The organism is Actinomycetota bacterium (assembly GCA_030776625.1).
GTDB lineage: Bacteria > Actinomycetota > CADDZG01 > CADDZG01 > WHSQ01 > MB1-2.
The window spans coordinates 111247-168917 of sequence record JALYHL010000005.1; the positions used below are offsets into that span (position 1 = coordinate 111247).

The window sequence follows — 57671 nt, forward strand, 5'->3', positions numbered from 1 at the left end:
AAGGGCGAGGACTGGGACGACCCTGTTCTCGACCGGGGCGTCGCCTTCATCGCTCGCGACGGCGCGATCGTCGGCAACGTGCGTCTGATCGAGATCGAGCCGCAGACCTTGGTCGTCGAAGACGTCCTGGTTAGGAGCGACCGCAGGGGCAGTGGCATCGGCGCGAACGTTATGCAGGCCGCGATGAACAGCCGCGGGGGAACGCTGTACCTGTGCTGTCACCCCGAGAGACTGCGCTTCTATAAGGACCTCGGGTTCAGCGAGGTGCCGTTCGAGGAGCTACCGGATGGCGTCCGCGCCTATTTCGACGAGCATGGCGACGCGCCCGGACAGTTGCCCCCAGACCACGTGCACCACTTCATGAAGGCGCGCTGAGGAGCGGTTGATCTTTTGCGCTACGCGCAGTTCGGCCAGTGGCCGGCCATGCCCGCCGCGAGCATCCTCGCAGCGGTTCTCGCTTGTGCGGTCGGGTCGTAGATCGACCCGTACCCGTAGCTCGCCCAGGTCCCTTCGCTGAACTGGAAGAGCCCGTGGTAGCCGGCCGGGTTCACCGCGTTCGGGTTGAGCCCCGATTCGCAGGACGCAACGGAGACGAGGTAAGCGCCGTCGATCCCGAACTCTGCGGCCGCGGCGTACAGGATCTCGGTTATCGACCCCGCGGGCGCGGCCGGAACGGGAGCGGCCACCTCGGCCTCCGCCTCCACCACGGGCTCCGGCTCGGGAGTAGGCGTCGGCGTGGGAGTGGGCGTGGGTGTCGGACGGCTCTTGAAGAGGTTGCCGCGCAGCTTCATGAGTCCTGCTGCCGTCTCCGTTGTGGTCGTGCCCGCGAGGTCGGAGCGAGTTAGTCGGTCTTCGGTCGGGGTGACGCCGCTTCCGAGGAGATCGGCGCCGAACGTCGCGCCCGGCACCCCGAGCAGGGTCGCGATCACCGCGATTGCGCCGAGGCGCGCTTTCACTTTCTGGTTGCGCGCTTTCTTCTGGTTGCGAGAGCCGAAGTTGATCTTCGAGACGTTCGTGGAGGTCGCGGGGCGGGGGACGACCGGAGCACGCTGCGTCCGAGCGGGTGCCGCGGCGACACCACGGCGCTGCGGCTGCGGCAGCAACCGCGCCGGCGCAGGAAGGAAGGGCGTGGTTGGAGCCGGTGGCGGCGCGGCGACGCTGGCTGTGGGCGCGACTGCGGTAGCAGGTGGGGCGGGCTCATGAGCGCTTGGCGCCGGCTCGGGCACGCTCACTGCCGGAGCAGCGACGGGGATGGGTGCCGACGCCGCGGTCGGTTCGCGTGTTGCAGTCGCGGTCAGCAGCGCCGTAGCCGGGCTCTGCGCGCGCGCCGGAACGGGGGGCCTCGGTGCCGAACCCGGCGTCCGCGCGGTCGGCTGGACGGGGACGTGCTGTCGGCGCCGCTTGCGGACGACGGCCAGCGTCAGAATCGCCGCGACCGCGCACAGCGCAGCCTGAAGCTTGTGCTTGTAGATGCTCATAGATCTCCTTATGGCCCGCGAGCGGCGGATTGTAGAGGGAGGTCGCTAATTTGTGAAATGGTTCACAAAGCGGCTTCAACCGCCACGTATCGCGCTGGCAGGGCGAGGCGACGCACCGTAGCGGCGCGAACGCGCCGGCAGGTGGAGGGGCGGGTGAGCTTATCCTTCTGAAGCATGAAGAGGGCGCTGATCACAGGTGTGACCGGCCAGGACGGCTCCTATCTCGCGGAGCTGCTCCTCGCCAAAGGCTACGAGGTCCACGGCCTCATCCGCCGCGCGTCTTCGTTCAACACCGAGCGCCTGGAGGGCATCTACAGGGACCCTCATGAGTCCGGCGTGCACTTCCTGATGCACTACGGGGACCTGTCGGACTCGGGGTCGCTCGTGAACCTAATCCGTGATCTGCAGCCGGAGGAGATCTACCACCTGGGCGCGCAGAGCCACGTGAAGGTTTCGTTCGACATCCCCGAGTACACGGCCGACGCGACGGGCATGGGCACGATCCGGATGCTGGAGGCCATCCGGGCGTCGGGCGTCGAGACTCGCTTCTACCAGGCGTCGTCCTCGGAGATGTTCGGCTCGGCCCCCCCACCGCAAAGCGAGGCGACGCCCTTCCACCCGCGCAGCCCCTACGGAGTAGCGAAGGTCTTCGCCTACTGGGCCGCGGTGAACTACCGCGAGGCCTACGGGATGTTCGCGGCGAACGGCATCTTGATGAACCATGAGAGTCCGCGGCGCGGGGAGACGTTTGTTACCCGGAAGATCACCCGAGCCGTGGCGCGCATCAAGGCTGGGTTGCAAGACAAGCTCTATCTCGGGAACCTCGACGCGAAGAGGGACTGGGGCTACGCGCCGGAGTACGTCGAGGCGATGTGGATGATGCTCCAGCACCCGGAACCCCTAGACCTGGTGATCGCGACCGGAGAGACCCACACTGTTCGAGAGTTCGCGCAGCTCGCCTTCGCCTACGCCGACCTCGAGTGGGAGCGCTACGTCGAGGTGGATCCCAACTACTACCGACCGGCGGAGGTGGACGTCCTGCAGGGGAATCCGGAGAAGGCGAACCGCGTTCTGGGATGGAAGTCGGAAACGAGCTTCGAGGAGCTGGCCCGGATCATGGTGGACGCCGACATGAAGTTGCTCGAGGACGAGATGGCCGGTCGGCTCGTGCGACAAGATCGCGACCGGTACCGCTGAGCGACTCCGGTCCGGTGATAGAACAGGAGCAGTAGGAACCGCGCCTATTCCCCGAGGCGTCGAGGCATAAGGAGGTTCGGTGGAGATCGAGATCGGCATCGGCAAATCGGGGCGGAGAGCCTACGGCTTCGACGACATCGCGATCGTGCCGTCCCGGCGCACCCGCGACCCCGACGACGTCGATATCACCTGGGAGATCGACGCCTTCCGTTTCGACCTCCCCCTCATGGCCTCGGCCATGGACGGCGTGGTCTCACCCCGCTCCGCGATCGAGATCGGACGCCTCGGCGGGCTCGCGGTTCTCAACCTCGAGGGTCTCCAGACGCGGTACGAGGACCCCGACAGCATCCTGGCCGAGATCGCCGAGCTGCCGGACGACAAGGCGACGCTCAGGATGCAGGAGCTCTACCAGCAAGATGTGAAAGAGGAGCTCATCTTCAAGCGCATCCGGGAGATCAAGGACGCGGGGGTCACAGCCTCCGCCTCGCTGACGCCGCAGAAGGTCGAGCGTTTCCACAAGATCGCACTCGAGGCGGAGCTCGACGTCCTCGTCATTCAGGGGACCGTGGTCTCCGCCGAGCACGTCTCCACGCGGACGGAGCCGCTCAACCTGAAGCGCTTCATCTCGACCTACGACATCCCGGTGATCGTGGGTGGCTGCGCCTCCTACTCGACCGCTCTGCACCTCATGCGCACGGGCGCCATGGGTGTGCTCGTCGGGGTGGGGCCGGGCGCAGCGTGCACGACCCGCGGGGTCCTGGGGCTCGGCGTGCCGCAGGCGACTGCGATCGCCGATGCTGCGGGCGCTCGGATCAGGCACTTGGACGAGACCGGTCGCTACTGCCACGTGATCGCCGACGGAGGCATGACAACGGGCGGTGACATCGCGAAGGCGATCGCATGCGGAGCCGACGCGGTGATGATCGGCTCGCCGTTGGCCGCCGCCAAGGAGGCCCCGGGCAGTGGCTACCACTGGGGGATGGCGACCTTCCATCCGACGCTCCCACGTGGGGCGAGGGTGAAGACCTCCACGCTCGGCACCCTCGAAGAGATCCTGGTCGGCCCCGCCCACGAGAACGACGGCCGGATGAACCTGTTCGGGGCACTGAGAACGAGCCTCGCGACATGTGGCTACGCGAACATCAAGGAGTTCCAGAAGGCCGAGGTGATGGTGGCGCCGGCGTTGAAGACCGAGGGCAAGGCGCTACAGACGGCCCAGCGCCTGGGCATGGGGGCTTGACCGCCCGCACACACGGCAACAGACGAGTCGATCAGCGAAAAGAAGGCCCGGGGAGCTCCGGGCCTTCCTCTTTTTCGAAAACCGGGCTACGCCCAGACCCGCGTGGAGCCTCGGACAAACCGACAGCAAGTGCCCGATATGACTGAGGATTCTTAGGCCGTCGGGCTCTGTCCGGGAATAATCCCACGCTGTGCGGCCTTGTAGCCTAAGACGATGTTTGACAGAGCTGCTCCTAGCGCCTAGACTTCGCTGGCAAGCAGCAAGAAGTGCCTACAGATTGGAGGCTGCCATGCAGCTTAGCCTTATTATCCTCGTCGCGGCGATCGTCGCGCTGAACGTCTTCGCCCTCTGGTTCGGCTCGGACAGCAGGGACGGCGACGACTGGACCAACCACCGGCCCGCGTAGGAACGGAGATCCGAATGAGCCCCTGGGTTCTGTACCAGCTAGACAACTCACTGTCTTCGATCCGCCAGCTGACCAGAGCAGTCCCCCCCTCTCTGGCAGAGCGGGACGACTCCCCCCGTCCCGTCGGCAGCGAGCGACAGGGTCGGGAGTCCTAGTGGCTCCCGGCCCCGCCCGTTCGTCGTTGGACGAGATCGACCTGCAGATCCTGCGCCTCCTCCGCCAGGACGGACGGATGTCTCACGCCGCGATCGCGAAGACGGTCGGCCTCTCCGGTCCCGCGGTTCACGAGAGGGTCAGGAAGCTGGAGCAGAGCGGCGTCATCGCCGGCTACTGCGCGGTGCTGGATCCTGAGTTGCTGGAGCGGCCGCACGTCGCGTTCGTTCTGGTCACCCTGTCGGAGGGCAACGAGTTCGCGTCGGACGACCCGATCGTGGCGCGCATCTGCGACGAGCCCGACGTGTTGGAGTTCCACCGCATCGCGGGTGAAGACTGCTACCTGATCAAGATCAGAACCTCGACCAACCGCGCCATGGAAAAGCTTCTGCGGCGCATCCGCTCGATCCGCGGCGTCGCACGCACTCGCACGACGATCGTGCTGTCGACGGAGCTCGAGCGACCGACGATCATGGTTCCCACCGATGAGGAGCCGGAGTCGGAGCCGCAGCAACCTGCTCGCACCGCCTGATCGAGCGATCGCGTTCACCTCTGTAGCATCGGCGGTCCATGGCCGAGCCGCGCACGATCTCTGAGCTGCTGACGGTCGGCGAGAGGGTGCTGCGGGATTCCACCCATCTCTTCGAAGATCACGTCCACATCGATCTCGCGCGCGACCTGCTGGCGAGCGCGCTTCACCTGACCCAGGACGAGCTCGATGACGGGTTCGTCCCGTCGAAGCCCGCCCGCGACCGCTACCTGGCCCTGATCGCCCGACGTGCGGCGGGGGAGCCGCAACCGTTCCTGACGGGACGCATCGAGTTCTATGGCCTCGACCTGAAGGTGTGGCCCGGGGTCTTCGTCCCGCGGCCCTCGTCCGAGCTGACGGTTGAACGCGCGTTGCGCCGGCTGCGCCGCCGGACGCGGCCGGTCGTGGTGGACGTTGCAGCCGGCGCCGGACCCATCGCCCTCGCCATAGCCAGCGAGCTGCCGTCGGCGGAGGTGTGGGCGTTGGATATCGACAGCGAAGCACTCTCCCATGGGCGGAAGAACGCCCGCCGACTCGAGATACGCAACGTGAACTTCCGATCCGGTGACATGTACGCGCCTCTGCCCGAACGGGTGTCCGGTGCCGTCGACCTGATCACCGGGCACGTCCCCTATGTCCCGGAGGCGGAGCTGGACGACCTTCCGACCGAGGTGCGAGAGCACGAGCCCGTTCACACGCTGACCGACGAGGGCGACGGGTTCTATCTGCTTCGCCGCGCGATCGACGAAGGCGTTCAGTGGCTGAAGCCGGGGGGGTGGCTGCTCCTCGAGCTCTCGGAGGACTTCGCGCCGAAGGCGCGCAAGCTCATCCGCAAGGCGGGGCTCCGCGACGAGGGCGTTGCGTCGGACGCGGACGAGCTGAGCGTCGTGGTGGAGGCCCGCAAAAGCGCCTGAGGAGCTAGGGGGCGCGGTAGGCTGGCTTATGCCCGGCGCCTCCGACGAAAAGACGTTCCCCGCAGGAGCCACGGGATCCACTTTCAGCACCACCTCGGCGGCGCCTGTGGTCGTGCTGGATTACGGAGCGCAGTACGCGCAGCTGATCGCTAGGCGCATCCGCGAGTGCCACGTCTACTCGGAGATCGTTCCTCACGACATCCCGCTCGACGAGCTGAAGGCGAAGCGCCCCGCCGGCATCGTGTTGTCGGGGGGGCCGAAGTCGGTGCATTCATCCGGCGCCCCGTCCGCGCAGCCCGAGCTGTTCGATCTCGGTGTCCCCGTCCTAGGGATCTGTTACGGCCAGCAGCTGATGGCGCAGTCACTGGGCGGAGAGGTCGCGGCAACCGGGGTAGCCGAGTTCGGCAAGACCGATCTCGACGTAGAGGCCCCGTCTTCTACGTTGTTCGCGGAGCTGCCCCAGCAACAGACGGTGTGGATGAGCCACAACGACGCGGTCGTGCGGCCGCCGGAAGGCTTCCGCGTGACGGCGTCGACCTCGGCCAGCCCGGTCGCGGCATTCGAAGACCCCGAGCGTCGGCTCTTCGGCGTCCAGTTCCATCCCGAGGTGGCGCATACGCCCAAGGGCACGGACTTGTTGAAGAACTTCCTGTACGACGGGTGCGACCTGCTGCCCACGTGGACCATGACCTCGATCATCGAGAGCGCCCTAGAGTCGATACGAGCGTTCGTGGGTGGCGAAAGGATCGTGTGCGGTCTCTCGGGCGGTGTCGACTCTTCCGTGGCCGCGGCACTTGTTCACCGCGCCGTGGGCGACCAGCTCACCTGCGTATTCGTCGACCACGGTTTGTTGAGACAGGGTGAGGCCCAGCAGGTCGAAGAGACCTTCCGCCGTCACCTCAAGATGGATCTCATCCACGTCAAGGCCGCAGACCGGTTCTTGGAGAGACTTGCGGGGGTCACCGACCCGGAGCGAAAGCGGAAGATCATCGGAGAGACCTTCATCAGGGTCTTCGAGGAGGTCGCTAGAGACGACCTGAACGATGCCAGGTTCCTGGTGCAGGGGACGCTGTACCCGGACGTCATCGAGTCGGGTACTAAGGACGCCGCCAAGATCAAGAGTCACCACAACGTCGGCGGTCTTCCCGAGGACATCGCCTTCACGCTGGTCGAGCCTCTCCGCAACCTCTTCAAGGACGAGGTCCGGCGGGTGGGCGAGGAGCTCGGTCTTCCCGAAGAGATCGTGTGGCGCCAACCGTTCCCGGGCCCCGGGCTGGCCGTGCGGATCATCGGCGACGTCACCGCGGAGCGCCTCGAGATGCTGCGCGCCGCCGACGCGATCGTGCTGGAGGAGATGAAGCGGGCGGATCTCCTGCGGGAGATCTGGCAGTCGTTCGCGGTCCTTCCGGCGGTGCGGTCGGTCGGGGTGATGGGCGACGAGCGCACCTACGGGCACCCGATCGTCCTGCGGGCGGTGACGAGTGACGACGCGATGACCGCGGACTGGGCGCGACTGCCCTACGAGCTCCTGGAGAAGATCTCGAGTCGCGTCGTGAACGAGGTGCCGGGCGTGAATCGTGTCGTCTACGACATCACTGCCAAGCCTCCCGGCACCATCGAGTGGGAGTAGCGGCCGCCGAACCCGCTCGGGGCAAGAACGACTACCTGAACATCCTGTCCGGGACGACGCAGAACGTCGTCGGGATCGTCATAGCCGCGCTCGCCACCTTCGCGGTGAACGTCTTGATGTCGAACACGCTGGGCGCGGCTGCGTTCGGCGTCGTGACGGTCGCGACGCAGGCCGCTTTCGTCGCGTCCTACGCGACCCGCGCCGGTATGGATATGGCGGTTCTGCGCGACGTCGCGGTCGAGGTGGGGCAGCGACGGTTCGGTCACATCCGTGTGCCCGTAGCACGAGCGACGTGGATCGGCGCGGTCGTGAGCGCGGTCGTCGGAGGTCTCGTCCTGGCGGCGCCGGCACCGGTTCAAACGCTGCTGTCGCTGGAGGGACGTGACGGCCGTCTGGCCGTCCAGATGGCGGCGATCGGCTTGCCGTTCCTCGCCTTGGCGAACGTGTGGCTGTCCGCCACGCGTGGCTTGAAGATCATGCGCTACACGCTGTATGTCTTCTGGAGCGGCCAACCGATCGTATGGATCGCTCTGATGCTCGCGGGGTGGTTCGTCGCGCGCACCAGCTGGATGAGCACGCTCGCGTACTCGCTGTCGTGGGTGGTCGCGGCAGCGGCAGCCGGGTACTTCTGGCGGCGCGAGAGCGCTCGCTGGGATGCGGATCCGATGGAGCCCGGCGAGATGACGAAGCTGTTCCGCTACGCGGGACCGCGCGCTCCTGCCGCTCTTTTCTCACAGTTGCTGTTCTGGACCGATCTCTTCGTCTTGACGCGCTATGCGTCCGAGGTCGAGATCGGCGTCTACTCCGCCGCGCTGCGGGCGGGCCAGGTGATCGTTCTGTTCCTCACGTCCGTCAGCTTGATGTTCAGCCCGTTCGTCGCCGACCTCCACAACCGCGGCGAGACCGAGCGTCTGGACCGGCTCTTCAAGACGCTGACGAGGTGGACGATCGCGGCCACGATGCCGATCTTCCTCCTGCTGCTGGTTGCACCGGAGGAGGCGTTGCGGATCTTCGGCGGCAGGTTCACCGAGGGCCAGGCGGCGCTCCTCATCCTGATCGCCGGTCAGTTCGTCAACATCGCTACGGGAAGTGTCGGCTTCGTTCTGATCATGGTCGGGCGTACCGGATGGGACCTCGCCGTCTACGCGGGTTCGCTCGCGCTGAACCTCGCTCTCGCCTTCTGGTTGTGCCCCCGCTATGGGATGGAAGGCGCCGCTGTCGCGAACGCCGTGACGTTCGCGCTGTCGAAATGGGCCCGGTTGTATCTCGTGAAGCGGTTCGTCGGGATCCAGCCATATGACCGTGATTACGCGCGGTTGATCCTGCCCGTCGTCGTCTCCCTCGGCGTGATGTACCTCGTCCATGCCGCAGTCGACGGGTGGTGGTTGGTAGACCTAGTAGCCACGGCAGCTGCCGGGTCGGTCGCGTACGCCGGTGCCTACGTCGTTGCAGGTCTCACACCGCGCGAGCGGACCGCCGCTGCATCGCTGCTCGAATCGTTTCGCTCTCGCGCCGCGGCTCCGAAACCGTGACCTCCCACTCACCACACAGGGACCGTTCGGTCGCGGTCGCGGCCCTGGGCGCGATGTTCATCGCTTCTTCGGGGGTCCTGGTCCGGTTGTCGGCGTCCACTCCGGTCACCGTCGCCTTCTATCGCTGCCTCTACGCGCTTCCGGTGTTGGGAGCGCTGACGCTTCTGGAGGAACGCAGTCTCGGGCGGCTGCCCGTACGCGCGCGCCAGCTCTCGTGGGCGGCGGGTGTCTTCTTCGCGATCGACCTCATCTTCTGGCACCACGCGATCGCCGCGGTCGGAGCGGGTCTCGCCACCGTCCTCGGCAACCTCCAGGTGGTGATCGTGGGATTCGTGGCCTGGCTCCTGTTGAAGGAGCGCCCGCAGACGTCGCTCTTCATCGCGGTCCCGGTGGTTCTGGCGGGGGTCGTTCTGATATCGGGAGTAACCGGTGGCGAGGCGTACGGGGAGGATCCCACGGCCGGTGTCATCTTCGGTATCGCGACCTCGCTGGCATACGCCGCCTTCCTGCTGATCCTTCGCCAGGGTTCCCGCGACCTCACCCGCGTCGCGGGACCGCTGTTCCACGCCACGCTGTCATCCACCGTCACCGCCGCCGTGTACGGCCTCGTCGCGGGCGGGGCGGAGTGGGCTCCGGCCTGGCCGGAACACGGTTGGCTGGTGACGCTGGCGCTCTCGGCGCAGGTCGGCGGGTGGCTCCTGATCTCCCGGTCGCTTCCTCGCCTTCCGGCCGCAGTCACCTCCGTCGTGCTGCTGCTTCAACCGGTGGGGGCGATGCTGCTCGCGGCGGTCACCTTGGGGGAGGAGCCGGGTCCGGCGCAGCTCGCGGGCGCGGCGATGGTGTTGGCCGGCGTCCTGATCGCGACCCGCGGTCGCTCCCGCCCAGCCGAGGTGGCTCCGCAGCCGGCGTAGCCAACGCGGTGAGATCTGCCGATACCGGCAACCTTGCACGCCGTATGGTCGTCTTAGTCGCCATGAAGGTCCTCCTGTCGGCCGCCCTCTCGCTCACGTTGGTTGCCGGATGCCAACCTGACGCTCCACCGGCCCCCGAGGCCGTCGCGTCACCGCCGGCCTCCGGAGCGGCCGGTTCTCCCTCGCTGCCCCAGGCGCCCCAAGCTGTTGTGGCGTCACTTCCAGCAAGCTGCGAACCCTGGCGCGGCGGCCCCCAGGGGCCCCAGATCACTTTTGTGAAGGAGGGGCGGCTGTTCGCGCTCGATCCCAGCGGCGGGAGAGCGACATGCCTCGGTGGCGCGAACTCTTACCGGCTGGAGTGGGGGCCGCGCGGCGACCGCGTTCTCTTGACGGCCGGGTCGGCCCTCGCTCAGGGCGTCGGCTTCCGACAGGAGCTCCCGGGTGACCAAAGGGAGACGACGTGGTCCAGGCCCACAGGCACCTCCGTGGTGTACGTCTCACACGACTATGGCTCGCTGCTCAAAGAAGATGTCACCACGGGCGCAATCGCGGAGATCAGCTTCCTCGAGGCTCATCACGACGTCGCGTACCACCCGGCCGGGACCCACATCGCGGTCGCAGGACAGGCCCACGGAGGTGCGGCAGGTCTTTACCTAGCTACCAACGAGGGCACCCAGGTTCAACAGATCGTGCGCGGAGAGGATGCGGAGTACATCGACGGCCTGGCGTTTTCGCACGACGGCAGGTACCTGTACTTCCGAGCCAAGCACGAAAACAGCCTCGACCTCCATTCGGTTCGGATCTTCACCGGCGAGGAGAGTGCGGACACACAACGGGACCTTTCAGCTGCTGGTGTCGAGACGATCTATTCCGGCGAGCAGGCTCCTCACTTCGCGGTCTCGCCTTTCTCTCGACGGCCGCGGATCTTGCTGTCCGCCTGTTTCGCCGACCGCGGCGACGCGCTAGTTCGTGTCGGGGAGGACGAAACCGTGCTGGAACCAGAGCTTGGCGCGGTCGACCCTGTGGGCTGGCTTCCGGATCATTCGGTCGTCTTCATCGCATACGAGCGCCGCTGCGACGACGTCGGAGCTGGAGATCTCTACTCCTGGAGCCGGGGGGAGTCGACGCTGCTGGTGGAAGACGTCGATGCCGCCGCTATCCGGGCTCGTCTTCCTGCTGCCCCAGATCCACCCGCCAAGGCTCAAGGCGTCGTGGCTTGATAGCCACCCTCGGCGGCCGGTCGGTCGCTTTCGAGAAGCAAAGGATGATCCGAGGTACCCAGGCTCGATAATCGAGTCGTGGAACACGACTACCTATCGGATCTGAATCCGGTTCAGCGCGAGGCGGTCGAGCATCCGGGGGGGCCCGCACTGGTTGTGGCCGGTGCCGGCTCCGGGAAGACACGGGTCCTGACCTACCGGATCGCGCATCTGATCCGCAACGGGACCTCCCCGTTCGCGATCATCGCGATCACCTTCACCAACAAGGCGGCGGACGAGATGAAGCGCCGGGTGGAGGAACTGGTTGGCTCCGTCGCCAACAAGATGTGGGTCTCGACCTTCCACTCCGCCTGCGTCCGGATCCTGCGGCGCGAGGCAGAGCATCTCGGAATCCGCTCGTCTTTCTCCATCTACGACTCCGCCGACTCGGAGCGCCTCATCAAGCTGTGTCTCAAGGAGCTGGATCACGACCCCAAGAAGGTCCCGCCGCGAGCGGTGGCCGCGGCCATCTCCGACGCGAAGAACAAGTTGATGTCGCCGGGCCTTTACAGCGACTTCGCCGCGAACCCATGGGAGAGGACCGTCGCCGAGATCTACGTCGAGTACCAACGCCGCTTGCGCCAGGCGAGTGCGATGGACTTCGACGACCTGCTGTCGGGAGTGGTCGAGATCTTCGATCGCGAGCCCGAGGTGCTGGCGCGCTACCAGACACGCTTCGAGCACGTGCTGGTCGACGAGTTCCAAGACACCAACCATGTCCAGGCGCGCCTTTCGACGCTGCTCGCGGGGAAGCACCGAAACATCTTCGTGGTCGGCGACGCCGACCAAGGCATCTACGCGTTCCGCGGAGCCACGATCAAGAACCTGCTCGACTTCGAGCGCGATTGGCCGGACGCGCGCGTCATCACCCTCGAACAGAACTACCGCTCGACGCAGACGATCCTGAGCGCGGCCAACGCGGTGATCGAGAACAACATCATGCGCAAGCCGAAGTCGCTGTGGACCGAGTCTCTATCTGGTGACCTGATCACCCGCTATCACGCGCAGAACGAGCACGACGAGGCCGCCTGGGTTGCCGCGGAGGTGCAGCGTCTCGTGGAGCTGGGCCACCCGTTGCACGATGTCGCCGTCTTCTATCGCACGAACGCGCAGTCGCGCGTTCTGGAAGAGATCTTCGCGAAGGAGACGATCCCGTACAGAGTCGTCGGCGGAGTCCGCTTTTACGAGCGCAAGGAGGTCAAGGACCTCCTCGCATGGCTGCGGGCGGCGGTGAATCCTTCGGACACAGTGAACGTGTCGCGCGCGGCCCAGGCACCTCGTCGAGGGATCGGAGACACCTCGCTTGCCAGGATCGTCGACTTCGCGCGACGCCAGGACATCGGGCTCGGCGACGCCTTCCTGCAGGCCGAGGATGCCGAGGGGCTGTCGAAGAAGGCGCTGGGCGGGATCCTCGAGGCCGGTCGTCTGTTCCAGCGCATCCGAGAAGCGGCCGAGTCCGGCATCGCGATAGCGGACATCATCGAGATGACGTGGGAGATGACCGGCTACATGGATGAGCTGAAGGCGGAGCGGACGTTCGAATCGCTATCGCGTCAGGAGAACCTCCGGGAGCTGGCGGGAGTGGGGGCCGAGTACGACGAGCGGTCTCCCGAGCCCACCCTCACCGGCTTCCTCGAGGAGATCTCCCTCATCACGGACACCGACCGCGTCGAGGGTGAGGAGACCGGGGTGACCTTCATGACGCTTCACAACGCGAAGGGGCTCGAGTACCCGGTCGTGTTCATCGTCGGGATGGAGGAGGGCGTCTTCCCGCACATCCGCTCACTAGGCGACGCCGACCAACTCGAAGAGGAACGGCGGTTGTGCTACGTGGGGATCACCCGCGCGCGGGAGCGTCTGTACCTGCTGAACGCGTGGTCGAGGAGCTTGTGGGGCGGCCTCAATTACAACCCCGCCTCACGCTTCCTCGCAGAGGTACCGGGCGAGCTCGTATCGCGCGCCGACAAGGCCGATGCGAACCGCGGAGGAGCCCAGGCGACGAGCGGCGGTACCTCCGATCCCTCGGTGTTCAAGGTCGGCCAAGAGGTCGAGCACAAGAAGTGGGGCCGTGGCACGATCATCGAGATCGCACGTTCCGGCATCGGCGGCCTCGAGGCGACGATCCACTTCCCGGTGCTGGGCGGCGAGAAGCGCCTCGACCTCTCGCTCGCCCCGCTGAAGCCCGCGTCCTGACTAGGGCGCCGGTCCGCCCCGCCGTCGCTCAGGCTTCGGTGATCTCGACCGACTCGATGTAGACCGGAACGATCGGTTTGACGGCCTCGGCCGCGTCGGGAGCGCCCGTGTTCGTCGGCTGACAACCGATCGCCTCGAGCGTCGGGATCAAGCCGGGGCCGTCTGGATTGCAGCCGATCTCCTCCTGTGTTGCCTCGGTCTCGCCTGCTAAGACCTTGCCGAAGATGGAATAGAAGGGCTGGTAGCCGGCGGGCCTGTTGCGCTGGATCACGATGAAGAACTGGCTCCCGGCGGTGTCGGGGTCACCCGTGTTCGCCATCCCCACGACTCCATAGACGTACTGGTTCGACTTCTCGGGTGGCTCGCCCGGGATCGTGTAACCGGGACCGTCGGGAGGTACGCCGTTCTGGCCGTTTGGATCGCCCGTCTGGATGACCGAGTTCTGCTCGACGCGGTGCCAGACCAACCCGTCGTAGAAGCCCTCCTGTGCCAGGAAGATGAAGTTGTTCACGTTCTTCGGAGCCGTCTCCTCGAGGAGATCTATGACGAGATCGCCGCAGGAGGTGTGGATCGTCGCCCCGTAATCGACGCCGTCTTCCAGGACGTCATCCGGGCCCTTGTAGTTGGTCTTCGGCTCTGCCTCCGCCGGCGGCTCCGCGCCACATGCCGCGGACTCCGCCGCAGCGTCGGTGGCGCCCGCCGCGGGAGTCTCCGGTTCTGCCGCGGGATCCTCCTTCGAGAAGATCATGGCCGCAACGACGATGGCGGCGAGAAGGCCGAGGGCTCCGAGCAGCCGCATGTTGCGACGACGCTGCAGGGCGGCTTGTTGCGCGGCGCGCAGCTCGTCGCGGTGCTGCTTCTTCCGAGCTCTCTTGTCCGGGACGGTCACCAGGTGTTCCTCCATCTCGCGCGACGCCTGCGCGACGGATCGGGATCGTCTGCGTAAACGCCGCTCAGCCGGTCGAGATGATAGGGGACTACCTCTCGGAGGGATGCCGTCGTCGGATCCCCTGCGACCACGGCGTCGGCGATGCCGAGCTCGCGGAGGTCATGGCTCGTCAGCCTGAGGGAACGTGCGGCCTCGGGTGCGCGCGCTGGGTCCTTCCACAGGATCTCAGCCGCGGCCTCCGGACCGATCACCGAGAAGATCGAGGCTTCATAGGCGACCAATACGTCACCGGTGGCGAAGGCGAGCGCTCCGCCGCTGCCGCCCTCGCCGGTCACGATCGACAGCACGGGGACCGACGCGGTCAGCATCTTGTGAGTGAGGCGTGCGATCAGCCACGCGACGCCCTCTCCTTCGGAAGATGCCGATGGGTCTGCCCCCGGCGTGTCGACGAGCGTCACCACTGGCAGGTGAAGGCGCTCCGCAACCTCGATGCACCTGAGCGCCTTCCTAAAGCCGGACGGGCGCAGCGGTTCGCCGGAGGTGTCCATGAGCAGGAAGCGCCGCCCCGAACCGCGGGCGATCCAGCAGCGAAGCTCGTCAGCAGGAGCGCCGGCGCGGTCACCGCGGAGCTCGAAGGAAGCCTCGACGGCTTCGGTCGGGTCGACGTCTTTGTGCCGGCGAGCTGTCTCCACTGCCGTCCAGGGGTCGGCCACTCCCCCGTCGGCTTCGACCGGTCGTTGTAGATCCGGCTGCGGATCGTCGGGCGCGAGACATACGAGCGCGACGGCGACGCGAGACCTCAACGTTTCCGCAGAGACCACGTCGTCGAACATCCCGTGGTCGAGCCCCGACGTCGCGGTGTGCGAGCCGGGAGGCAGTGGCTGACCCGTGACGTGCTCCGCCACCCGAGGGCCCGCGAATCCGATCGTGGCTTGTTGCTCCGCGAGCGTGATGTCCGCGAGGGACGCGAGGCTCGCGAGCACGCCTCCTGTCGTCGGATGGCCGAGCACCGCGATCATCGGTTGGTGCGCCTCCGCGAGCATCACGCGCGCCGCGACGACCTTAGGCATCTGGATGAGCGACCGCATCCCCTCCTGCATGCGCGCGCCTCCGGTCTCGGTCCGAAGGATGAAAGGCACCCGCCTCGACCCCGCCCGCTCCATCGAACGCGCGAGCCGCTCTCCGCCCACCTCCCCCATGCTGCCGCCCATGAAGCTGAAGTTGAAGAGCGCCAGCTCCACCTCGTGACCTTCGATCGTGGCGGCTCCCGTCACGACCGACTCGTCGGTCGCGGCTCGTTCCGAGGCGCGTTGCAAGGAGTCGCGGTAGCCCGGCCACCGGAGTGGATCCCGCGATTGAAGGTCGTCGGCGAGCCATCGGAACGACCCCGGATCGATGATGTCGTGGGCCTGTGACGGCGCTTCCTCCACGGTTTTCCCCTCTAGGTGACCTGCTAGGGTCGAAAGGTAGCAACATCCACCCACCGAACGAGGAGCTCTATCTCCTATGGCTTCAGGACGGCCGCGCATCTTGGTGGCGAAGCCGGGACTGGACGGGCACGACCGCGGCATCAAGGTCGTCGCTCGTGCACTGCGGGACGCCGGTATGGAGGTCATCTACACGGGGCTCCACCAAACCCCCGACCAGATCGCGGCCGCCGCCGTTCAGGAAGACGTCGACGCCGTCGGCCTGTCCTGTCTGTCGGGTGCCCACATGACGCTGTACCCGCGCGTGGTCGAGCTGTTGAGAGAGCAGGGCGCGGAAGACATCAAGGTGTTCGGCGGCGGCATCATCCCGGAGGCAGACATCGAGCCGCTGAAGGCGGCCGGCATCGAAGAGATCTTCACGCCGGGCACGCCGACTACAGAGATCATCGACTGGGTCAACGAGCACGTTGGCTCCACGGCGAGTTAGGAGAGCCGCGCTTGGACCTCTTCGAATACCAGGGCAAGGAGCTGCTGCGCAAGTTCGAGATCCCCGTTCCCGAGGGGCGCGTTGCGTCGACACCGGACGAGGCGGCCGAGGCGACGAGGTTCCTCGGCAACCGCGTCGTCGTGAAGGCGCAGGTCTCCGTCGGGGGCCGCGGCAAGCAGGGAGGGGTCAAGCTCGCCTCTTCACCTGACGAAGCGCGGGCTGCAGCCGAGGAGATCTTCGCGATCGACTTCTATGACCAGGAGGGTTTCAAGCTGAAACAAGCGGCGGACGCGGGATCGCTATCCGCCGAGCAAGCAGCGCTGTGGGAGCAGAAGCAACGACAGGCCGAGCGGACGCGGCGGGTCCTGGTCGAACGGGCGGGCGAGCTGAAGGCGGAGTACTACTGCTCGTTCATCCTCGACAGAACGTCGCGCAACTACCTGGCGATCATGAGCTCCGAGGGCGGCATGGACATCGAGGAGGTCAACCGCACCCGCCCCGACGCGATCGCGAAGGTGACCATCGACCCGCTGTTGGGTATGTCGGACTTCCACGGGCGCGAGCTGGTCTTCGGCGGGAACATCGATGCCGACGCCCGCAAAGGCTCGCTCTCGATCCTTCCGAAGCTCTACCGGGCGTTCGTCGAGCTCGACGCCTCGCAGATCGAGATCAACCCGCTCGTCCTCACCGGTGACGGCAAGGTCATGGCGCTCGATGCGAAGGTGATCCTCGACGACTCCGCCGCCTTCCGCCATCCCTTCTTCGAGGAGCTGAAGGCCGCGCACGAGGTTCCCGAGCAAGAGCGCAAGGCGAAGGAGCTGGGCCTGAACCTCATCAAGCTCTCCGGCGACGTCGGCATCATCGGCAACGGCGCGGGGCTCGTCATGTCGACGCTCGACGTGGTGAAGGACGCCGGTGGGTCGGCCGCGAACTTCCTCGACGTCGGTGGCGGCGCGAACGCGGAGGTGCTGTCGAACTCTCTGCAGATCATCACCGAGAACCCCGAGGTGAAGAGCATCTTCATCAACATCTTCGGTGGGATCACGCGCTGCGATCTGGTGGCCGAGGGGATCATCGACGCCCTCGGACGGCTCGACGTGAGGGTCCCGATCGTGGTGCGGCTGGACGGCACCAACGCAGAGCAAGGACGGAAGATGCTGGCCGATGCACCGCACCCGATGCTGGTCACGGCGGAGACGATGTTGGGGGCCGCGGAGAAGGCGGTCGAGCTGGCAGATAGAGGCGCGAGTTAGATGGCGATCCTGGTCGACGACAACACCAAGTTGGTGGTGCAGGGACTCACCGGCAGCGAGGGCTCCTTCCATGCCGGCCGCAACAAGGAATACGGGACGCAGCTGGTCGCGGGAGTCACGCCGGGCAAGGGCGGAACGGAACACAACGGCACGCCGGTGTTCCATACCGTCCAAGAGGCGGTGGAGAAGACGGGCGCGAACACATCGATGGTCTTCGTGCCGGCTCGTTTCGCTGCCGACGCGATCCTGGAGGCGTACGACGCCGGCATCCAGACGATCGTCGCCATCACCGAGCACGTACCCGCCCTGGACATGGCGCGCGTGGTGGGCTACGTCCGCGGGCGCGGCAACGGCGTGTCGCTCATCGGCCCGAACTGCCCCGGCGTCATCTCGCCCGGGAAGGCGAACGTCGGGATCATCCCCGGTGAGATCTGCTCTGCGGGCCCCGTCGGGCTCGTCTCTCGTTCGGGGACCCTCGTCTACCAGATCGTCCACGAGCTGACCCAGCTCGGGATCGGGCAGTCCACCTGCGTCGGGATCGGCGGCGACCCAGTCCCCGGCTCGGACTTCATCGACGTCCTCTCGAAGTTCGAGTCCGATCCGGAGACGGAGATGGTCGTGCTCGTCGGCGAGATCGGCGGGGACGCCGAGGAGCGCGCGGCGGCGTGGGCGAAGGCGAACATGACGAAACCGATCGTGGCCTTCTTCGCCGGGCGGGAGGCGCCACCGGGGAAGCGGATGGGACACGCCGGCGCCATCGTGTCGGGGTCGAAAGGGACCTGGCAGGCCAAGGCCGACGCTTTCGAGGAGGCGGGGTTCCCGGTGGCCAGGAACCCGACTCAGGTGGCCGAGCTAGTGGCGGGGCTGCGCGCCAAGGGATGAGCTTGAAAGAGGTCGAGGACCTCGCGGGGCCTCCGTGGCAGCGTCCGCTCACGGGGCGTCTGGAGCAACTCGTCGTTGAATCCGACCTGCTTGCGGATAACCCGCTGGGGGACTCGTCGCGGCGGCCGCTCTACGTGTATCTCCCCCCCGGCTACGGCGAGAGCAGCAGGCGCTATCCCGTCATCTATGTCATCCAAGGGTTCACCGGACAACTCGACATGTGGTTGGGCCGTAGCGCGTTCGAGCCGAACATGATCGAGCGGGTCGACGACCTCTTCTCCGGCGTCGGCACGCGCCGGGCGATCGTCGTGTTCGTGGATGCGTGGACCTCTTACGGAGGCTCTCAGTTCATCAACTCTTCGTCGACGGGGCGCTACATGGACTACCTCTGCGACGAGATCGTTCCCTTCGTCGATGACCGCTACTCGACGGCGGCGGACCGGGACCGCCGCGCTCTGACGGGCAAGTCCAGTGGCGGTTACGGCGCGATGGTCGTGCCGATGCTGCGGCCCGATGTCTTCGGCGCCTTCGCCTCGCACGCAGGTGACGCATTGTTCGAGGTCTGCTATCTGCCTGAGTTCCGCACGGTCGTGCGCGGGTTGCGCGACTACTTCGAGGGGTCCTACGACATCTTCTTCGAGCGTTTCCGCGCGAACGTTGCGGAGGGAGCACGCTTCGACTACGAGCGCTACGGCCAAGCCCTCGAGATCTACGCGTACGCCGCCTGCTATTCGCCGGACGAATCGCAGCCGGGGAAGGCGCTGCTGCCCTTCGAGACCGACACCGGCCGTATCGTGCCGTCGGTGTGGACGCGGTGGCTGGACTGGGACCCCGTCCGCATGGCGCCGAAGCACGCCGACGCGCTGAAGAGCATGAGGGTCGTCTACCTGGACGCGGGCAACCGAGACGAGCCACATCTCGACCTCGCCGCCCAGGCGTTTTCGGACGAGCTGACCAAAGCGGGCGTCGAGCACACCTTCGAGTTCTTCGACGGCGGGCACGGCGGGATCACCTACCGATACCCGAAGGCCCTGAAGCTGCTGGCCGAGAAACTGGCTTCCTAGGCGATGAGCGGGCGGATCGTCGTCCTGATCTCGGGCTCGGGCTCGAACATGGAGGCGCTGGTCGAAGCTTGCGAGCGACGTCAGGTCCCGGGACACGTCGAGGCGGTCGTCGCGGATCGGGAGTGCCGCGGGCTGCGGGCGGCACAGGAACGCGGCATCGAAACCCACCTGATCGACTTCTCTTCGTTCGACGAGCGGGAGAAGTGGAGCACGGCCCTCCGGGACGTCGTCCGGAGCTACGACCCCGATCTGGTCGTGTCGGCGGGCTTCATGCGGATCCTGGCGCCGGTGTTCGTCGACGCGTTTCCCAACAAGGTCATCAACCTGCACCCGGCACTGCTGCCGGCTTTCGCCGGAGCGCACGGGGTCCGCGACGCGCTGGCTCACGGCGTGAAGGTCACCGGGAGCACCGTGCACTTCGTCGACCATCTCGTCGACCATGGTCCGATCCTGTTGCAAGAGGCCGTGGCGGTGGAGGCTGGAGACACGGTGGAGTCGCTACACGAGCGGATCAAACAGGTGGAGCACCGGCTCCTCCCCGAGGCGTGCCGGTTGATCCTGGAGGGCAAGGTGTCGGTCGAGGGGACCCAGGTGCGGGTTGGTGATTGAGTGGAGGGAGTGCCGGTGCGAGTGAATCGCGCGCTGCTGAGCGTGTCGGACAAGACCGGGATCGTCGAGCTCGCGCGCGGTCTTATCGAGTCCGGCATAGAGATCGTGTCTTCGGGCGGCACCGCGACTGCGCTCGCCGAGGCAGGTGTGCCGGTTGCGAAGGTGTCGGACGTGACGGGCGCACCCGAGATCCTGGGCGGACGCGTCAAGACGCTCCACCCGAAGATCCACGGAGGGATCCTTGCGGACCGCCGGAAGCCGGAGCACCTGGAGGAGTTAGAACGCGAGGGGATCGCGCCGATCGACCTCGTCGTGTGCAACCTGTACCCGTTCGAGCGGACGGTCGGCCACCCCAGCGTGTCGGAGGACGAGGCGGTGGAGCAGATCGACATCGGAGGTCCCGCGATGGTGAGGGCCGCGGCGAAGAACTTCCATTCGGTCGCGGTGGTCGTCGACCCTGCGCGCTACGACCAGGTATTGAAAGAGCTGCAGGCCAACGGTGGCATCTCGGAGGAGACCCGCCGCTCGCTCGCGGGGGAGGCCTTCGCGCACACCGCAGGCTACGACGCCGCGATAGCGAGCTACTTCGCGCGGGCGGCAGACTTCCCGCAGAAGTTGCTGCTTGCCGGTCACAAGGTAGCGGACCTGAGGTACGGCGAGAACCCGCATCAGGAGGCGGCCTTCTACAGGACGTCGGCCGGCGGCGTGGCGGCTGCAGAGCAGCTCCACGGCAAGGAGCTCTCGTACAACAACCTGCTGGATACGGACGCGGCGTGGAGGCTCGCGCTCGACCTCGACGAGGCGGGGGCAGCGATCATCAAGCACTCGAACCCGTGTGGGGTCGCGGTCGCGGCGTCTCTGGCACAGGCTTACGCGCTTGCGCTCGACTGCGATCGGACCTCGGCTTTCGGCGGGATCGTCGCGCTGAACCGGGCTTGCGACGAAGCGACCGCAGCGGCGATTGCCGAGATATTCACCGAGGTGGTGATCGCGCCGGATTTCGAGCCCGCTGCGCTCGACGTCCTCACACAGAAGAAGAACCTGCGCATCCTCCGTACGTCACAACGTGGACGGAACGAGCTCGACGTCAGACGTGTGGCGGGCGGCTTGTTGGTTCAGACCCCCGACCTGAAAGACGTCGCGCCGGAGGCCGAGGTGAAGACGAAGGTCCAGCCGACGCAGGAACAGTGGCGCGATCTGCGCTTCGCTTGGGTGGTGGCGAAGCACGTGAAATCGAACGCGATCGTGCTGGCGAAGGATGGCGTCGCGGTTGGGGTGGGAGCCGGGCAGATGAGCCGCGTCGAGTCGACGGAGCTCGCGGCGCGCCGGGCGGGGACGAGGGCCGTAGGTACCGCGTGCGCGTCGGACGCCTTCTTCCCGTTTAGAGACGGCCTTGATGCCGCCGTGGCGGCGGGCGCAACCGCGGTGATCCAGCCAGGGGGCTCCGTGCGAGATGAGGAGGTCATCGCAGCCGCCGACGAGCACGGCATCTCGATGGTCTTTACGGGCCGCCGCCACTTCCGCCACTAGTCTGGCAGCAATGCCAGAGACAAGTGGGCGAGGTTACGCCCTGGCAGACGCCAGACTCCGGCTGGCGATCCTTAGCTTCTTGATCCTGTTCTTGGAGCTGGCTCTGATCCGCTGGACGGGGTCGAACATCGTCTACCTGTCGTACTTCTCGAACTTCGTCTTGCTGGGGAGCTTCCTCGGTATCGGACTCGGATTCTTGCGCAGCAACGACAGGCGCGAGCTGCTTCCGTTTGCCCCCGTCGTTCTCGCTGCTCTGGTAGCCGCGATCCTCGTGTTCCCGGTTCAGGTGGATAGGTCGGGGACAGACCTTCTCTATTTCGGCGGAGAGAACGAAGGTGCCGTTCCGATCTGGGTCATGCTGCCGGCGATCTTCCTAGCGGTTTCGAGCCTGATGGCGATGCTGGCTGATGGCGCGTCGCGCGCCTTCGCCTCTTTGCCGAACCTGGACGCGTATCGCATCGACATCATCGGTAGCTTGGCGGGTGTAGCGGCGTTCGGGACGTTGTCCCTTCTGCACGCGCCTCCGGTCGTGTGGGGTGTCGTCGTTGGCGCGGGTTTGTTCCTCGTCTTGCGACCGGCGCCCCTGATCCAACCGGTCCTGTTGTACACCGTGGTGCTGATGTTGTTGTTGGAGTCACTCATACCCGCGCTGAGCTGGTCGTCGTACTACAAGGTTTCCCTCGCGCAGGGAGAGGGCGCGAACATCGAAGTGTCGGTGAATGGCATCCCGCACCAGAGGATCCAGTCGATCGAGGCGCGACGGCAGCAGGAGCCGATCTACTTCCTGCCGTACGAGCGGCTGGTCGCGCCCCCACGGAAGGTCTTGATCATCGGCGCCGGGACCGGAACCGACGTCGCGATCGCTCTCGCACACGGCGCACTCAAGGTCGACGCGGTCGAGATCGACCGTCGCTTGTTCGAGATCGGCGAAGAGCTCCATCCGGACCGGCCATACGCCGATCCTCGTGTGGATGTACATATCCAAGACGGACGCGCGTTCCTGACCCAGTCGACGGAGCGTTACGACCTCATCCTTTTCTCGCTCCCCGACTCGCTGTTGTTGATCCAAGGCCAATCTGCTCTGAGGCTAGAGAGTTACCTCTTCACCCGAGAGGCGATGCGAGCTGCGCGCTCGCACCTTCAACCGGACGGCGCTTTCGGTATGTACAACTACTACCGTGAGGACTGGCTCATCGATCGGCTGGCAGTCACGCTGTCGGAGGTGTTCGGCCACCCACCCTGCGTGGATGCCGTGGGGGACGAGAACAAGTTGGCCCTGCTCATGGCCACCGAGGGCGCGGCGTTGCGCTGTCCCGCCACATGGGTGCCGGTGACGCGGCCGGTGCCGGTTCCCGTCTCCGACGACCGGCCGTTCGTCTACCTGCGCGAGGCGGGCGTCCCTTCGGATCACCTGTTGGCTCTCGCTTTGATCTTGATCGCGAGCTTCGCTGCAGTCCGTTCACAAGGGGGTTCTGCCTCGCACGTGCTCGAGTACCGGGACCTCTTCTTCATGGGAGCGGCTTTCTTGTTGCTCGAAACGAAGAGCGTCGTTCAGTTCGCGCTGTTGTTCGGCACCACCTGGTTCGTCAACACGATCGTCTTTGCGGGAGTGCTGTTGTCGATCTTGGTCGCTATCGAGGTGTCGCGCCGGGCGACGGGGGAGACGAAGCGGTGGCTGTACCCCGCCCTGTTCCTGAGCCTCCTGGCCACGGCGGTCGTTCCCCCGGATGTCCTCCTGGACATGCCCGTCGTGCTCCGGGCAGTGGCTGCGGTCGCGGTGAACTTCGCACCCATCACGCTCGCGAACCTGATCTTCGCCGACCGCTTCAAGAGAGCCTTCTCGCCGACGGCCGCTTTCGGAGCGAACCTCGTGGGTGCCATGGTCGGCGGCGTGCTCGAGTACTCGGCCCTCGCTGTGGGCTACCGCTGGCTCGTTCTGCTGGTGGCGGTCCTCTACCTCGCGACGATCCCGATCCCGAGTCGCAGAAAGGTTGCACCCGCTCCCGCCTAGGATCACGGGACGCCACCACTTCCGCCACTGAGGGAGCGCTTTTTCAGGACGGAGCAGGTACCGGCGAGCCGGAGGCGAACCTGCGGGCGAGCGCCCTCTATAGAGGGATCTGACTTCTGTGGGGGGTCCACCCGATGCCGGTACGGAAGCACCACCTGTTGCGGCTGCTCCTTGTCCTCTGCGTCGCTTTGCTCCTGATCGACCCGCTGACCCGGGAGGCTCGGGCTCATCTCCCTGGTTCCGAGGCCGTGTTGGGAGACGGAGCCCAGCTGTTGCCGAACGGGCTGTACCAGGTGACGCTTGGGGACGGGTACACCATGACGACGCACGGGGGCGACCTCCTGCGAGAGGAGGCGCTGGTGAACCCCTTAGCGCCCGGGGCGGCCGAGCGACCTCCCATCTGTGCGACGGGCAACGTCCAGCACGTGCTCTACGGGCACCCTGACGTCATCTCCCGCAACCGGGTGGAGGACGTCAAAGAGCAGATCCGCACGCATATCCGTCAGATGAACGCCCTGCTGAATGCGGCGGCCATGGAATCCGGGGGAGTGACTGCGGACTACCGGGTGGCCTGCGACGCCAACGGCGAGATCCGCGTCGATAGCTTCGTCAACCCAACCCTCATTCCGTACTTCACAACCGTAGTCGCTGCCGCTCGTGACGCTGGATTCAGCGATCCGGACGTGGATTATTCGATCTTCTACGACGGCGAGTTTCCGGGCATCTGCGGAATCGCCGAGCTATGGAGGGATTCACGTCCGAGCGCAGACAACCGCAACAACTCCGGGGGGTACGCGGTTACGTACGAAAGTTGTTGGTTCAGTCGCACCGCGATGCACGAGAACGGGCACAACCAGGGTGCTGTGCAAGCCGGTGCTCCGAATCACGACGGGACGAACCACTGCACCGAGCAGCTGGATGTGATGTGCTACCCCAGCACCTCTAGGGCCTGTCCCACGTCGATGCTTTACGACTGCGGGTACGACACGTATTTCGACGCGAAGCCGGAGGCAGGAGAGTGGCTCGATAGTCATTGGAATATCGGCTCTCGAGTGAACCGGTACATCGTCTTTGGCGACGCGGTCGCTCCTGCACGGCAGCCCGATCCGATCCCCCCACCGGAGCCCGAGCCTTCTCCGACGGCATCCGCTGATTCGGAGGACCCAGGCGCGCGACTGGCTGTTTCATCCACTCGCCCGCGCCGGGGAGCCCGCTTCCGTGCGGTGATGACCCTCGACGATTGCGAGGGGCATCAAGGAACAACGATCGCGCTGCAGCGCAGGGTCAACGGTGAGATGGCCACCATCGCGGAGGCGGAGCTCGATGCTGACTGCCAGGCTGTGACAGCGTTACGGGCGAGCTTCCGGAGCGCCACCTTCAGGAGCTTCTGGGCGCAGCAGGACGACGATCACACCGAAGCTGCTTCCGGGCTCGTCACCGTTCGCTCCCGCCGCTAGTTCGTCGTTCACGCCAGCTCTTCCACGAGGACGGCCTCGGCCATCGAGCCGTGCCGCTCGGTGTCTTACACGCCTGGCCGCGCTTCACTTCTCGATGGTAGGGGTGGCGCATCGGCGTGCGTAAGTAGGATGCTGCCGGCCTAGCAAGAGGGGGAGCGATGGCGGCAGAGATCATCGACGGCAAGGCGATCGCGAAGCAGGTGCGCGAGGAGGTTGCCGAAGAGGTGGCCGCGGTCGCCGCCGGTGGGGTGACGCCGGGACTCGCTACCGTTCTTGTCGGTGACGATCCGGCTTCCCACGTCTACGTCAGATCCAAGCGCAAGGCTTGTGCTGAGGCCGGGATCAAGGCGTGGGACCACGACCTTTCCGCGAGCACTCCGCAGTCGGATCTGCTGGACCTGCTCGATCGACTGAACGCTGATCCGCAGGTGCACGGGATCCTGGTCCAGTTGCCTCTTCCACAGCATGTGGACGAGCAGTTGGTCCTGGACCGCGTGGACCCGGCCAAAGATGCGGATGGTTTCCACCCTTACAACCTCGGCCGGTTGCTGAGCGGTGACCGTGTCGTCGCCCCTGCGACCCCTGCGGGGATCCAAGAGTTGCTGTTGCGAACGAACGTGGAGACGTCTGGCGCCGAGGTCGTCGTCGTCGGGCGCTCGAACATCGTCGGCAAGCCGCTCGCCGCGCTGATGGTACAGAAGGGTCCCGGCGCGAACGCGACCGTGACCGTCTGTCACACCGGGACGAGGGACCTCGAGGCGCACACGACACGCGCCGACATCCTCGTAGCCGCTATCGGCCGCGCTAAAGCCATCACCGGCCCGATGATCAAACCCGGCGCGGCCGTGATCGACGTAGGTATCAACCGAACGGACGACGGTTTGGTCGGCGATGTCGACTTCGAAGCCGCGGTCGAGATCGCGTCCGCGATCACTCCGGTCCCCGGAGGCGTCGGCCCGATGACGATAGCGATGCTATTGAAGAACACGGTCGCGCTGGCGCGCCGGGCCTCGGAGCGACCGTCTAGCTAGCGCTGGGAGAGGGGTCTCCAGCTTCTCCGTTCGGGGCCCACGTACGCGTGGTCGGGACGGATCAGCCGGTTATCCGCGTACTGCTCACGCACGTGCGCGGTCCATCCGGAGACGCGGCTGCACGCGAACACCGGCGTGAAGAGGTCGGTCGGGATCTTGAGATAGCCGTACACGGACGCTGCGTAGAAGTCGACGTTCGGGTAGATCCCCTTCTCGTCCATCACGGCTTTCTCGATCTCTTGGCTGATCTCGTAGTTGTTGCCGTCTCCGGACTTCTCCGCAAGCTCCTTCGCCATCCGGCGGAGGTGCGTCGCGCGCGGGTCCTCGGTCTTGTAGACGCGGTGCCCGAACCCCATCACCTTCTGCTTGTTCCGCAGCCGGTCGATGATGTAGTCGCGCGCCTTCGACGGCTCCTTGATCTCTTTGATCATGCGCATCACTTGCTCGTTCGCACCTCCGTGAAGCGGACCCTTGAGGGCAGCGATCCCGGCGGTGACGGCGGAGTGGATGTCCGAAAGAGTGGCCGCGCAGACGCGTGCGGCGAAGGTCGAAGCGTTCATCGTGTGGTCGGCATGCAGCGTCAGGCAGATGTCGAAGATGCGAGCCTCTTCGTCGTCGGCTTTCTCTCCCTTCAGCATGTAGAGGAAGTTCGCTGCCAAAGAGAGGCCGGAATCGGGCCGCACGAGCGGCTGCTCCTTGCGCAGCCGGTCGTAGTAGGCGACGAGAGTCGGGAAGACCGCGATCAGGCGCATCGCCTTGCGGTAGTTGGCGGCCTCGGATGTGTCCCACCCATCTGGGTCCTTGGCCGACGAGGCCGAGCAGGCCGTCCGCAGCATCGACATCGGAGCGGTGTTCTGCGACAACTGCGGCATGAGGTCCATCACGAAGTCGTTGGGCTCGCGCTCGCGCCCTAATTGCTCCTTGATCTCCTCCAGCTGTTGCTCGTTCGGCAGCTCGAGGTTGTGTAGCAGGTAGCAGGTCTCCTCGAACGTGGCGTTGGGCGCGAGGTCATGGATGTCGTAGCCGACGTAGGAGAGGACGCCCTCTTTCCCATCGATATCGCTGATGGCCGTCTCGGCCGCGACCACACCTTCTAGGCCTTTTCCGGGTGCCGCCATACGTGGCTATTGCCTTTCCGTCCCGCGCCCGTGGGCTCTTGTCTCGGTCAGCGAACAAGGCTATCAGGTAGCCTAAAGGCGCCTTTTGCGTGTTCATCCCCCTTAGCGCGAGGAGTTTTCCTAGATGTCACAGACCGTTCACCGCGTCACCCTTATCCCCGGCGACGGCACCGGACCCGAGATCGCGGAAGCGACGCGGCGGGTGCTCGAGGGCACCGGCGTCGGCTTCGACTGGGACGTCCGGCACGCGGGAACCGACGTGATGGAGGAGTACGGCACCCCGTTGCCCGACCACGTCCTGGAGTCCATCCGCCAGAACAAGATCGCGATCAAAGGCCCGATCACCACTCCCGTCGGTGGTGGGTTCCGCAGTGTGAACGTGGCGCTGCGCAAGGAGCTCGACCTGTACATGTGTCTCAGGCCGTGCAAGTCGTACCCCGGGGTGCGGTCGCGCTACGAGAACATCGACCTCGTCGTGGTCCGCGAGAACCACGAGGACCTGTACGCGGGGATCGAGTTCGAGCAGGGCTCTCCGGAGGCAAGGAAGCTGATCGACTTCATCGCGGACCTCGGCGCGCGGCGGATAAGGGAGGACTCGGGCATCTCGATCAAGCCCATCTCGGTGTGGGGCACGCAGCGGATCGTGCGGGCGGCGTTCGACTACGCGATCAAGAACGGGCGCAAGAAGGTCACCGCCGTACACAAGGCCAACATCATGAAGTTCTCCGACGGGCTGTTCCTGCACACCGCCCGTCAGGTCGCCGAGGAGTACAAGGACTCCGGTGTCGAGTTCGAGGACCGCATCGTCGACAACATGTGCATGCAACTCGTACAGAAGCCCGAGCTGTACGACGTGCTCGTCCTACCCAACCTCTACGGCGACATCGTCTCGGACCTCGGGGCGGGGCTGATCGGGGGCCTCGGTGTTGCTCCCGGTGGCAACATCGGTGACGAAGCTGCAGTGTTCGAGCCGACGCACGGCTCGGCCCCCAAGTACGCCGGCCAGAACAAGGTGAACCCGATGGCGATGATGCTGTCGGGCGTCTTGATGCTCCGCCACCTGGGCGAGGTCGGCGCAGCCGATCGGCTCGAGAAGGCGATCGGGGCCGTCATCTCCGAGGGCAGGCACGTCACCTACGACATGAAGCCTCATCGCGACGATCCCACCGCGGTGGGGACGTCCGAGGTTGCCGACGCCATCATCGAGAAGATGGAAGCCGACACGCTCTAGCACCTTTTCTTCCAACGCAACAGCGTGTGGACGTAGTTCTTCGACATCTGAAACGGAGGGAACGATGACCAGGGTCACCGTCGTCGGAGCGGGCAATGTGGGATCGAACGCCGCCCGGCGCGTCGCCGAGAGCAACCTCGCGGACGAGGTCGTGATGATCGACATCGTCGAAGGCCTCCCGCAGGGCCTCGCGCTGGACATCAATCACTCCGCCGCGGTCGTCGGGTTCGAGACGCGCGTCCGGGGCACGAACGACTACGCGGACACGGCGGGATCCGAGGTGGTGGTGATCACGGCAGGCCGCCCTCGCACGCCGGGGATGAGCCGGATGGACCTGCTCGACGTCAACTCGGAGATCGTCGCAGGTGTGACGCGGCAGATAGCCGAGCATTCGCCCGATGCGGTCCTGATCGTCGTCTCGAACCCTCTCGACGAGATGACGTACCTCGCGTCGGTGGTTTCGGGGTTCCCGAAGGAGCGCGTGATCGGCATGGCGGGGGTGCTCGACTCCGCGCGACTGCGCTTCTTCATCGCGGAGAAGCTGAACGTCCCGCCCACGTCTGTCGACGCGATGACGCTGGGGTCGCACGGCGACCAGATGGTCGCCCTGCCCCGCCATGCGACCGTGGGGGGCAAACCTCTGCCGGAGCTGGTGGGTGAGGAAGATCTGCAGCAGCTGTTCCAGCGGACGCGGGACGCGGGGGCCGAGATCGTTGGCTACCTGAAGAAGGGGAGCGCCTTCTACGCTCCCGCAGCATCGTCTGCCGCGATGGTTTCCGCGATCCTGGCGGACGATGCGGGCGACGTACTCCCGATGTCCGCGTGGATCACCGGTCAGTACGGGATCTCGGACGTCTACCTCGGAGTTCCGGGACGGCTTGGCAAGGGCGGGGTGAGGGAGATCGTGGAGCTCGAGCTGAACGCCGACGAGATCGCGCAGCTAACCGAGGCGGCGGAGGCGATCAGGACGAAGTGCGCTGAGCTCGACGCCCGCCGCGGCTAACCCGCCAGGTGAGGGGCCGCCGCTTCGGCCACCGCCAGGTCCTCAAAGGCCGCTCCCACAGATTTGAACAGCGTTATCTCCTCGGCGGAATCGCGCCCGGCCCACCCGGTGACCGCCTGGCTGAGCAGATGCACTCGGGCCGGTTCGAGCACGCCATCTCGTACCGGCATCATGAGATCTCCCGACGCCTGCAGCGCCGTCTCCACGTCAACGAAGATATTCGCGCGCGTTATCAGCCGGTCATCGAGCTCGCGGGCCGCCGGTGTGTACGAACCCACCGCGTTCACGTGCGCTCCATCGCGGACCAAGCTCCCGTCGAACAACGGTTCGGCGCTCGTCGTGCAGGTGCAGATGATGTCTGCTCGAGCGACGTCGGCGGGCTCGCCCACGCGCGCGGCGAGCCCTAGGCGACGCGCCCGGAGGACGAGGTCCTCCGCGCGGGCGGGCGTACGGGAGACGACGATCACGCTCTGGAGCGGCAGCACCGCCGCCATAGCGAGGAGATGCGCGTTCGCCTGCACCCCCGCCCCGAACAGCACCAGGCGTGACGCCGCCGCCGAAGCGAGATAGGTGGTTGCGACGCCGGATACCGCGGCCGTCCTCAATGCTGTGAGCGGCGCCGCGTCGAACAGCGCCACCGGCTTCAGCCCCGGTTTTTCGAACAAGACGTAGACGCCGTGGATCAGGGGGAGACCTCGCTCCGGGTTGTCCGGAGCCACCGTCACGAGCTTCACGCCCGCGGTCCGGTCGGACCACGCCGGCATCACGAGAAGGTCTCCGCCGCCGACGTCCAGGTGAGAGCGGTCCGGAAGCGCGGTCGGGGCGGCGAAGGCCCGATCGAGGGCCGCGATGGCATCGCGCATCGGCAGGAGGCGCGCCAGCTCGTCCCCCCCGATGATCCGCAGGTCCACTACCGCAGCAAGAAACCGGTGCCCATGGGGTCGTCCGGCTCCAGCACGAACCGGTGGTATCCGGTGAGGTAGGCGCTTCCCTGGACCTCGGTGATCACGCCGGCGGTGTCCGCGACGTGGGCATCGTCATCCACCCAGGCGACGAACTCTCCTCCGACGATGCCGCGGTGCAGCAGGCGCCGACCGCGTTTCAGCTCGCCGCTCGCATCCAGGAGCGCGAGGCGCGCGGATGTCCCGCTGCCGCAGGGGGAACGGTCGACCTCGCCGTCCGCGAAGATCGTCACGTTGCGCTGGCACAGCATGTCGTCCACATCCGGCAGGCGCTCGAAGAAGATCGTGCCGTAGACATCTCTCAGCCGCGGCTCCTCCGGATGAACCACGTCGTGGTCGCGCATCACCGCCTGCTTCACCTCGCGCCCGAGCGCGATCAGGTCGGTGAGGTTCTTCGGCTCGACCGTGAGACCAACGTTGCTCACGTCGACGGACGCGTAGAAGGCGCCGCCGAAGGAGAGGTCGGCCGTTAGCGAGCCGGCCGCGGTCTCGACCTGCAAGCCGGTCGAATGGACGAACGACGGGACGTTGCGGAACCGGACCCAGCGGACGTTTCCTTGCTCTACCCGCGCGACGGTCGGGAGGCGTCCCGAGGGAACGTCGACCACGACCTCGGTCTCGGGCTCTGTCGCGGGAAGCACGCCCGCCTCCAGCGCCCACGTCACGAGGGCGATGGTTCCGTGTCCACAGGCCGTGCTGTAGCCCTCGTTGTGGAAGAACACGACGCCCAGATCGCCGCGCTCGTCTTCGGGTTCGGTGACGAAGCAGCCGTACATGTCGGCGTGACCACGTGGCTCGTTGATGACCAGGCGCCGGATGTCGTCCAGCTCGGCCATCGCGAAGGCGCGCTTGTCCAGGATCCCGCCGCCCTCGAGCCGAACCTGCGAGGTGATGATGCGGAAGGGCTCGCCGACGGTGTGGTAATCCGTCGCCTCCACGGTCAGGTTGTCCACGCGGGGAGACTACTTAGCGCTCAGCCCGCCTCCGGCCTCTGCCTCTTCACCTTGCCTGTCCCGGTACGACACAGCTCCGCGACGATCTCGAGATGCCGCGGGCGCTTGTAGCCAGCGAGACGGTCGCGGGTCCACTCGATCAGCGCTCTTGGATCGGGCTCGCTGCCCGCGCGCGGGACCACGGCCGCGTGCACCTCCTGACCCCATTCGTCGCTCGGCACCCCGTACACGACGGCCTCCCCGACCGCGGGGTGCTCCATGAGCACTCCCTCCACCTCTTGTGGGTAGACGTTCACGCCACCCGTGATGATCGTGTCGTCGGCGCGGCCCGTTAGGAAGAGGTAGCCGTCTTCGTCCAGATATCCCAGGTCACCGACCGTGAACGCTCCCGCGCTCCAGGCGCGCTTCGTCTTGGCTCGGTCACCCCAGTACTGGAAGCGCTCCATCCGCGGGTCCTTCACCCACACGTAGCCGACCTCTCGGGCAGCGAGAGGGTTGCGGTTCTCGTCCAGGATCAAGATCTCGGCCCCCGGCCGCGGCCGCCCCACGCTTCCCGGCTTCCGCTGCCATTCGGCGGCCGAGATGCGCGTCGCTTGACCTTCGGTGGAGCCGTAGAACTCCCACACCGCGTCGTCGCCGAACACCTCGATCGCGCGTCGTTTCGTCTCCGCCCGGATCGGCGCGCCCGCATGGACGAGGAGCCGCATCGAGCTCAGATCGTGGCGGTTCAGCGCGCGCTCGCCCAAAGCGAAGATCCGCTCCAGGTGTGTCGGCACCATGAACGTCGTGGTCGCGTTGAAGAGATCGATCGCGGCCAGCGTCTCGGCCGCGTCGAAGCGGCTCTGCATAGCCACGGTCCCACCAGCCTCCAAGGTTCGAGTCGCATAGCGATGGGGGGCCGAATGCGACAGGGGCGAGCACACGAGATGGATGTCGTCTCCGCTCAACCCCCACACCCGGATGAAGTCGCGCGAGATCTGCGCCGCGCGTCGGGGAGCGGCAGGTCGCACCCACACCCCCTTCGGCACGCCGGTCGTCCCGGAGGTGTAATGCATCGGGCGGCCGCGGACGTGGTCACTGAGATCCGCCGGTTCGGCCTCCGCGAGGCAGCGCTCGTATGCATCACCGAAGGTGACGATCCGGTCCAGACCGGGTTGGGTGTCCACCACCCGGTCCGTGAAGAGCCAGGCCGCTCCCGAGTCCTCGAGTACGTACGCGGTCTCTCTCTCGGTCAGGAGGGGGTTGATCGGGACCGGGATGATCCCGGCCCTCAACGCGCCCGTCGTCGTCTCGAGCGATCCCACGGAGTTGCCGGAGAGAACCGCGATCCGGTCGCCCTCTTGCAGGCCGCCATCGTGCAACGCCCCCGTCAACCTCCTGTGACGCTCGTCCAGCTCCGCGAAGGTCAGCGAGCGGGCGAGCGAGACGACGGCGGTGCTGTCAGGGCTCGAGCGCGCAAAGCCGCCGATGCCATCCAACGCTCAGCGGTCGGGGGCCGCTCGCCCGGCGGGCACGAGGCCGCGGGCCAACGGCGGGCAGTAATCGGGTGGCTCTCGCCGCCACGCCGCCCGCTCCTTGACCTCCTCGCTCGCGCTCTCGGGTTGGAACCCCGCCCACGTTGCGACCTGACCCACCTGCCGGTAGTACCAGGCGCCCTGCGCCAGCGCGAGTCCCGGAAAGAGCCAGAATCCTCCTCGCTGGCCGCTGATCCCGAACGCGGCGAGGCCGTAGATCAGCGTGAATGCCGTCATCGAGGCAGCGGTGCGCGCAACGGTAGCGATCAGCTTCGAGCGAGGCAGCGCCGCCAGCTTCGGGTCTCTCCGCCGCGCGCTCTCGACGTGGTCGGGACGCAACAGAACGAACCCGCCATAGAGAGCCTGGGCCACGGCCGCGACCGCCAGCAGCCGGTAGGCCCAGCCGATCTGCGCCAAGGTGAAGGGAGACCGGCGCTGCAACAGCGATAGGAACGACTCCGGTAGCCGGACCATGGCGAGGCAGACGATGGCGAGCAAGACCGCGACGGTCGCGAAGGGACGAAGCCTTCTCTCCAGCAGTTCCTGCACCCAGGAAGGGTAGCTGCTGCAATCCGGGGTGCAGCTTCGAGGCGAATCCGTATACATGCGTGCTGGCTACGATGTCCCTCAGATGACTCGCTCGGAGGACGTGGCATTCGCCGACCGCCTGATGAATCGCGACCAGTCGGCGCTGCGGGAGCTGATGGGCACGTACGGCGGGGTCGTCTACGGGATGGCGCGACGGGTCCTGGTCGATAGCGGGCTGGCGGAGGAGGTGGCCCAGGACGCCTTCCTCGCTCTGTGGAGGCGACCCGGCGCCTACGATCCGGCTCGAGGCAGCCTTCAAGCCTTTCTGCTCGGCGTCACCCGGAACAAGGCGATCGATCTCGTCCGCAAGGAGGAGTCGCTACGGCGGACCAAAGAATCCATCGCGAGTGAGCTCCAGACGGCATCCGGAGAGGTCTCTCCGCACGAAGAACTACTAGAGAGAGACAACGTTCGAGTGGCGTTGAGCACTCTCAGCAGCGTTCAGCGAGAAGCGCTGGTTCTGGCTTACTTTGGCGGCCGCACTTACCGGGAGGTGGCCGAAGAGCTGGATATCCCGGAGGGGACCGCGAAGACGCGGCTCCGTGACGGGTTGACGAAGCTTAGACAGTTGATGGACACGGGAGAAGCGGGATGACACAGCGTTCACACGAGGATCTGAAGGGTCTCGTTGCCGCGTACGTCCTCGGAGCCGTGCCGCCGGACGAGGTCCGGGTGGTGCGCGCTCACATCCTGACCTGCGACGAGTGCATGGCCGAGGCCGACGACTACGCGGGAGCCATGGACTCTTTGGCACTGGCGGTCGAGCCGGCGGCTCTCCCGCCGGGGTTCGCCGATCGGGTGATGTCTCAGTTGTCTCCTGCCGAGGAACGCTCGACAGCGCCGGCGACGACGGGCTGGCGTGCCACCCTGCGTTCCCGTTTAGCGCCGCTCGCGGCCGGAGCGGCCGCGGTGATCGCTCTGGCAGTGGTGGGGGCCGGATATATGGACGCCCGGACCGACCTCGCCCGCTCGGAACACGTGCTCGCCCAGATCGTGCAAAGTGAGGAGATCTTGGAGCTGAGGGGCCAGGGCGGCACGCTCGGGCGCTTTGCTCCGACGAGCGACGGAGCCGTTTTGGCTGTCTCCGGTCTACCGGAGGCCCCCGGCTCGCACGTCTACCAGCTCTGGTACATGAACGACGGCCGGCCAACCGGCGCGGCGACGTTCGACGCCACCGATGGGGTGGTGACGATGGAGCTCGATCGGTCTTTCAACGGGTTCGACGCCGTTGCCGTCACCATCGAGCCTCCTGGCGGTTCCCGGCAACCCACGGGAGACCCCGTCATAGCGTCGTTCTAAGCGCCGCACGTAGCACGCTGTGAGGGGTTAGCTGCACCGCGTGGTGGGAAAGGTGCATCCGTGAAGCCACCGCGCCGGGTCGTCTACATCATCGTCGACGGCATGGGCACCGAAGCGTTCGAGCAGGCGACGGCCTCCGGGCGGGCCCCGGCCTTCGCGTTCCTTAAATCTCACGGTAGCTACGTCCGTGACTCTGTGGCGGTCTTCCCCACGATCACTCCGGCCGCCACCGCCTCTTTGATCACCGGCGCGACGCCTGCGGCGCACGGGATCCCGGGGATGTGCTGGTACGACCGCGACGCGCAGCGGTTCGTCAACTACGGCCAGAGCCCGCGTGCGGCGATCGTGGAGGGCCTGTCACAGGTCGTGCGGGACGTGATGCTGAACCTCAACTCCAGACACCTGAGCCCGGACGTCGAGACGATCCACGAGCAGCTCGACAAGCTCGGGCTCACGACGGCCTCCATCAACTTCATGCTCTTCCGAGGGCCGTACATGCACGACGTCGAACCGAACCTGCTGGCGAAGGCGATGTTCCGAAAGAAGCTCCCGGAGCAGGCCCCCGGACCGAAGGAGCACTACTTCGCCGACGCGATCACCGGTCCATCCGAGGCTTGTTCGAAGTTGATGTCGGTGCGGGGCCTCAAGAAGAGGATCAAGGCCACCGACGCGTGGGCCGCCTGCGTCACCCGGGAGCTGCTGGAGAGGAACGCGGCCGAGATGATCCTCTTCTACCTGCACGAGAACGACCACGCGTCCCACGAGGAGGGGCCGGATTCGCAGGTCGACAACCTCGCCGCCGCGGACGAGCACATCGCATATGTCCTGGACGCCTTCGACTCGTGGGACCAAGCGGTCGAAGAGGTGGGCTTCGTCGTTACGGCCGACCACGCGCAGAGCCCGATCAGCGACGATCCCGATCACATTCTCGATCTGAACGAGGTGTTGTCCGACTTCAAGCGGGTTTCGCCGGGGCGGGGCAAAGAGAAGTTCAAGGGCAACGACCTGGCCGCTGCAGGCAACGGCCGCATCGGGTTCGTGTACCTCAACGAAGCTCGCCGCGAGACGCTGCGTCCCGCGGTCGTCGAGACCCTCGCTTCGACCCGCGGGATCGACCAGGTGATGTGGCGCGAGGACGACACCTACGTCGTCGCGAGCGAGAGGGGCACCGTGCGGTTCTGGACGGGCGAGGGCGCCGGCGCGGTGGTGGACGAGCGGGATAACAAATGGTCCTTCTCTGGAGACCTCGATGCCGTCGGGGGTGTCGTCGAAGAGAACATGATCCGCACTCCGGAGTACCCGCTTGCCTTCTGGCGCATCAAGTGTGCGATCGACCTCGATCGGATGGGCGACCTCGTCTTCACCAACTCGCTCACGTGGGAGACAAAAGACCTCGCGGGCGGGGATCACCGTGGTGGCGGCGACCATGCCTCACTGCACGTGCAGGACTCGATGATCCCGTTCCTGTCTACTCTCGGCGACCCGCCCCTGCACCCGTCGACGGTCGACGTCGTGCCGCACATCGTCGAGCACCTTCGCCGCGCGCACGTTGGATGAGGGTCCTGCTGATAACGAACCTCGCTTCGGGCGGGGCGGCCAAGCACGACCGGGATGAGATCGTCGGCGCTCTCGAAGTGTTGGGGGACGTGGTCACGGTTGAGCCGTCGTCGCTCGAGAACTTCGATCGAGAGGTGCAGGCGGCTGCGGTGGGGCGGGACCTGGTCGTTGCTGCGGGCGGGGATGGCACCTTCAACTGCACGATCAACGCGCTGCAGCGACACCTGGATGACCTGAGGTTCGCGTTGATCCCGATGGGCACGGGCAACGATCTCGCGCGGACGCTGGAGCTGGGAGACGATCCGGTGGTGGTGGCGCGGGGGTTCGCCCAGGGAAGGGAGCGGCCGCTGGACGTTTCCGTCGCCAGCGGCGTCGGGGCCGAGAGGTTCTTCGTGAACGCCTGCATGGGAGGTTTTCCGGTGCAGGTGAACGAAGCGCTGGACGAGGGTGAGAAGGAGAAGCTGGGCGCGGCCGCGTTCATCTGGGGCGGCGTGAAGGCGCTGGCGGATCTCGAACGTTCGACGGTACGGCTGAACGGGGAGAGCGTCCCCGACTGCGTAGCGGCCGGCGTCGGAAACGGGAAGACGTGTGGCGGTGGCATCGCGGTGTGGCCGGACGCCGATCCTGGTGACGGGAGGCTGGAGGCCTGCGCATTGGGCGCCGAGGGACCCGTCGCGCTGGCGAAGCTGGCGGCGAAGCTGAAGCTCGGCGATCACCGCGAGCTCGAAGGTGTCGTGACAGACAGCGGCGGCAAGATCAGGATCGACGCCGACCCCCAGATCGAGCTGAACGTCGACGGTGAGTTGATCGGCCTCAAGACCCCCGCCACCTTCGAGGTGGTGGACAAGGCATGCCTTCTCGTTCCCGGACGACCACCTTCATAGACTCGGCGCATGAACATGCGCCAGACGATCTTCGCCGCGCTGCGCGGCGATCCGGAGCTTGTTCCGAAGGTCAGGCACGTGTTGCGGGAGCGGATCGACGAGAAGGACGGCCCCGTCGCGACGATGGTGCAGGCGGCCGAGGCGCTCGAGCCCGTGATCGCGGATGCTGTTCGGAAGCGCCCGTCGAAGCTCGGGAAGCTGGGGTTGAGGAGCGCACACTTGATCGCGGGGCTGGCGGCGCAGGACGAACGTTCGAACAGGCGCCTCGCGCGCATCGCTCGCGGCTCTAGCGTCGGGATCGTCTTCGTCGACGTCGCCGGTTTCACTACCTTCACCGCCCGCGAAGGCGACGAGGCGGCGATCCGTCTCATCAACGCTCTCGACCGGATGATCCAGCGCAAGGTGCGGGACGTGCAGGGGGAGTGCGTGAAGCAGCTGGGGGACGGCTTCCTGCTGGCGTTTCCGTCCGCGTCTCAAGCGGTGCGGGGCGCGGTCGCGCTGACGGAGGCGGTCAAGCAGCGGCGCGAGAGCGACCCGAGCTTCGGGGCGAGCCTCCGCGTCGCGGTCCATGCGGGCGAGCCGTTGATCGAGGGAGACGACCTGCTCGGGCATGACGTGAACCTGACGGCTCGGCTTCTTGACCACTGCAAGCCGGACCAGATCCTGGTGTCGGAGGCCGCGAAGGAGCTGGCCGAGAAACGGTTGCGCAAGATCACCTTCGGCAAGCGCAAGACCGTGAAGATCCGCGGCCTGAGCACCAAAGTAGGGGTCTACGCGATCCGCCCTTCCTGATCGTTTTGCTCGAGTTTTGTCCCGATATCCGGGATATTTCCCGACCAAAACCGCGTCAGGATTCGTGTGCCAGCGCGGCTACCAGTCGCTTGATCGGGCTCTGGAGTCCGTACGCCGCCGCGCGGTCGGTCACCTCGGGCGGCACCTGATGCGGACGCTCCAGATTCATAGGCGGCAGCGGGACGTCCGTCGCGATCGTCACCACCTCGACCGCCTTGCGCACGTAGTCGAGCTCGCGCCGCACTTTGGCCAGGCCGCCTCCCGATCCGCCTTGTTCGGCCGCCGCGATGATGGCGTCGATGCTTCCGTAGCGGGTGAGCAATGCCGCGGCCATCTTCTTTCCGATCCCGCGCACGCCCGGCAGGCCGTCGGAGGGGTCACCGCGCAGCACGGCGAAGTCTCGATAGGCGCGGCCGGGAATCTCGCACTTCTCGGTGATGTAGGACTCGTCGACGACGTCGATCACGCTGACGCCCCGGATCGGGTAGAGCACCGAGCACCGCGGATCCTCCACCAGCTGCCACAGGTCGCGGTCGCCGGAGAAGATCTCTACGCGTCCCGGCGCCTGCACGGCCCACGTCCCGACTATGTCTTCTGCCTCGAACTCCGGGTGTCCCGCCACCGCGATCCCGCACAGCTCGAGCAGCTCGTAGATGATCGGCACCTGATGCGCGAGAAGCTCTTCCGCTTTCTCCTGAGGGCTTCCCGGCCCCGCGCGGCTCGCCTTGTAGCCGTCCAGCAACCGAACCCGCCACTCGGGGCGCCAGTTGCCGTCCGCCGCACAACCGATGAAGTCGGGATCGCGATCGCGGATGAGCTGGGCCAGCATGTTGAAGAAGCCGTACGCCGCGTTGATCGGCCTCCCGTCGGGGGTGCTGATCGTCTCGGGGCTCGAGAACAGCGCCCGGTAGAACAAGCTCGGGGCGTCGATCAGCAGAGTCAAGCTGTCGCCGCTCGCGCGGTCGCTCATCGTTCGAGCAGCTCGTAGACGATCAAGCTTCCGACCTCCCGTACGAGCTCCTTCACCTTGGTCTCGCGGCTGCGGTTCAGATCCACGTAGGAAGCGGGGCTCGCGTACGCCTCGAATCCGAGGTCTCGAGCCATGCGTTTGATCCGCTCCGAGTGCAGTGGGTCCGACACCAACAACAAGGAATCGATATCCCGCTCGTGAGCGATCGACGCCACCCGCTTCAGGCTCTCGAGCGTCGTCGTTCCCTCTTCCTCCTCGAGGATGTTCTGGGATGGCACGCCGTTCTCCTCGAGATACACGTGCGCGGCCCGGGCTTCGGTGAACCGATCGCCCGGCTGTTTTCCGCCCGTGACGATCACGGTGTCGGACAGATCTTGCTCCCACAGATACGTAGCCTGATCGAGCCTCGCCTTCAGCACCGGCGACGGCTCACCGTCGTACTGCGCGGCCCCCAGAACAACAATCGCGTCTGCGCGATGAACCTCATCGTTCCGGGACTGCCCCCACACACGGAAGGCGAGCCACGCGGGGTACGCCAGTGCGAACACGATCAGCAGGACTAGAAGCTTCCCGAACAGCCTCATGGTGTGAGGCTAATGCTCAGAGGGTCTGGAAGAGCGCTGCTTGTTTGACCTCTTGTATGGCCTGAGTGACCTTGATGCCCCTGGGGCACGCGTAGGTGCAGTTGAAGGCGGTCCGGCACTTGAACGCGCCGTCTTTCTGACTCAGGATCTCGAGGCGCTCGCGGCCCCCCCGGTCGCGCGAGTCGAATATGAACCGGTGCGCGTTCACGATCGCTGCGGGCCCAACGTACTCCTCGTCCGCCCAGAAGATCGGGCACGAGGTCGTGCAGGCGGCGCACAGGATGCACTTGGTGGTGTCGTCGTAGCGGGCGCGATCCTCCTGTGACTGGAGTCGCTCCCGGTCCGGCTCTCGCTCGTGGTCGTCGGTGATGAGCCACGGCTTCACGGCCAGGTACCCCTGGAAGAACGGGTCCATGTCGACGATGAGGTCTTTCATGACGGGCAGACCCCGGATCGGTTCGACCGTGATCGGCTGCTTGAGGTCTTTGACCAGCACCTTGCACGCGAGCGCGTTCTCGCCGTTGATGAGCATGGCGTCCGAGCCGCAGATCCCATGGGCGCAGGAGCGACGAAGCGCCAAAGAGCTGTCCTGATACCACTTGATCTTGTGGAGGCAGTCGAGCAGCCGCTCCATCGGCTGCGCCCTGACCGTGTACTCCTCGAAGTGCGGCTCGGTGTCCCTCTCGGGGTTGAAGCGGAGCAGCCGCAGGCGAACGTCGATCTCGTTGGTGAGCTGCATGTCCTTGCCGTCCATCGCCATCAGCACGCCACCTCAGTACTTCCTCTCGACGGGAATGTAGCGACCCATAGTGACGTCTCGGTACGCCAGCTCGAGCTCGTCCTCCGCTGTCTTGGTGATGAAGCTGTGCTTGAGCCAGTGGTCGTCCTCGCGCAGCTGGTGGTCCTCGCGGTAATGGCCGCCGCGGCTCTCCGTGCGCGCCCGCGCCGACACCACCAAGGCCTCGGCCATGTCTATGAGATACCCGAGCTCGATGTGCTCGGTGACCTCGGTGTTGTAGACCTTGCTGCGGTCCCGGACACGGCACTGCTCGTACCTGCGGCGTAGCTCGCGCACCTCTGCGAGAGCCTCGCTCAGCGATTCCTCCGTCCGCACCACCGACGCCTTGTCCATCATCACCGCCTGGAGCCGCGTGCGGACATCCGCGCTGTACTCCGGGCCGCCCCCTTCGAACAAGCCGGCCAGCAGGCTCTGGATGTGCTTCGCCGGTTCCTCGGGGATCTCCGGCAGTTTCGTCGCGCTCGCGTACTCGGCCATCGCGATCCCGCCGCGGCGTCCGAATACGACGATATCGAGTAACGAGTTCGTGCCGAGCCGGTTCGCGCCGTGGGCCGAGACGCAGGCGCATTCGCCGGCGGCGTAGAACCCGGGCACCAGCGCCCCCTCGTGGTCGGCGCGAACCGCGCCGGTGATGTCGGTCGGGATGCCGCCCATCGCGTAGTGCGCCGTCGGCACGATCGGCACGCCCTCTTTCAACGGGTCGACGTCCAGGTAGGTCCGGGCGAACTCGGTGATGTCTGGCAGCTTCGTCTCCACGACGTGCGGGTCGACCTCCGTGAGGTCCAACAGGATGTAGTCCTTGTTCGGGCCGGCCCCGCGGCCCTCTTTGATCTCGAAGAACTCGGCCCGCGACACCATGTCGCGGGGCGCGAGGTCCTTGATCGTGGGCGCGTAGCGCTCCATGAAGCGCTCGCCGTCGGCGTTGCGGAGGATGCCGCCCTCTCCCCGCGCCGCCTCCGACAGCAAGATGCCGAGGCCGTAGAGCCCCGTCGGGTGGAACTGGAAGAACTCCATGTCCTCCAGGGGCAGGCCCCTCCGGAACACGACGCCGGGGCCGTCGCCCGTCAACGTGTGCGCGTTCGAGGTGATCTTGAACATCTTTCCGTAACCGCCGGTCGCGAAGAGCACCGACTTCGAGCGGAAGACGTGCAGGTCGCCGGTCGCGATCTCGTAGGCGATGATCCCGCCGCACACGCCGTCGACCAGGATGAGGTCGAGCACGAAGAACTCAGAGAAGAACTCGACACCCTCCTTGTTGCACTGCTGGTAGAGCGTCTGCAGGATCATGTGCCCGGTGCGGTCCGCCGCGTAGCAAGCCCTCTTCACCGGAGCCTCGCCGTGGTTGCGGGTGTGACCGCCGAAGCGGCGCTGGTCGATACGACCGTCGGGCGTCCGGTTGAAGGGCAGTCCCATCCGCTCGAGCTCGAGGACCGACTCAACGGCCTCCTTGCACATCACGTCGACCGCATCCTGATCGGCGAGGAAGTCGCCACCCTTCACGGTGTCGAACGCGTGCCATTCCCAGGAGTCCTCTTCGACGTTCGCCAGGGCCGCGCACATGCCGCCCTGTGCCGCACCGGTGTGCGACCGCGTTGGATAGAGCTTCGAGACGACCGCGGTCTTGCACCGCTTCCCGGCCTCGAGAGCGGCGCGCAGCCCCGCTCCACCTGCGCCGACGATGACGGCGTCGTACTCGTGGGTTCGGATCAAGCTAACCGCCGGACTCCGGGTTGAACGTGACCAACACGGCGGTCCCCATGATCAGAAGGATGCCCGTGGCGGTGTAGAGGCTTGCTTTCACCACGGTCCGCTTCCGCGGCGACTTGACGTAGTCATCGATGATGATGCGAAGCCCATTGGCTCCGTGCAGGAGAGACAGGAACAGCATCGTCCAGTCGAACGTCTTCCAGCCGACGTTCTGCCAGCGTGCGGCGACGAACGCGAAGTCGACGCGCTCAACCCCTTCGCCTATGAGATGCATGATGTAGAGGTGGATCAGGACGAGGAACAGCAGGATGATCCCGCTGATCCGCATGAAGAACCAAGACCAGACTTCGAACGACGACGGACGCCGGTCGGCGGTGAAAGCCTTGGGTTTGTGTTTGCGATAAACGTCTTGGACGGTCGCCATGCGGCCGGAATCCTACCGTCGGGCCTCCCGACTAGCATGTTCTGGTGACCCAAGACAGAACAACGGATTCCGGCATCGAGATACAGCCGCTGTATGACGCGACCTCTGTTGCCGACGGTGTGGTGGAGAGGTTGACACCGCCCGGCGAGTTCCCCTTCACCCGCGGCGTCTACCCAGGCATGTACCGGCAGCGGCTGTGGACGATGCGTCAATACGCGGGTTTCGGCAGTGCCGAGGAGACCAACAAACGGTTCCGGTACCTGCTCGGGGCGGGCCAAACCGGGCTGTCGGTTGCCTTCGACCTGCCGACCCAGATGGGTTACGACTCCGACCATCCGAAGGCGATGGACGAGGTCGGGCGCGTCGGCGTGGCCATCGACTCGCTCGCCGACATGGAGCTGCTCCTGAAAGACATCCCGCTGGACGAGGTCTCCACCTCGATGACGATCAACGCCACCGCGGCGATCCTCCTGCTCCTGTATCAGCTGGTCGCCGAGAAGCAGGGGGTGGCGCCCGAGAAGATCACCGGCACCACTCAGAACGACATCCTCAAGGAGTACACGGCGCGCGGGACGTACATCTACCCGCCGAAGCCCTCGATGAGGATCATCACCGACCTGTTCGCGTACTGCCGCGACGAGCTACCGCGTTGGAACACGATCTCGATCTCGGGCTACCACATGCGCGAGGCTGGAAGCACGGCGGTGCAAGAGGTCGCGTTCACGATCGCCGACGGGATTGCGTATGTCGAGGCCGCGATCGCGGCAGGTCTCGCCGTGGACGAGTTCGCGCCACGGCTCTCGTTCTTCTTCGCCTGCCACATGAACTTCTTCGAAGAGGTTGCAAAGTTCCGCGCCGCCCGCCGCTTGTGGGCGAAGGTGATGAAGGAGAGGTTTGCGGCGCAGAACCCGAAGTCACAGATGCTGCGCTTCCACACCCAGACCGGCGGCGCGACGCTCACGGCGCAACAGCCGGAGAACAACATCGTTCGGACGGCGCTGGAGGCGCTCGCCGCAGTGATGGGAGGGACCCAGTCGCTCCACACGAACTCGTTCGACGAGGCACTGGCGCTCCCCAGTGAGAAGGCGGCGCGGATAGCACTGCGCACGCAGCAGGTGATCGGCTACGAGTCCGGCGTTGCAGACAGTGCCGATCCACTCGGGGGCTCGTGGATGGTCGAGTCGCTGACGGACGAGATAGAGAGACTCGCGGTCGAGTACCTCGAGCGGATCGATGCGATGGGCGGCGCGGTCGAAGCGATCGAGTCCGGCTGGATGAAAGACGAGATAGAGGAATCCGCGTATCTGATCAACCGCGGCGTCGAGTCGGGCGAGCGCATCGTGGTCGGGGTGAACAGGTTCCAGCTCGACCAAGAGGAGCCAGTCGAGCTCCACAGCTTGGATCCGGAGCTTCAGCGGCGGCAGATCTCTCGCCTCCAGGACGTCCGGTCGCAGCGGGACCAAGCTGAGGTAGACGCCGCGCTGAAGGAGCTGGAGGAAGCGGCTCGCGGCGGAGACAACCTGCTGTATCCGATGAAGCAGGCCCTGGCCGCTTACGCGACGCTGGGCGAGGTGTCCGACGTGCTGCGGGAGATCTTCGGCGAGTACGAGCCGAGGTCTCTCTAGATGACGCTCGATCCCGTTGCCGTGATCGGCGGAACGGGAGACCTCGGGTTCGCGCTGGCCAGCCGCTGGGCGAAGGCCGGTGCCCGTGTCGTCATCGGCTCCCGCGAGGAGGCGAGGGCACAGGACGCCGCGGGCCGCTTGCGAGAACGCCTTCCCGAGGCCATGGTCGAGGGGAGAGAGAACGGCGCGGCCGCGGCCGCATGTTCGACCGTCGTGGTTGCCGTGCCGTTCTCCGGCCTCATCCCGATCTACAAGAGCATCGCCGGCCACCTGCGGCCTGACGCGGTGGTGATCGACGCGACCGTCCCGGTCGAGGCCTCGGTCGGTGGGAAGGCGACCCATGTCTTCGGGGTGTGGGAGGGCTCCGCGGCGCAGCTGGCGCTCGCCTTCTTGCCCAAAGGCACGACCATGTGCGCGGCGTTCCACACGCTCTCCGCGAGCGCGCTGAACGATCTGGACACCCCGGTCGCGGGTGACGTTCCCGTCTGCGGTCGCAAGGACGGGAAAGAGGCCGTGAGGCGGTTGGTGGAGGCGATCCCGGACCTTCGGTTCGTGGACGCGGGTCCGCTCGAGAACGCGCGCATCGTGGAGCCGATCACCGCCCTGTTGATCGGGCTGAACCACCGCTACGGCACCGACCGGGCCGGGATCAGCTTCACCGGTCTGCCGGAGTAGCGGTCTTGAAGTTTCTGTATGTGACGGTTCTCGTCCCCGCGCTCGCCGATTGGGTAGCGGTGGCGCGCGGCCACCGGCGGCTCGAGCGCGTCGCGAAGCCTGCGACCGTCGCGGTTTTGATGGTCGTCACCGCAGTTGCCTGGGAAGGAGAGCGCGGCGGCCCATTCATCGCGACCATGCTCGCCTTGACGTTCTCGCTCGCGGGCGATGTCTTCTTGATGCAGGACCGCGACCTCCTGCTGCCGGGACTCGTCGCCTTCTTCGCCGCGCACCTCAGTTACATAGCCGCCTTCGGGGGCGCGGTGCTGTCGCCGTACAGCGTGTTCATCGGGACGACGCTCGTGCTGATCAGCGGCCCGTTGTTCCTCGCCGTTCGTCAAGGCTTGCAGAGATCGAATCGCACCCGGTTGATCGTGCCCGTCCTCGCCTACGTGGTGGTGATCAGCGTCATGGTGCTGACGGCGTTGACCTCGCCGGGTGCGAACGATTGGTCGCGCGGGAGCATCTTGGCCGCCGCGCTGGGGGCCGGGCTGTTCTATACGTCCGACGCTTTGATCGGCCTCCACAGGTTCGTGCGCGAGCTGCCATGGGCACGCGGTGCGATCATGGTGACCTACCACCTCGGTCAGATCGGACTCGTCTACTCCCTGGCGTACCGCTGATGGACCAGCCCAAGGACCGCAAGCTCTGGAGATGGGTCGCCCTCGCGATCATCATCGGCGTGATCGCGCTGGGCCTGGCCGTCGTGTTCCTCGGCTCAACCCGCGACGACGCGGCTCCCGCTGCGGGTGATCCGGCCGTTTCTCCGACACCCACTCCCGCTGCGGTGCCGTCTCCGTCGCAGAGCGGGATCGCGCTGCCCGACCTCAAGGGCATCCCGAAGCGGGGCCTGTACCTCCTGGTAGTGGCAGAGGACGGCGCATGCTGGAGCGGCTTCCTCGGGAGCCAACAGATCGAAGAGTGCGGTCACCAGGCGATCCGCATCGCCGGGAACCCGGTCCTGGTCAGTGCCAACGGACGGTTGAACGCACCCGCCAAGGGATCCTTCGAGCTCTATGTGGTGGAAGACGGGGTGGGACTGGCCGCGGCTCGGACCCGAGGCTTCAGCAAGCCCATCTCGGTCACCGTCAACCGTTAGCGGATGATCGCGATGGTGGCGCCCGTCTCCACCGGCTGACCCGCCGCCACCTTCAGCTCTTCGACCGTCCCTTCTGTATGAGCGAGGATCGAGTTCTCCATCTTCATGGCCTCGAGCACGCAGATAGCGTCGCCGGGCTTCACCGAACTTCCTTTGTCGACCAGCACCTTCACGATCGTTCCCTGCATGGGCGCGATCAGCTCCTCTGAACCGCCCCCACCGAGCGACGCGGCTCGCTCCGGTGGCCGGGGCTTCTTCGGCCGGATGGTTTCCTCCAGGTGCTCTCGTATCCGCACAGCGAACCGTTTTCCGTCCACCTCGACCGCCAGCTCCCGCGACGCGACCGTCGGCTCGCCGACCTTGGGTTTCGGCTCGACCTGCTCCTTCAGCACGGAGAGGTCCATCTCTCTTTCGACCGTGCCCGTGTGGTAGTCGCCGGAGACGAAGCGCTCGTCCGAGAGCATCAACCGGTGGAAGGGGATGGTCGTCTTGATCCCTTGCACCTCGTACTCGGATAGAGCCCGCAGCATGCGGCGACGGGCCTCCTCGCGGTCGGCGCCGTAGCTGATCACCTTCGAGACCAGAGGGTCGTACGCCTGAGGGATCTCGGAGTTCCCCTCCGTTCCCGAGTCGACCCGTACGCCGGGCCCGGCCGGCTCGCGGTAGGCGCCGATCCGACCTGGCGCCGGCATGAAGTTCTTCGCCGCATTCTCCGCGTTCACGCGGCACTCGATCGCGTGCCCCTTCAGCTGGATGTCGGCTTGGCCGTAGTCGAGCGCCTCGCCCGCCGCGACCACGAGCTGTGACTTCACGAGATCGATCCCCGTCACCAGCTCGGTCACCGGGTGCTCGACCTGCAGGCGCGTGTTCATCTCGAGGAAGTAGAAGGTCTTGCCGTCCGAGTCCAACAGGAATTCGCACGTGCCGGCGTTGCGATACCCCACCTGCTTCGACACCTTCGCGGCGGCGGCCATGATCGCCTCCCGCACCCCGTTGTCCAGTGCCGGCGACGGCGACTCCTCCACCAGCTTCTGATGCCTGCGCTGAAGCGAGCAGTCGCGCTCGGGGAAGGAGATGATCTCGCCGGTAGCGGCCCCCATGACCTGGACCTCGATGTGCCGCGGGCGCTCGAGGTAGCGCTCGAGGTAGACCTCGGCGTTCGAGAAGTAGGCCTCTGCCTCTCGCGCCGCCCCCGCCAAGGCATCCTCGACCTCGTTCGCTTCCTTGACGACGCGGAAGCCCTTGCCGCCTCCTCCGGCTGATGCCTTGATGGCGAGAGGCAGGCCGTACTGCGACACGAAGTCCATCACCTCGGCCGCGCTGGTTACGGGTTCCGCCGTCCCAGGCACCGTCGCGACGCCCGCTTCCGTTGCGGCTCGGCGAGCCGATGTCTTCTCACCCATGCCCTCGATGACCTCGGGAGATGGTCCAACCCATACCAACCCGGCGTCGATCACCGCTTGCGCGAAGCCGGCGTTCTCCGCCAGGAAGCCGTAGCCGGGGTGGACCGCCTCGGCACCCGAGCGACGGGCCGCCTCCAAGATGTTGGCCACGACGAGGTACGACTGGTTCGCGGGCCCCGGCCCGACGTTGTACGCCTCGTCCGCCAGACGCGTGTGCACCGCATCCGCGTCGAGGTCCGAGTAGACGGCGACCGTCTCGATGTCGAGGTCGCGGCAACCGCGGATCACTCGCACCGCGATCTCGCCGCGGTTCGCCACGAGAAGTTTCTTGAACATGGCTCCGTATCCTAGGTGGCACATGCAGATGCCCACCTTTGCGGGAGTTCTCGAGGCGCGCCGCCGGATAGCTCCTTACCTTCCGCGAACGCCGCTGTTCCCGTATCCGCAGCTGGATCGCGTGGTCGGAACGTCCGTGGGGGTGAAGCACGAGAACCATCAGCCGGTGGGCGCGTTCAAGGTCCGCGGGGGAGTGAACCTCGTCTCCCGTTTGGGCGCGGACGAACGGAAGCGGGGAGTGGTAGCCGCGTCCACCGGCAATCACGGGCAATCGGTTGCTTATGCAGCCCGGATGTTCGGCGTCACGGCCAGGATCTTCGTCCCGGAGAGTGCCAACCCGTCGAAGGTGCAAGCGATGGAGGACCTCGGGGCGGAGGTCGTCTTCCACGGCAGCGACTTCGATGACGCGCGAGAGGAAGCCGCACGGGCCGGGGCCGCGACCGGGCAGCGTTACATCCACTCCGGCAACGAGCCGCACCTGATCGAAGGCGTGGGCACTTACGCGCTGGAGGTCTTCGAAGACGCACCGGACGTCGACGTGATCATCGTCCCGGTCGGGGGCGGCAGCGGCGCGGCAGGGGTGTGCCTGGTCGGGAAGACCATCTCCCCGACCACGCAGGTCATCGGGGTCCAGGCGGAAGCCGCTCCGGCTGCCTACCTGTCGTGGAAGTCGCGGTCGTTGGTGGAGGACTCGATGAACACGACTGCGGAGGGGCTGGCGACCCGCACCGCGTTCGAGCTTCCGCAGCAGATCCTGTGGGACCACCTCGATGATTTCGTGCTCGTTAGCGAAGACGAGCTGTGGGCCGCGACCCGGACCATGATCGACTCGACACGCAACCTGGTCGAGGCCGCGGGCGCGGCGTCGCTGGCGGCCGCGATCAAGATCAAAAGGCGCCTCGCCGGCCGCCGCGTCGTGCTCGTGTGCAGCGGCGGGAACATCAGCCCCCACCAGATCGCGCAGCTGTACGCGGCGTCGCCTTGACCGACGTTCTCTCGAGCGACGTGTTGGAGCGGACTTTGCCGCCGGGGTTCGGGCGGCCGTTCAGGTTCTTCGACGAGGTCGGCTCCACCAACACCGAAGCTTTGGAGTGGGCGCGCCAGGGGGCGCCGGAGGGCGCGCTGGTCGTGACCAACCACCAGAGCCAGGGGCGCGGTCGTTGGACGCGGACGTGGGTGTCGGACCCGGGTCGTCTGCTGCAGTTCTCCTTGATCCTGCGGCCGAAGCTGCCGCTGGACCAGCTGGGGCTCGTCACGACCGCGTTGGGCGTCGCCTGCGCGGAGGCGATCGAGAGCGCGACGGGTCTGACCGCAACGGTCAAGTGGCCGAACGACGTGCGCGTCGGCGGGCGCAAGGTCGCGGGGATCCTGGTCGAGTCGCATCTCACCGGCTCCGAGCTGGAGGCCGCGGTCGGGGGTCTAGGGGTGAACGTGGGGTGGTCGCGCACAGAGATACCGGACGACCTGAAAGAGACCGCGACCAGCCTCGCCACAGAGCTGGACGGAACGCCACCCGCTCGGGCGGAGCTTCTGGCCGCGATCCTTACCGCGTTCGAGCGCCGTTACTCGAAGCTGCCGGAGGCGGCCCCCGCGTTGATCGCAGCGGTGACAGAGCGCTCCGACGTCCTGGGACACCACGTTGTCGTGGCGCTCTCGAACGACACGGTGGTCGAAGGCCGCGCGAACCGGATCCTCGACGACGGGCGGCTCGAGGTGGAAACAGCGACCGGGCCTACGGCTCTGGCGGTGGGCGAGATCCGCCGGCTGCGCTGACGCCTGCGCACCGGGTCGCGCTCAGGCGCCTCGATAGGATGCCGCCCATGACCTCCGAGCACGACCGCGTACAGGAGTTGCACTCCCTTTCGGAGAAGGTCCGCGGCGGAGGCGCTCCGAAGTACCACGACAAGCTGGCGCAGCAGGGGAAGCTCTTCGTACGCGACCGGCTGGCTCTGCTCTTGGACGACGTCGATGGCTTCGTCGAAGACGGTCTGCTCGTCAATGCGCTGGCGGGGGACCTTCCCGCCGACGGCGTCGTCACGGGCGTGGGCGAGGTCGGCGGCCGTCCGGTGGCGATCATGGCTAACGATGCGACCGTCAAAGCGGGCTCCTGGGGAGCGCGCACGGTCGAGAAGATCATCCGGATCATCGAGCTGGCGCGCCGCAACGAGCATCCCATCCTGTACCTCGTCGACTCCGCTGGCGCCCGCATCACCGATCAGATCGACCTGTTCCCGGGGCGGAGGGGGGCCGGGAAGATCTTCTACAACCAGGTGCAGGCCTCGGGACGGGTGCCACAGGTCTGCTGCCTCTTCGGTCCTTCCGCCGCGGGTGGCGCCTACATCCCGGCCTTCTGTGACGTCGTCTTCATGGTGGACGGGAACGCGTCCATGTATCTCGGCTCGCCCCGCATGGCCGAAGAGGTGATCGGCGAGAAGGTCACGCTCGAGGAGATGGGCGGGGCGCGCATGCACTGCGAGGTCTCCGGCGTGGGTGACATGGTCGTCGCCGACGACAAGGCCGCGATCGAAGCGGCCAGGGGCTACCTCTCCTACTTCGGGCAGAGCTTCCGCGACCAGCCGCCGCGCGTCGAGGGACGACCGCCTGCGTTCCGCGGCTCGCTCGCGGGGATCGTCCCGCAGGACGAGAGCCAAGCGTTCGACATGTACGGCTTCATCGCCGGCATCGTCGACGACGCCTCCTTCTTCGAGATCAAGCCCGACTTCGCGCAGGAGCTCATCACCGGGTTCGCGCGCATCGATGGACGCGCTGTAGGCGTCCTCGCGAACCAACCCGCTCAGAAGGGTGGTGTCCTCTTCGTCGACTCGGCGGACAAAGCGGCACGGTTCATCTGGCTATGCGACGCCTTCAACATCCCGTTGGTGTTCCTGTCCGACGTGCCGGGGTTCATGATCGGGACGCAGGTCGAGCGGCAGGGGATCATCCGCCACGGCGCCAAGATGATCACTGCAGTGTCGGAGGCGACGGTTCCGAAGTTCTGCGTCGTCGTCCGCAAGGCTTACGGCGCTGGGCTGTACGCGATGGCGGGACCTGGGTTCGAGCCCGACGCGACGATCGCGCTTCCGACCGCGCGTATCGCGGTGATGGGCCCCGAGCCCGCGGTGAACGCAGTGTTCTTCAACAAGATTCAAGCCATAGAGGATGCCGAAGAGCGTGCCCGGTTCGTCGCGGACCGGCGCGCCGAGTACGAGAAGGACATCGACATCGTCCACCTGGCATCGGAGAACGTGGTGGACGCGGTCACGGAGCCAGACGACCTGCGCGACGAGCTGATCAGGCGCCTCGATGCCGCCGCTCGGAAGGACCGGCACTTCTCCGAACGTCGTCACGGCGTTCCTCCCGTATAGATGCCCGTATAGATGGACAACGGCTTCGAGTTCGTCTCGACCCGCACCGACGACCGGGTCGCGGTCGTCACGCTCAACCGTCCGAAGGCGATGAACGCGATCTCCGGGGCGTTCGCCGAGGAGCTGACGGAGGTCTTCTGGAGGCTTCGCCGCGATCGAGAGGTGTGGGTCGTGGTGCTGGCCGCCGCAGGTGAGAGGGCATTTTGCGTCGGAGCAGACCTGAGGGAACGCGCCGAGTTCACCCTCTATGACTTCTACAAGAACCGCGAGCAGATCCGGCTGATGTTCTCGTCTCTTCGCCGGGTCCCTCAGCCTGTCGTCGCGTCGGTGTTCGGGTTCGCGCTCGGAGGAGGTTTCGAGCTGGCGCTCTCCTGCGACCTCATCGTTGCCGCGCAGGATGCGGTTTTCGGGCTCCCGGAGACGCGGGTCGGGTTGATCCCCGCAGGCGGGGGGACGCAGCTGCTCACCCGCAAGGTCGGCGTCGCGCGAGCCAAGGAGATGATCTTCCGAGGACGACGGATCGATGTGACCCAGGCGACTGAGCTGGGTCTCGTGGCGGAGGTGGCGGAGCGTGATCGGTTGGAGGAGCGAACGATGGAGGTGGCGCTCGACATCGCCCGGTCGTCGCCCGTTGCCGTCCGCCACGCGAAGGCCGCGATCGACGCCGCGCTCGGGGTGCCGCTCGACGAGGGGATGGACCTCGAGCACGACGCCTGGCGACGCACGATCTCGAGTCACGACCGTGAAGAGGGGATCCTGGCGTTCACCGAGAAACGGGACCCCGAGTGGGGGAACCGGTGACGTATCCGGCAAAGGTTCGGATCAGAGAGGTCGGGCCTCGCGACGGCATCCAGAGCGAGAAAGCCGACGTGCCCACGAGCGACAAGGTCGCCCTGATCGACGCCCTCAGCGCGACGGGGCTGCGCCTGATCGAGGCGGTCTCGTTCGTGTCGCCCAAGGCGATCCCGCAGATGGCCGATGCGCGTGAGGTGTGGGCGGGCATCGCGCGTCGCGATGGCGTCTTCTATTCGGCCCTGGTGCCGAACCGCAAGGGGGCCGAGATAGCCGCCGAGGTCGAGGTCGACGGGATGCAGGTCTTCATCGCGGCGACCGACTCCTACAACCTGAAGAACGTGAAGCGTACGGTCGAAGAATCCATCCAGAACGTCGCCGATGTCGTCGCGGTGGCCGCCGAAGCGGGCATCCCGGTAGAGGGGACGATCTCTACCGCCTTCGGCTGCCCTTACGAGGGAGACGTCGCGCCCGCTCGCGTCGCCCAGGTGTCCAGGTGGATGACGGATGAGGGCATCGGTGCGATCTCTTATGGAGACACGACCGGTATGGCGACCCCGCGTCGCGTCAGAGAGGTGATCGAGGCGGTTCGAGAAGAGCTCCCCGAGCTGACGATCAACATGCATTTCCACGATACGCGCGGGACGGGTCTCGCCAACGTCGTGACCGCTCTGGAGCTGGGGGTTGATTACTTCGACGCCTCGATCGGCGGCATGGGGGGCAGCCCATACGCCGCCGGCGCCACCGGGAACATCGCTACCGAGGACCTCGTGCACATGCTTCAAGACATGGAGATCGCGACGGGCATCGATCTCTCCGCGTTGCTAGAGGCAGGACGCGTGGCTCAGAGCTTCATCTCGGCGCCGCTGCCGTCCAAGGTTCTGACGGCCGGGCCTCGGTGGGACGTTGCGGGTCCGGTCCCGCAGGCGGGATAAGAGATGTTCTCGAAGATCCTCATCGCGAACCGCGGAGAGATCGCGGGGCGTATCGCCCGCACCTGTCGTGAGCTTGCGGTCGGCTCCGTCGCCGTCTACTCCGATGCGGACTCGGGCGCGCGCCACGTTCGCGCCGCCGACGAAGCGGTGCACCTGCCGGGCGTCGCTCCGGCGGACACGTACCTCAACGTCGGCGCGGTGCTGCAGGCCGCCCGCACCACCGGCGCAGAGGCGGTGCACCCCGGCTACGGGTTCCTGGCCGAGAGCGCAGATTTCGCGGAGGCCGTTACGGAGGTCGGCCTCGTATGGATCGGTCCTCCTCCCGACGCGATCAGAGCGGTGGGCGACAAGGTGTCGGCCCGCAACATCGCCACGAAGGCCGGCGTCCCTCTGGTGCCGGGCACGCTGGAACCGATCGAGGACCCGCAGCTGATAGTCGAGTTCGCTCGCACCCACGGGTATCCCGTGGCGATCAAGGCGTCGGGCGGCGGAGGGGGTCGCGGCTTGCGCGTCGCACGATCCGAAGAGGAGGTCGCTGAGGCCTTCGCGACCGCGCGCCGCGAGTCCGAGGCTTACTTCTCGAGCAGTGACGTCTACGTCGAGCGATATCTCGATGCTCCGAAGCACCTGGAGGTACAGATCCTGGCCCCCGATCCCACCGACGCTATGTGGCTGGGCGTGCGGGACTGCTCTTTGCAGCGGAGGCATCAGAAGCTCGTCGAGGAGACGCCGCCACCGCGGTTCGCAGAGAGGATGCCCGAGATGGGTGCGGCCGCGGTTGCGATGTCCAAGGCATGCGGCTACGTGAACGCGGGAACCGTCGAGATGTTGGTCGACGAAGACGGCGCCTTTTACTTCCTCGAGGTCAACTCGCGCCTCCAGGTCGAGCACACGGTTACCGAGGAGCTGTTCGGGGTGGATCTAGTGGCGTGCCAGCTGCGCATCGCCGCGGGAGAGCCGGTGGGACTCAGCCAGGCGGATCTCGACGACCGCGCGCGGGGGCACAGCATCGAGTGTCGGATCAACGCCGAGGATCCGGCCCGTGGTTTCCTGCCGTCGCCCGGGCTCATCACCCGCTACACGGAGCCAACCGGGGCGGGGGTCCGCGTGGACTCCGGTTATGCAGAAGGGGACTCCGTGCCGGAGGCGTACGACTCGCTGATCGCGAAGCTGATCACCTTCGGCGACGACCGCGAGCAGGCGCGTGCGCGGATGGTGCGTGCCCTGCAAGAGCTGGAGGTCGAGGGCATCCAGACGTCGATCCCGGCGCATCTCGTCCTGCTCGAAGAGTCCTCTTTCGTTGCCGGTATCCACACCACGAGGACGATCGAGGGTGAAGGCGTCCTGGATGACTTGATGCGCGCGCACCACGCCGCGGAAGAGGCCAACGTGTTGATGGTTCAGGGCCGCCCGGTGCGGCTGTGGCACCCGTCGATGGCGGCGTCCGCAGCGGCCGCCGTGCGAGCGGCCGCAGGTGGTGAGCTCGTCGCGCCGATGCAGGGCACGATCTTGAAGGTGCTCGCGGCTGAAGGTGATCGTGTCGAAGCCGGCGACGAGGTGGTGGTCCTGGAGGCGATGAAGATGGAGACGACCATCGCGGCCGCGCGCGCGGGCGTCATCACGGCGATGGCAGTCGGGCCGGGCGACACCGTCGGCGCCGGCGAGGTCGTAGCGGTCGTCGAGTGACCCCCGCGACGATCCTCGGCGGGCTCGGTCAGCTCCTCTTCCTCGGCGCCGTCGGGTGCGCGGCCGGCAACCTCGTCCTCGAACGCCTTCTTGGCTCCGAGGCGAGCGAGCGCGGCGGGGGGCCCGAGCGGGCGCTCGCCTCGATCGCAGGCGGGGCGCTTTTCTCCGTAGGGATGATGGTCACGCACATCGTGACTGGCGGCGCCGTATTCCTGTCGCGCTGGGTCGTCCCGGTCGCGGCGCTTGCGGTGCTGTGGGTCGGGCGCCGCCACCTGCGCGTCCCCCGAGGTGTACCGTGGTTGAAGCTCGCGGCGGCGGCTCTGATCCTCGGTGCGCTCTACGTGACGCCGGCCATCGCCGGCGGATCGAGCATCCGCACCGGCGATCCGCCTTGGCACCTGGGCTGGACGAACCAGCTGCTGGACGGCGAGCCGGTTCCGACGGGCCCGGCGCCGGAGTTCGGGCGCAACGCGTACCCCTGGGGTCTCCACGCGGTGATGGCAACATCGGTTCGGCTGGTGCCGGGATCCGATCCGCTGGTAGCGCTCGAGATGCTGCACCTCGTCGTGCTTGTCGGCATCCCGCTCGCCACCGCGTGTCTGGCGCGACTCGTTCGGTCTGACTCGGGCTGGGCGGCGGCCGCAGCCGCGGCGCTGATCGGCGGATTCGGCTGGGTCGAGGCCGGCGGCGCCGACTTCATCACCAGCCCCGGCGCCGCCCGCTACGGAGCCGATCTCGTCGTCGCGTCGCCGAACTCTGTTTACGAGCTCTTTCCGCCCGCTCTTCCGCGCGAGTTGGGGCTCGTGATGTTGGGCGCCGCCGCGTGGTTGATCGTGGCCGGCGCACGATCGAGCCGCCGCGGCGTCTGGACGGTCGCGGGAGCCGCGGTTGGGCTCGTCGGGCTTCTGAGCGTCCCCTTGTTCGTCACCGCGCTGCTGTGGCTGGTGGTCGCCACCGTCTTCGTGGCGCGCGGGTCGCGCCTCGGATGGATGGCGAGGTCGGGCATCGCGGCCGCGGCCGTTCTCGGGTTGTGGGCGGGTCCCGTTGCCTCGTACGCAGCTCGGTTCGGAGGGTTCGTGAACATCACTCCGCAGCTCGGGAAGGAATGGCCGCTTCCGGTCGCGCTGGGCTCGTGGGGGCTGCTCCTCCCGCTGGCGCTCACCGGGCTCGCGCTGGCGTGGCGGGGGAAGGGCTCGTCGTCACACCTCGCTGCGTTCGCCGGCGCAAGCACGCTTCTGTTGGCCCTTGCGATCATGCGCGGGCATCTCGAGTGGGACCTGGCAGGGAACGCGACACTGCTCCACCAGGGGCGCATGTGGCCCCCGATGCACCTGTTGGGCGCGGCGTTCGCGGGCGTGGCGCTGACGTGGATCTACAGGTCTTTGCGCGAGCGCAGTGCTTTGCTGAGCCTCGCCGCGGTCACCTGCCTGATGCTCCTCGGCGTGGCATCGCCCGCCGTTGCCTCGCGCGGCCTCCGCGACGTCATGGAGAGACAGGCCGCTGGGTTCCAGTACGGCAGTGTGGATCTCGAGGCCGATTCTTTCGCCAGACAAGCCGCGGCTTACCTCGGCCCTCGCGCCATCGTTCAGGTACACGGCAGCGACGACCTCGCATTCCTGCTGTTCCAGCTATCGGGAGCGAAGCTCGCGAGCTACGACGATCCGCGGCTGCCTCGCAACGACCTGCGGATCCGCTACGCGGAGCTCGCGGCCGCGTACGACCGCCAGATCGCCACCGGCGGGTTCGAGCCGACACATCTGGTTGCTCCTGCGAGCGAACGACCTAACGAAGGTTCGCTGGCGCGCGGCACGTTCGAGGGCCGAGAGTGGGTTCTGGTACAGCTAGACCGCTGAGGACCGTTCGTCAGGAGAGCAGCGCTCTCGCGATCACCATGCGCTGGATCTCCGACGTGCCTTCGAAGATCGTGTAGATCTTCGAGTCGCGGTACCACTTCTCGACGGGGAAGTCCTTGATGTAGCCGGCGCCGCCGAGGATCTGAACCGCCATCTCGGTCACCCTCACCGCCGTCTCGCCCGCCTTCAGCTTCGACATCGACCCCTCGGCTTTGTGGAAAGGCTGCCCGCTCGCCGCGAGCCACGCGGCCTTGTAGGTGAGGAGCCGCGATGCCTCGATCTCCGTTGCCATGTCGGCGAGGTGGTTCTGGATCGACTGGTGCTGCGAGATCGCTTGGCCGAAAGCCTGGCGCTCTTTCGAGTACTGCGTCGCGAACTCGAGGGCCGCGCGACCTATGCCGACGGCCTGGATCGCGACTGCCGGCCGCGTCACCTCGAAGGTCCGCAGCGCCGCGGAGGACCGACCGCTGGACTCGCCCCTCCGAGCCTTCTCCAGCTTCGCCTCGAGCTTGTCCATCCCGCCGAGCACGCGGTCGAGCGGGATCCGGCAATCCTCCAGCAGGACCTCGGACGTGTCCGAAGCCCGGATGCCCAGCTTCTTCTCTTTCTTGCCGGGCCTGATGCCGCCGTCGTCTTTGTGGATCACGAACGACGCCTGGCCGCGGTGCCCGAGCTCGGGATCCACCGTGGCGACGACGATGTAGACGTCGGCGTACTGCCCGTTGGTGATGTAGGTCTTCTGGCCATTCAGGACCCACTCGTCGCCCTCACGACGCGCCCGAGTCCGCAGAGACCGCACGTCCGACCCGGCCTGTGGCTCCGTCACCGCGAATGCGCCCAGCTTGGGGTCCTCGGGCGTCCCGAACATCTTCGGCGCCCACTCGAACAGCTGCTCTTGCGTCCCCACGCTCGCGAGTGCCGAGAGAGGCAGGCCCGTTCCCATGATCGAGAGCCCGATGCCCGCACAGCCCCAGAAGATCTCCTCCGCGATGAGGGGGAGCGTGAGGCCGGTCGGATCCTGCTGAGCCTGCAGGTAGATGTCGATGCCGTAGAGCCCCGCCTCGGCCGCCTTCTTCAGGACGGGCCACGGGAACTCTTCGCTCTCGTCGTACTCGGCGGCTACGGGGCGGATCTCTTTCTCCGCGAACTCGTGCGCCCACTTCTGTATCTCGATCTGCTCTTCGCTCAGCTGAAAATCCACCTTGCCTCCTCGCCGTCGGGCGCGCCGCGCGGCGCCGCCTGCCGATCCACGTCAAACTTGACCGCTCGGTCAAGTTACGTATGAGGAAGGATAGCGCCTCTATGCCAACTCGTCCTGCAGGTGCCGGCGAACCGGCGCGCGAAGGGGGAGACATGCCCGAAGAAGACGTCCAGAAGCCCGAAGCGATCTCGTACG

The 57671-nt window shown here is 66.5% G+C and carries 53 protein-coding genes (2 of these 53 only partly in view); 38 read left to right on the forward strand and 15 right to left on the reverse strand.

Annotated features, from left to right (window positions below; translation table 11 throughout):
• Nucleotides 1-375, forward strand: the 3' portion of a protein-coding gene (locus tag M3N53_09665) for a GNAT family N-acetyltransferase (GenBank protein ID MDP9068590.1). Its footprint begins 54 nt before the window's first position; the window shows 375 of its 429 coding nt (coding positions 55-429); the start codon falls outside the window, past its left edge; its stop codon occupies nt 373-375.
• Nucleotides 376-395: 20 nt separating this feature from the next.
• On the opposite strand, the gene M3N53_09670 is transcribed toward M3N53_09665, so the two are convergent.
• Complete coding sequence (locus tag M3N53_09670) at nt 396-1478, reverse strand: transglycosylase family protein (GenBank protein ID MDP9068591.1); 1083 nt, start codon at nt 1476-1478, stop codon at nt 396-398.
• Between the two features lie 174 nt (nt 1479-1652).
• Between M3N53_09670 and gmd the strand changes: the two genes are divergently transcribed.
• From gmd to M3N53_09715, 9 genes are all read left to right on the forward strand, one after another.
• Nucleotides 1653-2675, forward strand: coding sequence for a GDP-mannose 4,6-dehydratase (gene gmd, locus M3N53_09675; GenBank protein MDP9068592.1), 1023 nt, complete (start codon nt 1653-1655; stop codon nt 2673-2675).
• 79 nt (nt 2676-2754) lie between these two features.
• Complete coding sequence (locus M3N53_09680; protein ID MDP9068593.1) at nt 2755-3915, forward strand: GuaB3 family IMP dehydrogenase-related protein; 1161 nt, start codon at nt 2755-2757, stop codon at nt 3913-3915.
• A 587-nt stretch (nt 3916-4502) separates the two neighbouring features.
• On the forward strand, nt 4503-5006 hold the full coding sequence (locus tag M3N53_09685) for an Lrp/AsnC family transcriptional regulator (protein MDP9068594.1): 504 nt from the start codon (nt 4503-4505) through the stop codon (nt 5004-5006).
• A 38-nt stretch (nt 5007-5044) separates the two neighbouring features.
• Entirely contained in the window at nt 5045-5917 is an 873-nt protein-coding gene (locus M3N53_09690; protein ID MDP9068595.1) for a HemK family protein methyltransferase, read from the forward strand.
• A gap of 28 nt (nt 5918-5945) precedes the next feature.
• Entirely contained in the window at nt 5946-7547 is a 1602-nt protein-coding gene (guaA, locus tag M3N53_09695) for a glutamine-hydrolyzing GMP synthase (GenBank protein MDP9068596.1), read from the forward strand.
• Nucleotides 7538-9079 (forward strand): MATE family efflux transporter, encoded by a 1542-nt coding sequence (locus tag M3N53_09700; protein ID MDP9068597.1) that lies wholly within the window; start codon nt 7538-7540, stop codon nt 9077-9079. The genes guaA and M3N53_09700 overlap by 10 nt, the downstream gene beginning before the upstream one ends.
• Nucleotides 9076-9990: a DMT family transporter gene (locus M3N53_09705; protein ID MDP9068598.1), complete on the forward strand. Its 915-nt coding sequence runs from the start codon at nt 9076-9078 to the stop codon at nt 9988-9990. The genes M3N53_09700 and M3N53_09705 overlap by 4 nt, the downstream gene beginning before the upstream one ends.
• Nucleotides 9991-10034: 44 nt before the next feature.
• Entirely contained in the window at nt 10035-11210 is a 1176-nt protein-coding gene (locus tag M3N53_09710) for a hypothetical protein (GenBank protein ID MDP9068599.1), read from the forward strand.
• Between the two features lie 78 nt (nt 11211-11288).
• On the forward strand, nt 11289-13442 hold the full coding sequence (locus tag M3N53_09715; protein MDP9068600.1) for a UvrD-helicase domain-containing protein: 2154 nt from the start codon (nt 11289-11291) through the stop codon (nt 13440-13442).
• Between the two features lie 28 nt (nt 13443-13470).
• Here M3N53_09715 and M3N53_09720 read toward each other — a convergent pair whose 3' ends face one another.
• The gene (locus M3N53_09720) at nt 13471-14346 is read right to left on the reverse strand and encodes a peptidylprolyl isomerase (protein MDP9068601.1); all 876 of its coding nucleotides are present in this window, start codon (nt 14344-14346) and stop codon (nt 13471-13473) included.
• On the reverse strand, nt 14328-15761 hold the full coding sequence (locus tag M3N53_09725; GenBank protein ID MDP9068602.1) for an acetyl-CoA carboxylase carboxyltransferase subunit alpha/beta: 1434 nt from the start codon (nt 15759-15761) through the stop codon (nt 14328-14330). Before M3N53_09725 ends, M3N53_09720 begins: the two co-directional genes overlap by 19 nt.
• Before the next feature lie 76 nt (nt 15762-15837).
• Here M3N53_09725 and M3N53_09730 point away from each other — a divergent pair, with 76 nt between their 5' ends.
• The 9 genes from M3N53_09730 (at nt 15838) to folD (ending at nt 26082) form a co-directional block, all read left to right on the forward strand.
• Nucleotides 15838-16245 (forward strand): cobalamin B12-binding domain-containing protein, encoded by a 408-nt coding sequence (locus tag M3N53_09730; protein MDP9068603.1) that lies wholly within the window; start codon nt 15838-15840, stop codon nt 16243-16245.
• An 11-nt stretch (nt 16246-16256) separates the two neighbouring features.
• Nucleotides 16257-17498, forward strand: a complete 1242-nt coding sequence (gene sucC, locus M3N53_09735) for an ADP-forming succinate--CoA ligase subunit beta (GenBank protein ID MDP9068604.1) — start codon at nt 16257-16259, stop codon at nt 17496-17498.
• On the forward strand, nt 17499-18380 hold the full coding sequence (sucD, locus tag M3N53_09740) for a succinate--CoA ligase subunit alpha (protein MDP9068605.1): 882 nt from the start codon (nt 17499-17501) through the stop codon (nt 18378-18380).
• 2 nt (nt 18381-18382) lie between these two features.
• Nucleotides 18383-19444 (forward strand): alpha/beta hydrolase-fold protein, encoded by a 1062-nt coding sequence (locus tag M3N53_09745; GenBank protein ID MDP9068606.1) that lies wholly within the window; start codon nt 18383-18385, stop codon nt 19442-19444.
• 3 nt (nt 19445-19447) lie between these two features.
• Nucleotides 19448-20053 (forward strand): phosphoribosylglycinamide formyltransferase, encoded by a 606-nt coding sequence (gene purN / locus M3N53_09750; protein ID MDP9068607.1) that lies wholly within the window; start codon nt 19448-19450, stop codon nt 20051-20053.
• A gap of 15 nt (nt 20054-20068) precedes the next feature.
• Nucleotides 20069-21583 (forward strand): bifunctional phosphoribosylaminoimidazolecarboxamide formyltransferase/IMP cyclohydrolase, encoded by a 1515-nt coding sequence (gene purH / locus M3N53_09755; GenBank protein ID MDP9068608.1) that lies wholly within the window; start codon nt 20069-20071, stop codon nt 21581-21583.
• A 10-nt stretch (nt 21584-21593) separates the two neighbouring features.
• Nucleotides 21594-23594 carry a spermidine synthase gene (locus tag M3N53_09760; protein ID MDP9068609.1) on the forward strand — a complete coding sequence of 667 codons (2001 nt, stop codon included), beginning with the start codon at nt 21594-21596 and terminating at the stop codon, nt 23592-23594.
• Nucleotides 23595-23728: 134 nt separating this feature from the next.
• Entirely contained in the window at nt 23729-25051 is a 1323-nt protein-coding gene (locus M3N53_09765) for a hypothetical protein (protein ID MDP9068610.1), read from the forward strand.
• Nucleotides 25052-25209: 158 nt separating this feature from the next.
• Nucleotides 25210-26082, forward strand: coding sequence for a bifunctional methylenetetrahydrofolate dehydrogenase/methenyltetrahydrofolate cyclohydrolase FolD (gene folD / locus M3N53_09770; GenBank protein MDP9068611.1), 873 nt, complete (start codon nt 25210-25212; stop codon nt 26080-26082).
• Here folD and M3N53_09775 read toward each other — a convergent pair.
• A complete protein-coding gene (locus tag M3N53_09775) occupies nt 26079-27200 on the reverse strand; it encodes a citrate synthase (GenBank protein MDP9068612.1) in 1122 nt (373 codons plus the stop codon). The genes folD and M3N53_09775 overlap by 4 nt on opposite strands.
• A gap of 124 nt (nt 27201-27324) precedes the next feature.
• On the opposite strand from M3N53_09775, the gene M3N53_09780 reads away from it, so the two are divergent.
• Both M3N53_09780 and mdh read left to right on the forward strand, forming a co-directional pair.
• Nucleotides 27325-28431, forward strand: coding sequence for an isocitrate/isopropylmalate dehydrogenase family protein (locus M3N53_09780; protein MDP9068613.1), 1107 nt, complete (start codon nt 27325-27327; stop codon nt 28429-28431).
• A 64-nt stretch (nt 28432-28495) separates the two neighbouring features.
• Nucleotides 28496-29434, forward strand: coding sequence for a malate dehydrogenase (gene mdh, locus M3N53_09785; GenBank protein ID MDP9068614.1), 939 nt, complete (start codon nt 28496-28498; stop codon nt 29432-29434).
• On the opposite strand, the gene M3N53_09790 is transcribed toward mdh, so the two are convergent.
• From M3N53_09790 to M3N53_09805, 4 genes are read right to left on the reverse strand one after another with little or no spacing between them, the layout of a single operon-like run.
• Nucleotides 29431-30345: an ornithine cyclodeaminase family protein gene (locus M3N53_09790; GenBank protein ID MDP9068615.1), complete on the reverse strand. Its 915-nt coding sequence runs from the start codon at nt 30343-30345 to the stop codon at nt 29431-29433. The genes mdh and M3N53_09790 overlap by 4 nt on opposite strands.
• Nucleotides 30345-31349, reverse strand: a complete 1005-nt coding sequence (locus M3N53_09795; protein ID MDP9068616.1) for a proline racemase family protein — start codon at nt 31347-31349, stop codon at nt 30345-30347. The genes M3N53_09790 and M3N53_09795 overlap by 1 nt, the downstream gene beginning before the upstream one ends.
• A gap of 20 nt (nt 31350-31369) precedes the next feature.
• Complete coding sequence (locus tag M3N53_09800; GenBank protein ID MDP9068617.1) at nt 31370-32827, reverse strand: AMP-binding protein; 1458 nt, start codon at nt 32825-32827, stop codon at nt 31370-31372.
• 3 nt (nt 32828-32830) lie between these two features.
• On the reverse strand, nt 32831-33412 hold the full coding sequence (locus tag M3N53_09805) for a hypothetical protein (GenBank protein MDP9068618.1): 582 nt from the start codon (nt 33410-33412) through the stop codon (nt 32831-32833).
• Nucleotides 33413-33494: 82 nt separating this feature from the next.
• Between M3N53_09805 and M3N53_09810 the strand changes: the two genes are divergently transcribed.
• From M3N53_09810 to M3N53_09830, 5 genes are read left to right on the forward strand one after another with little or no spacing between them, the layout of a single operon-like run.
• On the forward strand, nt 33495-34046 hold the full coding sequence (locus M3N53_09810; GenBank protein MDP9068619.1) for a sigma-70 family RNA polymerase sigma factor: 552 nt from the start codon (nt 33495-33497) through the stop codon (nt 34044-34046).
• Nucleotides 34043-34750 (forward strand): anti-sigma factor, encoded by a 708-nt coding sequence (locus M3N53_09815; protein MDP9068620.1) that lies wholly within the window; start codon nt 34043-34045, stop codon nt 34748-34750. Before M3N53_09810 ends, M3N53_09815 begins: the two co-directional genes overlap by 4 nt.
• A gap of 60 nt (nt 34751-34810) precedes the next feature.
• Complete coding sequence (locus M3N53_09820; protein MDP9068621.1) at nt 34811-36307, forward strand: alkaline phosphatase family protein; 1497 nt, start codon at nt 34811-34813, stop codon at nt 36305-36307.
• On the forward strand, nt 36304-37191 hold the full coding sequence (locus tag M3N53_09825; protein MDP9068622.1) for a hypothetical protein: 888 nt from the start codon (nt 36304-36306) through the stop codon (nt 37189-37191). Before M3N53_09820 ends, M3N53_09825 begins: the two co-directional genes overlap by 4 nt.
• Before the next feature lie 9 nt (nt 37192-37200).
• Nucleotides 37201-37983: an adenylate/guanylate cyclase domain-containing protein gene (locus tag M3N53_09830; GenBank protein MDP9068623.1), complete on the forward strand. Its 783-nt coding sequence runs from the start codon at nt 37201-37203 to the stop codon at nt 37981-37983.
• Between the two features lie 55 nt (nt 37984-38038).
• Here the strand turns inward: M3N53_09830 and M3N53_09835 are convergent, their stop codons facing one another.
• From M3N53_09835 to M3N53_09855, 5 genes are read right to left on the reverse strand one after another with little or no spacing between them, the layout of a single operon-like run.
• Nucleotides 38039-38953 carry a flap endonuclease gene (locus tag M3N53_09835; GenBank protein ID MDP9068624.1) on the reverse strand — a complete coding sequence of 305 codons (915 nt, stop codon included), beginning with the start codon at nt 38951-38953 and terminating at the stop codon, nt 38039-38041.
• Entirely contained in the window at nt 38950-39537 is a 588-nt protein-coding gene (locus M3N53_09840) for a YdcF family protein (GenBank protein ID MDP9068625.1), read from the reverse strand. Before M3N53_09840 ends, M3N53_09835 begins: the two co-directional genes overlap by 4 nt.
• 16 nt (nt 39538-39553) lie before the next feature.
• Complete coding sequence (locus tag M3N53_09845; protein ID MDP9068626.1) at nt 39554-40297, reverse strand: succinate dehydrogenase iron-sulfur subunit; 744 nt, start codon at nt 40295-40297, stop codon at nt 39554-39556.
• A gap of 12 nt (nt 40298-40309) precedes the next feature.
• Nucleotides 40310-42043, reverse strand: a complete 1734-nt coding sequence (gene sdhA, locus M3N53_09850; GenBank protein ID MDP9068627.1) for a succinate dehydrogenase flavoprotein subunit — start codon at nt 42041-42043, stop codon at nt 40310-40312.
• A 4-nt stretch (nt 42044-42047) separates the two neighbouring features.
• Nucleotides 42048-42467 carry a succinate dehydrogenase hydrophobic membrane anchor subunit gene (locus tag M3N53_09855; protein ID MDP9068628.1) on the reverse strand — a complete coding sequence of 140 codons (420 nt, stop codon included), beginning with the start codon at nt 42465-42467 and terminating at the stop codon, nt 42048-42050.
• 44 nt (nt 42468-42511) lie between these two features.
• Between M3N53_09855 and M3N53_09860 the strand changes: the two genes are divergently transcribed.
• The 4 genes from M3N53_09860 to M3N53_09875 are packed head-to-tail and all read left to right on the forward strand — an operon-like array spanning nt 42512 to nt 45905.
• Nucleotides 42512-44092 (forward strand): methylmalonyl-CoA mutase family protein, encoded by a 1581-nt coding sequence (locus tag M3N53_09860; GenBank protein MDP9068629.1) that lies wholly within the window; start codon nt 42512-42514, stop codon nt 44090-44092.
• Nucleotides 44093-44767 (forward strand): NADPH-dependent F420 reductase, encoded by a 675-nt coding sequence (gene npdG, locus M3N53_09865; protein MDP9068630.1) that lies wholly within the window; start codon nt 44093-44095, stop codon nt 44765-44767.
• 5 nt (nt 44768-44772) lie between these two features.
• Nucleotides 44773-45429 carry a lysoplasmalogenase gene (locus M3N53_09870; protein ID MDP9068631.1) on the forward strand — a complete coding sequence of 219 codons (657 nt, stop codon included), beginning with the start codon at nt 44773-44775 and terminating at the stop codon, nt 45427-45429.
• Complete coding sequence (locus tag M3N53_09875) at nt 45429-45905, forward strand: hypothetical protein (GenBank protein MDP9068632.1); 477 nt, start codon at nt 45429-45431, stop codon at nt 45903-45905. The genes M3N53_09870 and M3N53_09875 overlap by 1 nt, the downstream gene beginning before the upstream one ends.
• Here M3N53_09875 and M3N53_09880 read toward each other — a convergent pair.
• On the reverse strand, nt 45902-47644 hold the full coding sequence (locus M3N53_09880) for an acetyl-CoA carboxylase biotin carboxylase subunit (GenBank protein MDP9068633.1): 1743 nt from the start codon (nt 47642-47644) through the stop codon (nt 45902-45904). The genes M3N53_09875 and M3N53_09880 overlap by 4 nt on opposite strands.
• A gap of 22 nt (nt 47645-47666) precedes the next feature.
• On the opposite strand from M3N53_09880, the gene M3N53_09885 reads away from it, so the two are divergent.
• The 7 genes from M3N53_09885 to M3N53_09915 are packed head-to-tail and all read left to right on the forward strand — an operon-like array spanning nt 47667 to nt 56275.
• Nucleotides 47667-48629, forward strand: coding sequence for a threonine/serine dehydratase (locus tag M3N53_09885; protein ID MDP9068634.1), 963 nt, complete (start codon nt 47667-47669; stop codon nt 48627-48629).
• Complete coding sequence (locus M3N53_09890; GenBank protein ID MDP9068635.1) at nt 48626-49417, forward strand: biotin--[acetyl-CoA-carboxylase] ligase; 792 nt, start codon at nt 48626-48628, stop codon at nt 49415-49417. The genes M3N53_09885 and M3N53_09890 overlap by 4 nt, the downstream gene beginning before the upstream one ends.
• A gap of 47 nt (nt 49418-49464) precedes the next feature.
• Nucleotides 49465-51009 carry an acyl-CoA carboxylase subunit beta gene (locus M3N53_09895; GenBank protein ID MDP9068636.1) on the forward strand — a complete coding sequence of 515 codons (1545 nt, stop codon included), beginning with the start codon at nt 49465-49467 and terminating at the stop codon, nt 51007-51009.
• A gap of 12 nt (nt 51010-51021) precedes the next feature.
• The gene (locus tag M3N53_09900) at nt 51022-51810 is read left to right on the forward strand and encodes an enoyl-CoA hydratase-related protein (protein MDP9068637.1); all 789 of its coding nucleotides are present in this window, start codon (nt 51022-51024) and stop codon (nt 51808-51810) included.
• Nucleotides 51807-52736, forward strand: coding sequence for a hydroxymethylglutaryl-CoA lyase (locus tag M3N53_09905; GenBank protein ID MDP9068638.1), 930 nt, complete (start codon nt 51807-51809; stop codon nt 52734-52736). Before M3N53_09900 ends, M3N53_09905 begins: the two co-directional genes overlap by 4 nt.
• 3 nt (nt 52737-52739) lie before the next feature.
• On the forward strand, nt 52740-54422 hold the full coding sequence (locus M3N53_09910) for a carbamoyl phosphate synthase (GenBank protein MDP9068639.1): 1683 nt from the start codon (nt 52740-52742) through the stop codon (nt 54420-54422).
• Nucleotides 54419-56275, forward strand: a complete 1857-nt coding sequence (locus tag M3N53_09915; GenBank protein MDP9068640.1) for a hypothetical protein — start codon at nt 54419-54421, stop codon at nt 56273-56275. The genes M3N53_09910 and M3N53_09915 overlap by 4 nt, the downstream gene beginning before the upstream one ends.
• Nucleotides 56276-56285: 10 nt before the next feature.
• On the opposite strand, the gene M3N53_09920 is transcribed toward M3N53_09915, so the two are convergent.
• A complete protein-coding gene (locus tag M3N53_09920) occupies nt 56286-57476 on the reverse strand; it encodes an acyl-CoA dehydrogenase family protein (protein ID MDP9068641.1) in 1191 nt (396 codons plus the stop codon).
• Nucleotides 57477-57577: 101 nt separating this feature from the next.
• On the opposite strand from M3N53_09920, the gene M3N53_09925 reads away from it, so the two are divergent.
• Nucleotides 57578-57671: the 5' portion of a ribonucleotide-diphosphate reductase subunit beta gene (locus M3N53_09925; GenBank protein ID MDP9068642.1), read on the forward strand. It continues 1229 nt past the right edge of the window; the window shows 94 of its 1323 coding nt (coding positions 1-94); it begins with the start codon at nt 57578-57580; its stop codon lies beyond the right edge, outside the window.

Bases quoted from the DNA above. Each gene is read 5' to 3' on its own strand.
- M3N53_09670 (MDP9068591.1), bottom strand. From the start codon at position 1,478: ATGAGCATCTACAAGCACAAGCTTCAGGCTGCGCTGTGCGCGGTCGCG.
- gmd (MDP9068592.1), top strand. From the start codon at position 1,653: ATGAAGAGGGCGCTGATCACAGGTGTGACCGGCCAGGACGGCTCCTAT.
- M3N53_09690 (MDP9068595.1), top strand. From the start codon at position 5,045: ATGGCCGAGCCGCGCACGATCTCTGAGCTGCTGACGGTCGGCGAGAGG.
- guaA (MDP9068596.1), top strand. From the start codon at position 5,946: ATGCCCGGCGCCTCCGACGAAAAGACGTTCCCCGCAGGAGCCACGGGA.
- M3N53_09710 (MDP9068599.1), top strand. From the start codon at position 10,035: ATGGTCGTCTTAGTCGCCATGAAGGTCCTCCTGTCGGCCGCCCTCTCG.
- M3N53_09720 (MDP9068601.1), bottom strand. From the start codon at position 14,346: ATGGAGGAACACCTGGTGACCGTCCCGGACAAGAGAGCTCGGAAGAAG.
- M3N53_09730 (MDP9068603.1), top strand. From the start codon at position 15,838: ATGGCTTCAGGACGGCCGCGCATCTTGGTGGCGAAGCCGGGACTGGAC.
- sucD (MDP9068605.1), top strand. From the start codon at position 17,499: ATGGCGATCCTGGTCGACGACAACACCAAGTTGGTGGTGCAGGGACTC.
- purN (MDP9068607.1), top strand. From the start codon at position 19,448: ATGAGCGGGCGGATCGTCGTCCTGATCTCGGGCTCGGGCTCGAACATG.
- M3N53_09760 (MDP9068609.1), top strand. From the start codon at position 21,594: ATGCCAGAGACAAGTGGGCGAGGTTACGCCCTGGCAGACGCCAGACTC.
- M3N53_09765 (MDP9068610.1), top strand. From the start codon at position 23,729: ATGCCGGTACGGAAGCACCACCTGTTGCGGCTGCTCCTTGTCCTCTGC.
- folD (MDP9068611.1), top strand. From the start codon at position 25,210: ATGGCGGCAGAGATCATCGACGGCAAGGCGATCGCGAAGCAGGTGCGC.
- M3N53_09775 (MDP9068612.1), bottom strand. From the start codon at position 27,200: ATGGCGGCACCCGGAAAAGGCCTAGAAGGTGTGGTCGCGGCCGAGACG.
- M3N53_09780 (MDP9068613.1), top strand. From the start codon at position 27,325: ATGTCACAGACCGTTCACCGCGTCACCCTTATCCCCGGCGACGGCACC.
- mdh (MDP9068614.1), top strand. From the start codon at position 28,496: ATGACCAGGGTCACCGTCGTCGGAGCGGGCAATGTGGGATCGAACGCC.
- M3N53_09810 (MDP9068619.1), top strand. From the start codon at position 33,495: ATGACTCGCTCGGAGGACGTGGCATTCGCCGACCGCCTGATGAATCGC.
- M3N53_09815 (MDP9068620.1), top strand. From the start codon at position 34,043: ATGACACAGCGTTCACACGAGGATCTGAAGGGTCTCGTTGCCGCGTAC.
- M3N53_09825 (MDP9068622.1), top strand. From the start codon at position 36,304: ATGAGGGTCCTGCTGATAACGAACCTCGCTTCGGGCGGGGCGGCCAAG.
- M3N53_09830 (MDP9068623.1), top strand. From the start codon at position 37,201: ATGAACATGCGCCAGACGATCTTCGCCGCGCTGCGCGGCGATCCGGAG.
- M3N53_09835 (MDP9068624.1), bottom strand. From the start codon at position 38,953: ATGAGCGACCGCGCGAGCGGCGACAGCTTGACTCTGCTGATCGACGCC.
- M3N53_09840 (MDP9068625.1), bottom strand. From the start codon at position 39,537: ATGAGGCTGTTCGGGAAGCTTCTAGTCCTGCTGATCGTGTTCGCACTG.
- M3N53_09845 (MDP9068626.1), bottom strand. From the start codon at position 40,297: ATGGCGATGGACGGCAAGGACATGCAGCTCACCAACGAGATCGACGTT.
- M3N53_09855 (MDP9068628.1), bottom strand. From the start codon at position 42,467: ATGGCGACCGTCCAAGACGTTTATCGCAAACACAAACCCAAGGCTTTC.
- npdG (MDP9068630.1), top strand. From the start codon at position 44,093: ATGACGCTCGATCCCGTTGCCGTGATCGGCGGAACGGGAGACCTCGGG.
- M3N53_09875 (MDP9068632.1), top strand. From the start codon at position 45,429: ATGGACCAGCCCAAGGACCGCAAGCTCTGGAGATGGGTCGCCCTCGCG.
- M3N53_09880 (MDP9068633.1), bottom strand. From the start codon at position 47,644: ATGTTCAAGAAACTTCTCGTGGCGAACCGCGGCGAGATCGCGGTGCGA.
- M3N53_09885 (MDP9068634.1), top strand. From the start codon at position 47,667: ATGCAGATGCCCACCTTTGCGGGAGTTCTCGAGGCGCGCCGCCGGATA.
- M3N53_09895 (MDP9068636.1), top strand. From the start codon at position 49,465: ATGACCTCCGAGCACGACCGCGTACAGGAGTTGCACTCCCTTTCGGAG.
- M3N53_09900 (MDP9068637.1), top strand. From the start codon at position 51,022: ATGGACAACGGCTTCGAGTTCGTCTCGACCCGCACCGACGACCGGGTC.
- M3N53_09910 (MDP9068639.1), top strand. From the start codon at position 52,740: ATGTTCTCGAAGATCCTCATCGCGAACCGCGGAGAGATCGCGGGGCGT.